This is a genomic window from Empedobacter sp. UBA5036 (genome assembly GCF_002415215.1).
GTDB classification, from domain to species: domain Bacteria; phylum Bacteroidota; class Bacteroidia; order Flavobacteriales; family Weeksellaceae; genus Empedobacter; species Empedobacter falsenii_B.
Map to the genome: position 1 here is coordinate 1 of NZ_DICC01000030.1, position 45,073 is coordinate 45,073.

The following is a 45,073-nucleotide window of genomic DNA, read 5'->3' on the forward strand; positions in this document are numbered from 1 at the left end:
AAAAAACGATGCAAAGGAACAAGAAACAAGATTTAATAACAAAATCGTACAAAAAGAAAAACAGTACAAATAAGAATATATGTACTGTTTAAAATAAAATGTTATTGGGCTAATCCTGTATCAGTTTTTCAGGACGTTACAAGTTTCGAATATAAAAAAACCTGATGAAATTTCATCAGGTTTTTTCTATATCATTTTATTGTTGATTATTTATTAAACTCTTGTGCAGTTTTACGAATAATCGCTAAACATTCGTGTAATTGTTCTTCGTTCATCACTAAAGGAGGAGCGAAACGAATGATGTTTCCGTGTGTAGGTTTGGCTAATAATCCGTTGTCTTTCATTGCAACACAGAAATTCCATGCTGTTTCAGATTCTGGTGTATCGTTGATTAAAATTGCATTTAATAAACCTTTTCCACGAACTGATTTGAATAATGGAAATTCTTCAGCCATTTTCGTGATTTCTGTTCTAAAAATTTGTCCTAATTTTTCAGAATTTTCAGCTAATTTTTCGTCCAAAACAACTTGCAAAGCTTCTGTAGCAACAGCCGCAGCTAATGGATTACCTCCATAAGTAGAACCGTGTTGTCCTGGTTTGATGACATTCATTATTTCATCATTTGCTAAAACTGCAGATACTGGATAAGCTCCACCTGAAACGGCTTTACCTAAGATTAAAACATCAGCATCAATATTTTCGTGATCGATTGCTAACATTTTTCCTGTACGTGCGATTCCTGTTTGAATTTCGTCCGCGATAAATAAAACATTATGTTGTTTACATAATTCTTCACAAGCTTTCAAATATCCTTCAGAAGGTACATTAACACCAGCTTCTCCTTGAATTGGTTCTACTAAGAATCCACAAATTTTATCTGCTTTTTCTTCTAAAATTTGTTTCAAAGCTTCAACATCATTGTATTCTACAGCTTCGAAACCACTTGTGTAAGGATTGAAATTTTTACGTGCATCTTCATCATTCGAGAAAGAAATAATAGTAGTTGTACGACCATGGAAATTGTCTTTACATACTACAATAATCGCTTCACCAGTTGGAATTCCTTTCTTTTCGTAACCCCATTTACGAGCAATTTTTAGCGCTGTTTCTACAGCTTCTGCACCCGTATTCATTGGCAATACTTTATCGAAACCGAATAATTCTGTGATAAATTTTTCGTATTTTCCTAATTCCGCATTATAAAAAGCACGAGAAGTTAACGTTAATTTTTCGGCTTGATCTTTCAACGCTTTAATAATTCTAGGATGACAGTGACCTTGATTAACAGCTGAATAAGCTGATAAAAAGTCGAAATATTTTTTTCCATCAACATCCCAAACGTAAACACCTTCACCTTTTTCCAATACAACTGGAAGTGGGTGATAGTTATGCGCTCCGTATTTTTCTTCTAATGCAATTAATTCTGCTGATTTTTCCATGTAATGATTTGTTTTTGTTTGTTCGTAATATTTTATAAAAAAACCGACAAATAATGGTCGGTTCTATTTCGTTTCTAAATTTTTCTCAATTAATTGAATATCTTTTCCAAAGAATTTTTTTGCCACTTTTATAATATTATCTGTATTGTCAGAAATATAAAATGTATAGTTTGCAACAGTATCTTTCGCAGCCAATTTTCCTTCTTTTGCCAATTGATAAATTACTTGATTCACGACAATTAAAGGTGAATTTACGATATCAACTTTTCCTTCAAATACTTGATTGATTTCTTTTTCCAGATGTGTATAATGCGTACATCCTAAAATAATCGAATCAATTCCTTCTAATTTTTTGTTCAATAAATACGTTTCTAAAACTGCTTTAGAAATCGTAGAATTTGTAAAACCCTCTTCGATAACAGGTACTAAGAGAGGAGTAGCCATTTCAATAACCGTAATATGTTTATTTCGACGACGAATTGCTTTCTTGTACGCGCCCGAATTTACAGTTGCTTTTGTTGCAATAACACCTATCTTTTCTCTTAATTCGAACGAAACTTTCTCCGCAACAGGCGAAATAACATCGATAACAGGAACATCTTTTCCAGCAGCTTCTCTAATTTCTTTCAACGAATTAGCGGTTGCAGAATTACATGCAACTAAAATCGCTTTACAATTATTGTCTATTAAAAAATTAGTAATGTCTACCGAAAATTGTGTAATCGCTTCTTTCGATTTTTCTCCATAAGGCAAATTTTGAGTATCGCCAAAATAGATCAAACTTTCGTTTGGTAGCAGACGTTTTATTTCTTTTGCAAACGTCAAACCACCAACTCCAGAGTCGAAAACACCAATTGGTCTGTTATCATTCATATCGCAAATTTAACAAATTAATTGATGTAAAATAATCTAGAAGCAATTCCGTCTGCGAAAAATTTTGCTTCGGGTTTCAAAATAATTTTATTTTCTTTCTTTTCGACTAAATTTTCGTTGATTAATTGATTGAGTTCTTGATGAAAAGAATTAACTAAAGGTTGAGAAAATTCTGAATTAATTCGATTTAAATCTATTCCATAAATTGTTCTCAATCCTATCATTATCATTTCATTAAATTTTTCTACTTCATTTAAAACTTCAATTTCTTGAGGTAGATTATTTTCGTTGATAGCTTGTATGTATTTAGAATTATTTGCAATGTTCCAAGCACGAGTTTTTCCGTTATAAGAATGCGCAGAAGGTCCAATTCCTAAATAATGAATTCCTTTCCAATAATTAGAATTGTGTAAAGAAAAATACTCTTCTTTTCCGAAATTGGAGATTTCATATTGAATAAAATCATTCGAAGTTAAAGTGTCAACTAAAAGTTGAAATTGTTCGTTTTGACGATCTTCATCAACCGGTTTTGTGATTCCTTTTTTGATTTGATGATCTAAAATTGTTTTTTCTTCGACTGTTAACGCATAAGAAGAAATATGTGGAACATTCAGCTCAATTGCTTTTTGCAAATTTTGCTTCCACATTTCGTTGGTTGTGGTCGTAGAACCATAAATCAAATCAATAGTGATATTTTCGAAACCAAAATCTTGCGCCAATTTTATCGAAGTTTCAGCTTCTTGTGCATTATGTGCGCGATTCATTAATTTCAAATCTTCTTCAAAAAATGATTGAACACCAATCGAAAAACGATTAATCGGAGTTGATTTTAAGAAATTAAGTTTTTCTTTATTCAAATCATCAGGATTCGCTTCGAGTGTAATTTCCTTTAAATTTTTGGTTGAATAATTTTTATAAATCGTTTCGAAAATACTTTCTAATTCAATTTCGGACAGGATAGAAGGTGTTCCTCCTCCAAAATAAATCGTTTCTAAAGGTGTTGAAATTTCATCTTTTCTGATCTCAAGTTCTTTATTAATTGCTTGAATTAAATTTGATTTATGTTGAAGATTTGTCGAAAAATGAAAGTCGCAATAGCTGCATTTTTGTTTACAAAACGGGATATGAATATAAATTCCTGCCAAAATATTATGATTTGAAGCAAAATTATAATGAAATTATAGGCTAAAAAAATTGTTATAAAAAAAACTAAAAATTAATATTGGTTTTGTAAATAAATCTTATATCTTTATCAACGAAAATAAAATACTATGAATAAAGGAACTGTAAAATTCTTTAATGAAGAAAAAGGATACGGATTTATTAAAGATGACGAATCAGGAAAAGAGTACTTCGTACACGTTTCTGGTTTAACAGACAAAGTAGCTCAAAACGATAAAGTATCTTTTGACTTAGAACAAGGAAAAAAAGGCATCAACGCCGTTAATGTGAAAGTAATCTAATTAATATATTATCTCAACATATTTCTTGTAAGCGACCTATTTAGGTCGCTTTTTTTATTCTTTGATTTCGTCGCTATTTTGATAAAACTCTGCATCACGAAGCAATTCATTCACGAAATGATACAATCTTCCTAGCTGATATTTTGCCAAATAATGACCATATAAACTCGCTAAATAGGTTCCTAAAGTAATCAATAATGCAATAGGAATACTCCAAATCCATACACTATTTCCTTGTACAATATATTCGGAAACCGCATAAGAGCCTAAGGTGATAAAAATAGCTCCGCTCAAACCATACAAAAATGCGAAAAATGTCCAAACATTAGAAGGCGGACCAATAATTCCTCTTACAACCAAATAGTTAGGATGATCATCGTCATCTTCAATTCTGATTTGTAATTGCGGGTGCCAATATTTATCCTTGTCTTTGCGGACACGAATCATCGCAACTTCCTGATTGGCATAACCTCCGTATTCAGTAGAATTTGTTTCAAGGTGTTTTTTGATTAAATCAATAAATTCTTGTTTTGATAAATGCGTAAAAACCTTAAAACGTGGTCGGCTTAAAAGAGATTTAATTGGAACTTTTTGGCTCATATTCTATTACTTTCTTTAAATTTACAATAAATGTTTAGATTATGACAAAAATCATTTCTGATACTTATGAGAAAATTTATGAAATAGTTCGTCAAATTCCCGAAGGACGTGTTTCTACTTATGGTTTGATAGCAAAATATATAGGAGAAAAATTTTCTGCGCGTGTGGTTGGTTATGCAATGAATCATGCACATAATCGAGAAGATGTTCCTGCGCATCGTGTTGTAAACAGAAATGGTTTGTTAACTGGAAAACATCATTTTAATCCTTCGAGTTTGATGCAGCAATTGTTAGAGAATGAAGGTGTGGAGATTATAAATGATAAAGTGATTAATTTTAAAGAAATTGTATGGGATCCGAATGAATCTCATTAAAATCTGTAACAAAATTTACTTTCTTCTTACTAATTTTACAAATCAAATGATATAGAAAATGGAATTTTTATTGCAAGCTCAAGGCTTAACAAGAAAATATAAAGATAAAGTTGCGCTTAATAATTTTAGTATCAATATTCCACAAGGTTCTATTTATGGACTTTTGGGACCAAATGGTGCTGGAAAAACGACTTTTATTCGTATTGTCAATCAAATTACAGCGCCAGATAGCGGGACAATTTTGTTGAATGGAGAACCTTTGACGAAAAAATCAATCGGTCAAGTTGGTTATATGCCAGAAGAACGTGGTTTGTACAAGAATATGAAGGTTGGAGAACAGGCACTGTATTTTGCAAAACTGAAAGGTCTTTCTTCTGCGGAAGCTAAAAAACGTACCGAATATTGGTTCGAGAAACTTGATATGATGTCTTGGTGGAACAAGAAATTGAGCGAGTTGTCGAAAGGAATGGGACAAAAAGTTCAGTTTGTGATTACAGTTATTCACAATCCTTCTTTGCTGATTTTTGATGAACCTTTTAGTGGTTTTGATCCTGTAAATGCACAAATTATTGCGAATGAAATTCTTGAATTAAGAGATAAAGGAACGACAATTATTTTTTCGACGCATCGTATGGAATCTGTAGAGGAAATGTGTGATCATGTTGCTTTGATTAATCAATCGAATAAAGTATTAGATGGAACAATTGAAGAAGTTAGAAATCAATTTAAGACAGGGAAATTTTCGATTCAATTGAATGAAATTCCCGCTGATTCTCTTCAAAATTTAGCGAATGAATTTGAGATTTCGGATGTACGAAACATTAATCAACGAACTGAATTTAATTTGTTATACAATAAAGAAACACCAACTAATGTGATTTTAGATAAATTGATGCAAGTGGGGCAAGTTCATCAATTCAAAGAAATTATTCCTTCGATGAATGATGTGTTTTTGGAAGCCGTTAAACAAAGTTCAATTCCTAATCTTTAAGCTAATTATCAAATGAAAAATATATTTTTAGTTGCACAACGCGAGTTCTTTTCTCAAGTAAAAAACAAAGCGTTTATTGTTATGACTTTTCTTTCGCCTTTGTTGATTGTTGGGGCAGGAGCGGTGATTTTCTTTTTGAGTTCTGCGAATAATTCGGAAGTGAAAAATATTGCAATTGTAGATGAAAGTACAGAGTTTGTAACCTCGTTTAAATCGACTAAACAAATGATGTTTAGTATTTACACGCCTCAAGAGTTGAAATCTATCAAAGATACTTTGAAAGGAAGCGAATATTTGAATGCGATTCTTCATATTCCGAAAAATACAGATGGAAATTATGATAATATTGAGAAAAATACTGAATTAATCACAAATGGAAATCTTGGAATTACTGATCGTGAAAAACTTTCGAGAACGATTAGTGATAAAATAGTAAAAGAAAAACAGGCAAAATCTGGTATTGACAAAGCGGCTTTAGAAGCTTCTAAGGCACGTGTTAACCTGAATGTTTTTAACGTTACAGACGGAAAAGAAGATAAAGGAATGGAGTTGAAAATCGGATTATCGATGTTTTTAACTTACATTATTTTCATGTTTGTGATGATTTATGGTGTAAAAGTAATGCGTTCTGTGGTTGAAGAAAAAAATAATCGCGTTGTAGAAATTATCATTTCTTCTGTAAAACCTTTCGAATTAATGATGGGTAAAATCTTAGGAACGACAATGGTTGCAGTCACGCAATTTGCAATATGGATTGGAATGACAATGGGGTTATTGATTTTATTTCCAACAATTGCTGCTTCAAGAATGGATATGTCGCAACAAATGATGAATCAAGCACAATTAGCCGAGACTAATCCAGATATGATGCAAAAAGTAACAGAAATTAGCGAAGTATTGTTAACGTTTAATTATCCGTTAATCATTTTTGCTTTTATTTCTTATTTTATCTTAGGATATTTGTTCTACAGCTCTGTTTTCGCGGCAATTGGTTCTGCGGTTGACAATGATACAGATACGCAACAATTTACATATTTTCCTTTAGTTCCGATGATGATTGGACTTTACGGAAGTATGACAACTTTCGAAAATCCTGATGGTCCAGTTGCTTTTTGGTTATCAATGATTCCATTGACTTCTCCCATCTCAATGATTACTCGAATTCCGTTCGATGTTCCGATTTGGCAATTAGCTTTATCCTTATTTTTGCTGTTAATCAGTACAATATTTATGGTTTATATTGCTGGAAAAATCTATAGAATTGGAATTTTAATTTATGGTAAAAAACCAACTGTGAAAGAAATGGTGAAATGGATTTCTTATAAAAACTAATTTCACACAATTTATAAAACCAAAAAAAGAGTTTGATTTATCAAGCTCTTTTTTTAATCGTCTATCGTATCTTTTTTGATGATTTTCGTATTATTTGGTACTTTTCCGTATAAAAAGTCGAGGTATATTTTACTGTAAGAATTAAATAATTGAAGTAATTTGAAATAATTTACATCATTCAATTCTATTTTAGATTCGGTATTTGTTAATGCATTTTCAATGAAATCTCTGATTTTGAATTTCGGAATTTTTAAATCATTTGTGAAATAATCTTCACCAAAATAATTCTTAATTTTTGTAATTTTATCGTATTTATCTTCATAATCAAGCAATGCTTTTCGTTGTTTGGCTTTACCAGAAAAAACATCATAAATACGCCCAATATCCAATCTCGTCAACGTAATATCTCCACTCAAAAATCCAGCTTTCAACGAAGATGTGTCTTTTATAGGTTTGATATCAGGATTAACACCAAGACTTTTATAAAGTTTTGTTACAACATCAGCTTTTTTTCCATTTTTGACATCTTTTTCAAGAATTCCTGTCAATTTTTGACCAATATATGCGGTATTCAATTGAATTGTCTGTACAGCTAAATGCACTACAATTGTTTGTTTATTGAACAAATTTGGTCTTAAGATAATTAGTCGATTTTCGTACCAATCAGATTGTATTTTTAGCGTGTCATTTACTTTTGCTTGAATAAGAAAAGTTCCTGTAAAATTAGAAATTGTTGTATGATTTGTTCTCAGATTTGTAACGTAAACTCCTTCTGCTGTATCGTCAGAATCATCAATGATAATGTTTCCTTGAACCCATTTTTCTTGTGCAAAAATAAAATTCGACAACAGCAATATTAGAATGGTAAATAGTGATTTCAATTGTTCGTGATTATACGTTTAATTATTTGTACGAAGATAAGTCTTAATAAATTAGCATCAATTTTGTTAACGTTTATTGGCTAAATTTTAAAAATCTATTAAGAATTATTGATTTTTGTTTTGATTTAATTCATTCAAATAATCTTTCGCATAAGATTCTAAATCAATCATTATCGTACCAAATTGTCTGCTCAAAACTTTTTCTTGAAGCGGATAACGCGCATTAACATAATATAAAAATTCTTCTATTTTATATTCAGGAATTTGTAATTGATTTGTATAAAAATCTGTAGGATAATAATGTTTAACTTCTTGAACGAGAGAAAGTTTTGTTTCGTAATTACGTACACGACGTTGCTCACGATAAAATCCATTCATATGACCAATTAATCGAACAGGATTTAAAACATCCATTGGTTTGAACTTCGCAATATCTCTTTTAGGTTCCAAATCTCGTAAACGTTGATCAAGACCCATTTTATCGTACAAATCTGTTTTATTATCCTTGTGATATTTAGGTTGTAAAGGACCTTTACCAATTGTAGCACCGCTTAATTCAATCGTTTCAATATCCAAATGTGCTTGTAAAAAACCTTTGTTGTAAATGTTTTGATTGACTACAATTTTTCTTGGAATCAAAAAATCTGCTTCAAACAAAATCGTGTCACCAACATTTGCTTGAATAGAATAATAGCCTGAAGGACTTGTATATGTCTTACTTTCTGACGTCAGATTTTCTATACGAGCACCAGAAACTGAGGAAATATAATCGTTTCCCTCGTCTACAACCACAGAACCAGTAATCAACTTATTTTGCGCAAAGCTGATGAATGGAAAGATAAATAGCGTGTATGTTAACCAATATCGCATGTTAGATTTAACCTTTTATTTTTTGTTTCATTTTCGACCAACGATAATTTCGGATAAATTTCTCTTGATCTCGATTTACCATTTTTTTTGTACCATTAATTTTAGCTTCAAAAAAACCTTTCAAATAATACAAAATATATGTTGGTTTCTTTTTACGTAAAGCCAATTTTGTGCCAGCAATTAATGTAATCCAAAATCCATAACCTAGTGAATAATAAGCTGCACCTTGTTTGTAAAGCGCCGATTTATTGTAACTCGCGCCAGTTGGTTTTAGATGTTTGATGTGTAAAGATTCGTCTGTAACAACTTTCCAACCATAATATTTACACAACAATTCGTCTACTGTATCCCAACCCATATGTGCGCGTAATCCACCAATTTTTTCGTAACAATTTTTTCTATACGCCTTAAATGCGCCACGAATATGGTCTTTATCTGTCAGATTTTCAAGAATCCATTTTCCGTCCTTATCAATATACGCAAAACCACCAACCATTGCAATATCTTCCTCATGATTAAAATGAGTTAAAATAGTCTCAAAATAATTGAAAGGAATATCTAAATCAGCATCCAATTTAACAATAATATCATAATTAGGATCAATGATTTCGTAACCTTTCAAGAAAGCTTGTATCACTTTGCTTCCTGGCTGATGTTCACCTTTTGATAAGATATTTCTTAATTTGATGAACGGATATTTAGCTATAAGTTCTTCTACAATTTGTTGTGTTTTATCGGTTGAATGATCATTTACAACAATCACTTCATATGGTAAAACAGTTTGATTAACGAGAGAATTTAGCGTAATCGCAATAAAATCTTCTTCGTTATGTGCAGGTATAACAATAGAGTATTTAGTAAGTAAAGTCTTTTTTTCGTTCTGCGTAGACAGCATAATATCTTGGTGTAATTCTTCTTAATAAGGGTCTTATTCCCAGTTTGTTTGATGGATGCGTCCATTTGTGACGATGTATTACATTCCATCCAGCTTTTTCCATTAACATGTCAAATTGCCAATCTTCAAATTCGTGATAATGTACATCTCGCGCATCATTTTGATTACGATAAGCAGGCGAAAACCACAAACGCATCGGAATTGAAGCTAATAATTTATCTCCAGGCAAATTTCTTAGCACTTCCATTGGATTTACCAAATGTTCTAAAATTTCTAAAGCCGTTACAAAGTTAGCATCATAATTTTGCAAATCCTTATAATAATAGTCCAAATCGTCGCCATTTGTATTTTTTACATCAAAACCATTTTCCAACATCACATCTGTAAAAGGATTTTTGATTCCTAAATCAAGAATTTTATCAGTAGGTTGAGCAAATTGTTTCAGCAAAGCTAAGGTTTCATTGTATCTTTTTTGTGGATATATTTTGTACATTGTGTTAGTTGTTTTCGGATGATAAATTTAATCATCTATTTTAATATTGCTCGTTTCTATTTTAAATTTTTTTATTGCAAATTTGCCAGATGAAAACGATTGGATATTATCGATTACGAAACAAAAATAAAGTAGAAGGTTTTGCGAAGGAGATAGATGGAGTGACCTATTTTAAAGGTTATAACGAGTTTTCTTGGCACGAAAATGCTTTACAATTTGATACCATAGATATTGGAATAGATATATTGGATAAACGAAATCGACGATTATTTACCAATGATATTGTGTTGTATAAAGTCTCTAAAAAACCATTCTTGCGTACAGGTTTTGTCGTTTACGAACCAAAACTGAAAGAATTTGGAATCGTAGATCAACAAAGTTTTCATTTTACACCTTTCTATGTTGAAGGTTTGTGTTTATTCGATCATGATAAACTCGAAGTAATTTCTCATTTATTTACGAAGAAAGAGGTTTCTAAGTAAGTTTAACGAGATTTTTCCATTAATTAAATTTGAAAACTATTAAATAGAGTGTACCTTTGGCTTGTGAAACTATGGGCAACTAAAATTTTAATTTTTTTATATATAACGACTTCAACTCAATTGTGTCAGTTATATAAATTGCCTGTGTTTATTTCTCATTTTATTGAACATGATAAAGGAGGAGATTTTTTGGATGAAATGAAAACTTTTTTAGTTCATCATTATGGAGGACATGAGGTTGATGCGGATTGGGAAACTGACCAAAAATTACCTTTCATGAAAGTTGAGTTTGTTCATATCGACTTTTTTTTCTCTCCTATAAAACTCTTTGATATTTTACACTTAGATAAAGAAATTTCTACCACTTCAATCAAAATATTTGATGAAGATTTCTTATATACTCATTATTTAGATTCTATTTGGCAACCGCCAAAACAAGCGTGATTTTTTTTAGATTTATGATAGATTGATTCTTTCAATTTATCCAATTTCAGCTATTTACAACTTGTATTTAGCACATTTTTAATCTATACAATTTTACGATGTTAAATAAAATTATTGATTTTTCAATCAAGAATAAATTTATCGTGGGTTTGTTTACGTTGGCTTTGTTGATATTTGGTATTTACGATGCGACAAAATTACCCATTGATGCACAACCTGATATTACATCTAATCAGGTTCAAATTATCACTGTAGCGCCTTCTTTTAGTGCAGAAGATATTGAGCGTTTAGTGACTTTTCCTATCGAACAAGCTAATTCTAATATTGGTGGGATTACCGAAATTCGTAGTTTTTCTCGTTTTGGATTATCATTGGTAACCATTGTTTTTGATGACAATACAGATGTTTATTGGGCGCGACAACAAGTAAGTGAACGATTGATTCAGGTTCAAAATGAGATTCCCGAAGGTATTGGAGAACCACAACTTGGTCCAATTTCGACAGGTTTGGGCGAAATCTATCAATATGTTGTTCGTCCCGCCGAAGGTTACGAAGATCAATATGATGAAACTGAATTAAGAACAATTCAAGACTGGATTGTTCGTCGTCAACTTTTAGGCGTTCCTGGTGTGGCAGATGTGAGTAGTTTCGGAGGAAAATTGAAGCAATACGAAATTGCAATTGATCCGCAACGTTTACAATCTTTTAGTCTGACAATTAATGATTTATTTGATGCACTGAGTGAGAATAATCAAAATACAGGTGGAGCTTATATCGAAAAAGGTCCTACTTCTTTATTCATCCGTTCTGAAGGTTTAATTGGTAACATCGAAGATATCGAAAATATTTTGGTCAAACGTTCGCAAAGTGGAACACCTATTTTATTGAGAGATGTTGCAGACGTAAAAACTGGCTTTGCTACGCGCTATGGTGCAATGACATATAACGATACAGGTGAAGTTTCTGGTGCAATTGTTATGATGTTGAAAGGAGCAAATAGTAACGAAGTGGTTAAGAATGTACAACAACGTATCGAAGAAATCAAAAAGACATTACCTGATGGAGTTGTTATTGAACCTTTCTTAGACCGTAAAAAAATGGTTGACAATACTATTCATACGGTTGAAACGAATTTACTTGAAGGAGCCTTAATCGTTGTCTTTATTTTGGTACTTTTCTTAGGTAATTTACGTGCTGGTTTTATTGTAGCTTCTGTCATTCCTCTGGCCTTATTATTCGCGATTATTATGATGAATATTTTTGGTGTAGGTGGAAACTTGATGAGTTTAGGCGCATTAGATTTTGGATTGATTGTCGATGGTGCTGTGATTATTGTAGAAGCGGCGATGCATCAGTTAGCACACAACAAAAAATTTGGGTTGAAGAATAAATTAACGCAAACTGAAATGGATCAAACAGTTGGTTCTTCAGCTAAAAAAATGGTGAATTCGGCTGTTTTTGGTCAAATTATTATTCTAATTGTTTATTTACCAATTTTTACTTTACAAGGAATAGAAGGGAAAATGTTCAAACCAATGGCGCAAACTGTTGCTTTTGCATTGATTGGTGCATTTATTCTTTCATTGACTTATGTTCCGATGATGACTAGTTTATTCTTAAGTAAAAAGAAGAAAATGAAACCTAATTTATCGGATCGTGTAATGGCTAAAATTGAGATTTTTCATCAGAAATATTTAATCAAAGCCTTAAAAGTTCGTACTATTATTCTAGCTGTTGTACTTTCACTTTTCACTATTGCTGTTTTTGTGATGTCTCGTTTAGGAGGTGAATTTATTCCAGCTTTAGAAGAAGGCGATTTTGCTGTAGAAGCACGTATTTTACCAGGAAGTAATATTACGACAACGAAAGAATATACGACCAAAGCTGCAAAAATCTTAAAAGATGAATTTCCTGAAGTTGAAATGGTTGTGACAAAAATTGGGAGTGGAGAGATTCCTACTGACCCAATGCCAATGGATACAGGAGATATGATTATTGTATTGAAACCTAAAAAAGAATGGACTTCTGCCACAACTTTTCCAGAATTATCGGATAAAATGAGTAAAGCTTTGGAAGATGTTCCAGGACTTTCAACGGGATTTCAATTTCCTGTTCAGATGCGTTTTAACGAATTAATGACAGGAGCACGACAAGATGTGGTGGTGAAAATATTTGGTGAAAATTTAGATAGTTTAGCCAATAATGCAGATAAATTAGGAAAAATAATCAATACTGTAAAAGGAGCGCAAGACTTATATATTGAACCAATTAATGGAATTCCACAAGTTGTGATTGAATTTGATCGTGCTTTATTAGCGCAATATGGATTGAGTATTGGAGAAGCAAATCGAATTATTAATATGGCTTTTGCAGGACAATCTACTGGAATGGTTTTCGAAGGTGAAAAACGTTTTGATATGGTGGTTCGTTTAGCAGAAGACAAACGCGAGAATATCGAAGATATTCGAAATTTATTGATTCCTACTGCTTCTGGAATTCAGATTCCATTGAATCAATTAGCAAAAGTAGATTATAAAAATACGCCAAATCAAATTCAGCGCGAAGATGCAAAACGTAGAATTGTTGTTGGATTTAACGTAAAAGGACGCGACATAGAAAGTGTTGTACAAGAATTACAACAAAAAGTTGATGCTCAAATAAAACTTCCTACAGGTTATTATACAACCTATGGTGGAGCTTTCGAAAATTTGAATCATGCTAAAGCTCGTTTAGGTATCGCTGTTCCAGTCGCCTTGGTTTTGATTTTTGTCTTGTTATTTTTTGCATTCAAATCAATCAAAGAAAGTTTATTAATTTATACAGCCATTCCGCTTTCTTCAATCGGTGGAATACTATTCTTAGCTGCGCGAGATATGCCTTTTAGTATTAGTGCTGGAGTTGGATTTATCGCACTTTTTGGAATTGCCGTTCTAAACGGAATTGTATTAATATCAGAATACAATCGTCTACGTGATAACGGAATTAAAAATACAACTCGAATTGTTATTATGGGAACACGAACTCGTCTTCGTCCCGTTCTAATGACAGCTGCCGTAGCCTCTTTAGGTTTCTTACCAATGGCTCTTAGTAATGGTTCGGGCGCAGAAGTTCAACGTCCATTAGCAACTGTTGTTATTGGAGGATTAATGGGCGCGACTTTCCTTACTTTATTTGTTTTACCAATTTTATATGTTATGTTCGAAAATATTCATTTTAAAAAGAAATCAACTCGTCATAAATCAATTCCTACAGCTATTTTATTAGTTCTAGCTTTGTTTGGAACAACTGCTAATGCGCAAGAACGTATGAGTTTTGATGAAGTTGTCAAGTTAGCTGACGCGAATAACCTCGAAATTAAACAAGCAGAATTGACTACTGTTTATCACGAGAAAAATGTGTTTGCCAATCGTTCGCTTTCACCTTTAGATATAGCTGCGGAATTTGGACAAGTGAATTCAGGTGAATTTGATAACAAGTTTACTATTTCGCAATCGTTTCAATTTCCTGTGGTTTTTAAACGTCAAAAAGCTTTGAACGAACAAATGATCAGTACTTCTAAAGCAAATGAACAATTGACGAAAGTTGAAATTAAACAACGATTAGCTAATCTGTATGTCAATATGCAAAATACAGAATATCAACAAGATTTATTGAAAGAAAATGAATTGATTTACCAAGAGTTTTTGAAGAAAGCAAATTTACGTTTGAAGAAAGGTGAATCAAACCGAAGTGAGGTTTCAACGGCTATTATTCAGTTGAAATCGATTCAAAATCAATTGAAATTAGTCGAAAATGAATTAGAAAATGAATCAAGACAAATTCAATTTTTAACCAATTCATCATTCAAAATTTATCCAACAAAAGATGGTGTAAATTGGAGTGAAATTGCAGGATTATCTGTTTCAAATGTACATCCAATGTTAAAATTAGCTGAAGAAAATATTCAGACTTCTACTTTAGAAACTGAAGTTGAAAAATCGAAAAAAGTTCCAGTTTTAACAGTTGGATATTCAAATCAAAGCTTTTCTGACTTGGATCAAAATCGATACAATTCTTTTCAAGTAGGAGTTGGCTTACCTTTGTTTAATAGAGGAATTAATTCGTCAATTGAAGCCTCAAAAGTTAAAACTGATCTTGCAAAACAAGCGTATACTTTACAACAATCGAAGTTGCAACAAGATTTTGATGTTTTAAAAAATAAAGTAAACGCTTACGAAGAAATAGTAGGAGATTTTGAGCAAACTCAACTTCCTGCTGCGAATGATTTACAAAAAACAATTAATCGTCAATTACTAGAAGGAGAGATTAATTTTTTGGATTGGGTGATTCTGAATAATCAAATCATCGAAGTGAAAACAAAGTTTCTAGAAGCAAAGAATCTACGTAATCAGGCTTATGCCGCAATGACTTTTTATACTGCACAATAATATGAAAAAATATATCTTAATGCTTTGTACATCTTTTGTTGTGATGAGTTGTAACAAAGAAGAAACAAAACCTGAAGTAGAGCAAAAAGCAACTATTTCTACTTCAATTTTAAAGTTGACAGATGCTCAATTAAAGAATTTTGAAATTGATACAACCTCTTTACGTCATCAGAATTTACCTACAACTATTCGGCTAAATGCAAAGACGGCAGTAACCCCAGAAAATACTATTTCTATCACCAATGCCTTTGGTGGTTATGTGAAACGAATTGCACTAATTCCAGGAAATTATGTCAATAAAGGACAAGTTTTGGTGGTTTTAGAAGATCCGCAGTATATCCAAATGCAAGAAGATTATCTCACAACAAAAGCTTTGTTAGAGCAGGCTAGTGCAGATTATGTTCGTCAAAAGGATTTGAATGCAGAGCAAGCAGCAAGTGACAAAGTGATGCAACAAGCGAAAGCAACACGTCAATCGTTGATGGTAAAGAAAAGTTCCTTGGAACAGAAACTAAGATTAATGAATATCAATCCTTCCTCAGTTTCGTTGAGTAATATCCGACGTACCATCAATGTTTATGCACCGATTAGCGGAATGGTGAGTCAGGTTTTTGCGAATACAGGACAATATATTTCGCCAGCAGATGCGATGTTAGAAATTATTAATCCAGATCGTTCTTTGTTGAATGTAAAAGTATTTGAAAAGGATCTGAGTAACATTCAGATTGGTCAATTTTTGAAAGCTTATACCAATGCAAAACCAGATCAAAAGTTAGATGCGCAAATCACCTCAATTTCAAATCAAGTGAATGAAGATGGAACGGTTGATGTTTTTGCACGAATTACGAATGCGAATGGTACGCGATTAACAGCGAATATGTATTTCAATATCGAATTGCAAGTGAATTCGCTTGACGCGAATGTTTTACCAGAAGAAGCTGTAATTCAGTTTGAAGGAAAAGACTATGTGTTCGAAAGACAAACTAAAAATCAGTTTCGATTAGTTCTTGTAGAAATAGGAGGTTCTGCGAATAAAATGATTGAAATAAAATCTCCTCAAAATTCAGGAAAAGTCTATGTTTCGAAAGGAGCATATAATCTTTTGACTGCGATGAAAAATAGTGGAGAAGGAGATTAGACTTCGAATTATTGAATATAAAAAACGAGCAATTTATTGCTCGTTTTTTATTGAATTTTGTTCTTTTTAAATTAAAATCCAATTAGAAAATTTGCTATATTCATCTCATCTTGATCAATTTCATTAATTTTGGAAAAATGGAAAGTATATGCAAATTTTAGTAATCGAAGATGATAAGCGAATTAGCGATTTTTTAATCAAAGGATTAGAAGAAAATGGACATTTGGTTACGCTTTGTAAAGATGCGGAAACTGTTTTAGATGAATTTCTTACGATTCAGTTTGATTTGATTATTTGTGACATTATGTTACCAAAAATGGATGGAATTCAGCTTGTACAGACACTTCGTTACAAAAAAATATTCACTCCAATTTTGATGTTAAGTGCATTAAATACAGTTCAAGATAAAGTTTCGGCTTTGGACTATGGTGCAGATGATTACATTACAAAACCATTTCATTTCGACGAATTATTATCTCGCATCAAGGCTTTAACGCGTCGTAATCAGTTTCGTTCGCAAGAAGTTCCTGAAAATAAATTGATTTTTGATGCCTTAGAAATCGATTTGGATCAATATAAAGTTTTTGTCAATCAAGAAGAAACAGAGCTTTCTCCTCGTGAATTTAAGTTGTTGAATTATTTAATCGAAAATATAGATAAAACCGTTACTCGTATCCAAATTTTAAATGCTGTTTGGGGAATAACATTCGATAATCACACCAATGTTGTGGATGTTTACATTTCGTATTTGCGTAATAAAATAGAGAAAAATGGTATGAAATATATTCATACAGTAAAAGGCGTTGGTTATATGTTTAAAGCTTAAATTATGAAGTTAAAACATCGATTAGCGCTTTATTCAGTCATTATTTTTAGTATCATTATTTTGATTGTTTCTACAATTATTTATTTTTCTTTTTATACCGAAATGGAGAAAAAAGAGATCAAATCATTGCAGAATAAGACACTTTTGGCTTCTATTTACTACTTAGAAAAAGACGAATTACCCGTTTTAGAACACAATAATGTACAAAGCCAATTGATAAAAACGATTTCCAGAAAAAATATTTTAATTATTGATCAAAACAATAAAAAATACAATGGAAATATGGCTGATAATAAAGAAATAACGCAGCAATTTATAGAGAATATTCGTTCGAATAAAACTGATTTTTTTGCGAGTAAAGATTTCTTTTATAACGGAATTTTTTATCACGATAACCAAGGAGATTTTGTAGTAATTACGCGCGAATCTAAACAAGAATTCAACGAACAAATGCAATCGTTACTTCAAATTTTGATTTCGGTTTCATTGGTCGGGTTGATTTTTATTTATCTATTTTCTAATTTTTTAGGAGTAATTGCTTATGAACCGATTACAAAAATTATTGAGCAAATAAAAGAGCGTGATGCGAAGAATTTTACTGAACCTTTAAAGCTTAATAAGTCGTATGCAGAGATTGAAGATTTAATCAAAACCTACAATCATTTTATTGATCGAATGGCGCAAACTTTTAATGTACAAAAGAATTTTATTGATTATGTTTCGCACGAGTTACGAACACCAATTACTGCATTATTAGGAACTTTAGAGGTTACAAATCATAAAAAAAGAACGCTCGAAGATTACGAAAATGTGATTGTGCAACTGAAACAATATACCAATGATTTGCAAGAAACGTTAGACCAAATGATGTTACTTTCGGGAGATAAAACGAGTTTTGAATTTAGTCAAATTCGAATTGATGAAGTAGTTTGGCAAGTGATTGAAAATGCAATTTTGTATCATGAAGCGCGTATAAATGTGGATTTACAAGTCGAAAATAATCAATTGTTAACCATTCAAGGAAACGAAAAATTACTAGAAGTTGCGCTGAATAATTTAGTAAGTAATGCAATAAAATATTCGAACAATCAACCGATTTTAGTACAGTTTTTGGAAATTAATCATCGTTTGCAAATTCATATTTCCGATTTAGGAATTGGTATTTTAGAAACCGATATCAAACAAATTAAACAAAACTTTTTTCGAGGAAAAAACACGCAAGATTTTCAAGGAAAAGGTATTGGGCTTTCGATGGCGAATATTATTTTTACACTTCATCAAATTGATATAGAAATTGTTCCGAATAAACCTAAAGGAACGATTGTTAAACTCATTTTCTAATCTACTTTTAATCTAACTTAAAACTTACCTTAATCTTACACTTTTACTTTTGAATTTTCAAAAAGAGTAGAAGTGAAGAAGATCTATTATACAGCAATTCCAATTGTTCTTGCGATACAAACACAGGCGCAAAACATAACGTTGGACAATCTAGAAGCCGCGTTTTTACAAAAAAATTATGCGCTTATTGCGAATAAATTCAATGTAGACAGAATTGATGCTGAAATTATTCAGGAGAAATTATGGCAAAACCCAACGTTGAGTATTTCTGAGGTTAATCTTTGGAAAACATATCATGTGGAAGAACAGCCTAATTTATTCGGTAAATACGGGAAAAATCAACAAATTTCTGTCGAATTAGAGCAATTAATTGAAACCGCTGGTAAACGAAAAAAGCGTGTTGCGATTAAAGAATTAGAGAAGAATTCGGCACTTTTTGAGTATGAGGAATTGTTGCGTGAGCTGAAAAAGGAATTAAGACAAACATATTTTTCGTTGGCGCGTATTCAATCTGAAAAGAAAGAATTGCAAAATAGCGTTGATTTGTTTGAACAAATGATGACGCAATATCAGCGACAAGCAGATTTAAAAAATGTTCCAAAAGCAGATTTTTACAGACTTCAAACCGAATTAATTGGTTTACAAAAAGATCAAATTGAGCTAGAAAATCAAGAAATTGAATACATCAATAAACTTCGATTGTTAACGCAAAACTCAGATTTAAATGTAAATGAAATCGATTTTTCAAGATTCAATTCTCACTCCAAATCAATTCCATTTAATGCTAAACAATTAGCGAAAGAGCAAAATATAGCGTTAAAAAAACAAGAGAATGAAATCAATTTAGCTGAAAAACAATTGATTTTAGAAAAAGCACAACGTACACCAGATTTGGCTTTTCAAGTAATTTATGATCGAGGTGGAAATATTATGCGCGATTTTGTAGGTGTAGGTGTAAGCATTGATTTACCGATTTTCAATACGAATAAAGGAAACATCAAAGCTTCTGAAATTGTACTGAATCAACAACAAATCACCAAAAATGCCTTGAATTCTGAATTAGATATTTCGATTGATCGACTTCAAAATCAAATTAGTCAATTGGATAAAGCACTTATTCAATGGAAAAAATTGAACAATCAAGAGCAATTAACTATGATTGACAATTATAAAAAACATCTCCAAAATAAACAAATCACTTTATTAGAATTTATTGATTTTACGCAGGCTTATCGCGAATCTCAAAAAGCTTATTTGGATTTATTGGAAAATTATCAAAACACATTCGAAGAACTAAATTATATCGTTGGACAAGATTTATAAAATGATGAAAAAAACTTTTTATTTTTTAGCTGCTTTTACTTTGGTTTTAAGTAGTTGTAACAAGCAAGAAACCGAGAAAGAAGTGGTAAAAGAAAACAAATTTTGTTTGAACGAGCAATTGAAAAAGTCAACCGAAATTGTACCAGTTTTGCAGCAACCAATTCACGAACAATTAACCTTGTCAGGAAAAATTGAATATAACGAAAATGATTTAGTTGGCTTTAAAAGTTTGCTACAAGGAGTGGTAGATAAAGTGAACTTTGAATTAGGCGATTATGTGCGTCAAGGTCAAGTTTTGGCAGTTGTAAAATCGAACGAAGTACTAGATTTGGTACAGCAAAAGCGTTATCATCAAAATCAAATGGATTTGATTCGAAAACAAATTAAGTCGAAAAAAGAATTGTTGAATGATGGAATGGCTTCTCAGCCCGAAGTTACAGAGGCAGAACACGAATTACAATCAGCGCAAATTGAAATTGATAAAATCAATGCTACCTTGAAGATGTATCGTGCAGTTGGCAATGGTCAATTCCAGATTTTATCACCTAAAAATGGTTATATCGTTCAGAAAAACATGAGCGTTGGTCAGTCTATTATTTCTGATTCAGATGAAAATCTTTTCTCTATTTCAAATCTAAAACAGGTTTGGGTAATGGTAAATATTTACGCCAATAATCTGCAATATGTAAAAAAAGGAGATGCTGTAAAAGTGAAATCTATGGCGTATCCTGATCGAATTTATGTTGGAAAAATTGATAAAATATACAATGTGTTTGATGAAAATGAACACGTTTTGAAAGCGCGTGTTGTGTTAGAAAATCAAGATTTGAACTTGATGCCAGGTTTGAGTGCAGATATTATTATCGATAAACAAAATATTGTAGGAAATGCATTTGCGATACCAAACAAAGCCAAAGTTTTTGAGAACAACAAGGAATATGTGGTGGTATATAAAAATGATTGTACAATGGAAATTCGAAAAATTACGACGATTGGTCAGAATGAAGAATTCACATTTGTTAGCGAAAAGTTTGCTCCAAATGAGAAAGTTATTTCTCGAAACGCTCTAATGATATTTGAGGAATTAAATAAATAATAAATGAAAAAGTTAGTACAATCAGTCGTAACTTTTTCGTTACGAAATACAACCTTTGTTTTATTTGCTGTATTTGCATTACTCTTTGCAGGTATATTTTCTTTAAAACATACACCAATAGAGGCATTTCCGGATGTAACAAATACTAGAGCTCGTATTATAACACAATGGCCAGGAAGAAGTGCTGAGGAAATGGAAAAATTGGTGACTCTACCAGTTTCAAAAGTAATGAATAGTATTCCGCATAAATCTAATATTCGTTCAATTTCTCTTTTCGGATTATCTGTTGTAACGGTTCAGTTTGAAGATGGAGTAGATGATTTTTATGCACAACAATATGTATCGAATAAATTGAGTGGAGTTGATTTACCAGAAGGAGCTGATGCAGATATTGAACCGCCTTCTGGTGCTACAGGAGAGATTTTTCGTTATGTGATCAAAAGTGATTTACCGATCAAGGAAGTTACCGCGATACAAGATTGGGTAATAGAACGTGAATTGCTTTCTGTATCAGGAGTTGCAGATGTTGTAAGTTTTGGTGGAGAAGAAAAAACGTATGAAATTAAAATTAATCCAACAGAATTAAAGAATTATAATTTATCGCCTTTAGATGTTTATGAAGCAGTTTCTAAATCAAATATAAATGTTGGTGGAGATGTGATTCAGCAAGGAGATCAAGCTTATGTAGTTCGTGGTGTTGGTTTACTAGATAAGATAGAGGATATCGGAAATATTACTGTCGCTCTAAATGGTTCTACACCAATTTTGATCAAAAATGTGGCAGATGTTGTCATTTCGAATAAACCACGTTTGGGGCAAGTTGGTTACAATAAGCATGATGATATGGTAGAAGGAATTGTTGTGATGTTGCGTGGTGAAAATCCATCCGAAGTCATTGAAAATCTGAAAGCGAAGATTGAAGAATTGAATACAAGAACTTTACCAGATAATGTGAAAATTGAAACAGTTGTAGATCGTACCAAATTGGTGGATAATACAGTACATACGGTTTCTAAAAATATTATTGAAGGTATTTTATTGGTATCATTAATTGTTTTTGTTTTTTTATATAATTGGAAATCAACATTTATTGTAGCTTCGGTTATTCCGCTTTCATTTTTGTTCGCAATTATTATGTTGAAAATACAAGGATTACCAGCGAATTTAATTTCAATGGGGTCACTGGATTTTGGATTGTTGTTAGAAGGAACTTTGGTAATTGTAGAAACAGTTTTTGTTGCTTTAGCTACAATGCAACATAAAGTAGGAGCAGAACGTTTCGCAAAAATGAGTAAAATGGGTGTTATAAAGAAAAGTGCAGGAAGTGTAGCTTCTTATATTTTCTTTGCCTTACTTATTCTTATTGTTGCTTTATTACCGATATTTTCATTCCAAAAAGTGGAAGGTAAAATGTTCTCTCCTTTAGCATTTACATTAGGATACGCATTATTAGGATCTTTAATATTAAGTCTAACTTATGTTCCTGCAATGTGTAAGTTGCTTTTTAAGAAAAATATGGAGGAGAAAGAGAACTTTATTACTCGATTTTTTCAGAAAACTATTTTTGGATTATATGAAACTGCATTTCGTTATAAAAAGGCAACAATAGGAATCTTTTTAGGAATTTTAGCTCTTTGTTTGTTTAAGTTCTCGCATTATGGATCAGAATTTCTTCCAAAACTGAATGAAGGAGCAATTTACATTCGTGCAACTTTACCAAATAGTGTCAATTTACAAGAATCAACTCGATTAACAAAAGAGATGAAAGAGTTGATGCAGAAAGATTGTGATGAAATTGATTTTATTTTAACACAAACAGGTCGTCCAAATGATGGAACAGATCCAACAGGATTCTTTAATATTGAGTTTAATGTTCAATTAAAAGATGAAAAAGATTGGAAGCGCAAGATTTCAAAAGAAGAGATTATTCAAGAGATGCGAGATAAACTAAATCATTATCCAGGAATTGTATTTGGATTTTCACAACCTATTCAAGATAATGTCGAAGAATATGTAGCTGGTGTAAAAAGTTCATTAGTTATTAAGATTTTTGGTGATGATTTGTATGATTTAGAAAAATATGCAAACAAGGTCGCTACTTCTATCGAAAAAGTAAATGGAATAACGGATATCAATGTTTACAAAAATATTGGTTTACCTGAACTTAGAATAGAATTGAGTGATTCAAAAATGGCGAAATATGGTATTAGTACAGCGGATGTGCAGGCAGTAATTGAAATGACAATTGGTGGACAAGCAGCTACTAAGTTTTATGAAAATGATCGACAGTTTGATGTTATTCTTCGTTTTCAGGAAGCTTATAGAGATACTCCTGAGAAAATTGGAAATATTTTGATTCCAACAAGTAATGGGAACAATGTTCCTTTGCAGGAAATAGCTACAATTGGTTATCAAACAGGACCTGCTTTTATTTATCGAGAAGGAAATAGTCGATATATCGGTGTAGGATTCAGTATAGAAGGTCGTGATTTAGGAAGTACAATCGATGAAGCGAAGAAAGTAGTGGCGAAAGAAGTTAAATTACCGAAAGAAAATTACATGGAATGGGCTGGTGAATTCGAAAGTAAAGAGCGTGCAGCAAAACAATTAGCAATGGTCGTTCCGATTTCGTTAGTTTTGATTTTATTATTATTGTATACCAATTTCGGAAATGTAAAAGACACAGCGATAGCTGCATTAACACTGCCTTTTGCTTTTATTGGAGGATTTATTTCGCTTTGGGTAACAGGAACCATTTTTGGTATATCTGCGGGAATAGGTTTTATTATTCTTTTTGGAGTAGCAACGATTGATGGAATTGTTCTAATTGGTGTTATTCGAGATAATTTAAAGCATAAAATGCAATTAAAAGAAGCAATAGTCAATGGTGTTAAAAGTAGAATACGCCCTGTTGTGATGATTGCGCTTATGGGATCGATGGGATTATTACCAGCAGCACTTTCTACCGGAATGGGATCAGAAATTCAAAAGCCTTTGGCAATTATGATTGTAGGAGGATTAATTATTTGTTTAATCTTATCCTTTACAATTCTTCCAGTTGTATTTTATTATGCATATAGAAAAGAATATCAACAGAAATTCCTGAAATAATTTGTGTAGTTGTTTTATATAAAGGAGTTTTTATCAAAAGGTAAAAACTCCTTTTTTATTGATTATGAATGAGTAAATCTAGAATAATTAATTATAAAGTAGAAGACCACTTAGAACCAAACGTTACGTTACCTTCTTGAAGTACAATATCTGAATGTAAAAATTTTGCGGCATCTGCTGACTTTTTCACTTTAACGCTACTTCGTTCCATCATCTCTTTTTCATATTGTTGTAAAACTTCTTCACGTAAATTAATCTGTTTATTTTGAATATTATTATAAGCTGATGTTATTTTTTGTGCTAACAATAAAGCATCTAATAAAGCTTGATTTGCACCTTGTCCTTTAAAAGGACTCATAGGATGAGCTGCATCGCCAATTAAAGTGACAGAGCCAGCATTTTCTAGTAAATTTGACATTAATAAATCTCGATCATAAACGGGGTATCCAGTGATTTGTTTGGGTTCTGTAGCTGCAATAATTTCAGGAATAGGAGAGTGCCAATGCGTTCTTTTAGCAACTTCTATTTTTAAAGCCTCTGAACCTTTTTTACTCAAAGCTATCGCTTCATTTTCTAACATTGGAAAACTAAATTGCCACATAACCGAATCTTTGTCATAAGGCATCATATACATTCGTTCAGTTCCATTTGCTGTTTGAAATACCGTTGCTCCATCCAACAAATGATTTTCTAAATTAGCTAAAGCATCCAGTTTACAAATACCTAAAATAACAATACACCCCAAATAACGTAATGGAGTATTTTCCTCATTTATAATCAATCGACGAACTGTACTTCGTATGCCATCAGCACCAACAAGTAAATCAGCTTTAAAGTGTTTTTGAATTCCATCAACATCAAATGTTAATTCTATTTTATCATCAACTTTAAAATCGACTAATTGATGATTCCATAAAACTTGATTATTGCCACCTAATTGATTTAAAAAAGCTAAGCGTAAAGATTGCCTCGCAATGTGAATATTGGTATGTTTATTCTTGTTTTTAGCTTCAATCGCTTCTTTATCTTGCAATTTTCTTATTCCCCATTCGCCAATCACATTTCCTTCTATAGTATGTGCTAAATGCAATGTAGAAACGATTCCTTCCTCTAAAGTTTGGATTCCAAATTTTTTTAATTCTTTACTAGCTTGCTGTAACGTTAGTCCATAACCTTGGGAACGATCGTTGAAAGCTCGATCACGTTCAAAAAGTGTAAAAGGAATTTGACGATGTAAACACGCTAATGCCAATGCAATTCCACCAATTCCAGCTCCGACAATTGCAATATGAGGATATTTTTTTTCGTTGGGTGATGGATGTTCATTTGTAGTTGTCAAACCGGTTCCTGAGCAGACAGTACAGATCTGCATCGAACTTTTTGGTTTATTTGGAGTAATAAAATTTTCATTCTTTTTAGATTGAGCAACAGCTAATTCATAACGCGATAGTTTCCTTTTCGAAACTCCTTGACTTTTTTTTCCAAGTCCATTACAATTCTTGCAACTTATCCAATTTTCTCGAGTACTCAATTTAAAAATTTTTGCAAAAATAAGATTAAAGTAGCTATTTAGAAAAATCTAATCGTAAAAGATAGAATTAATAGATGAATAATGAATTTTTCTGTAATAATAGTTTTCATCATTCAACTTCTTTATAGTGATGATTTAAAACTTTTTGCAGAGATTCTAAAATAGGTTTAATATAACCGGACTATTATTTATTATAAAAGTGGAGTGTATATATGATCCGTTGGACTTATAATTTTGGTCAAAAATAAAATCAATTGAAAAAATTATTAAATCATATTGTTTTAGAACCAAAATTACATGTAAAGTGGCTTAATACACTTTCGTATATGGAAAATGCAGGAGCAAGAAAAATTTCGGCATGTGAACACAAAACTTTTGTCAATCTTATCCAATTGAAACATGCAGCTGAGGAACATCGCCATGCTTATTATTTGAAAAAGCAAATTATAAAATTAATTCCAGATGCTTGTGTCAATTATGAGCCTATTTATCTTTTAGCACCAAAAGCAACAATGTATTATTTACATCAATTAGATATTCAGGTTTGTCGTTTATTGAAGAAAGAATTTAATCTTGATGGGGAAGATTTAAAATACGCAGCTTATTTGTTTGTGACTTACGCTATAGAAGTGAGGGCAGATGAATTGTATCCAATATATCAAGATATTTTGACGGCGCATCAACAAAAAGTGATGGTAAAATCTATTATTGTTGAAGAAGAAGGTCATCTTGAAGAAATGATTTCACAATTAAAAGAATTTCATAGTGAATGGAATATCTATGCAAATCAAGTGAAACAACTAGAAGAAGTGTTATTTATGAATTGGATTTCTGCAATTGAAAATGAATTGAATAATGTCGAAATTTTTTAATTCATTGCAATTATCTCTATTCGAAAGAGAACAAAAAGGAATTAAAAGAACATTAAAAGTTCGTTCTTCTGGAATTGATTTTTATAGTAATGATTATTTGGGATTAGCTAAAAATGAAATCTTACATCAGCAGATTTTAAATGAGTTTATAGCACAACCATCTTTACTTTATGGTTCTACTGGAGCACGTTTGATTAGTGGGAATTCCAATTACCTAAGAGAAACGGAACAGATAATAGCAAATGAACATAAAGTGGAAGCTGCATTACTTTTTTCATCTGGATATAATGCCAATTTAGCACTTTTTTCTGCACTTTTAACTCGACATGATATTGTTTTAGTTGATGAAAATATACATCGATCAGTACATGACGGGATTAAATTATCCAACGCAAAAAAAACAAAGTTTAAACATAACGATTTAGATCATTTAGAGAAACTATTGCAAAGAGTAAAAGAGCGTTGTTTTATCGCGGTAGAAAGTTTGTATTCGATGGATGGTGATTGTGCTCCATTAATTGAACTGGTTGAATTAGCCAATAAATACAATGCAGCATTAGTGGTAGATGAAGCTCATGCTTTTGGTGTTTTTGGTTACGGATTGGTTCATCAATTCGGTTTACAATGCAAAGTGTTTGCAACGGTTGTAACTTATGGAAAAGCGATGGGAATGAGCGGTGCCACGATTTTAGCTAATCAGTTAGTGATTGATTATCTCATTAATTATGCTTCACCTTTTATTTACACCACAGCTATTGCTGATTTTCATGTGACAGGTTTACGAAAAGGTTATCAGTTTATCAAAGAAAATAAATCGCTTCAAGAAAGTTTACAATATAATATCTCACATTTTAGAAATAGTGGCTTAACGAGTTCTTCAAATAAAAATAGTCCAATTCAAATTCTAAAGTTTGAGTCTAGGAGTCAATTAACCAAAATCCAAAATCAATTAGAAGAGGTTGAAATAAACACTTTTGCAGTTTTTCCACCTACAGTAGTAGAAGGAGGAGAGCGCTTAAGAATCTGTTTGCATGCTTTTAACACACAAGAAGAAATTAATCAATTAATAGAAAAGATAAAAGAAAATGTCTAAACAATTATTTGTTACAGGAATAGGAACAGGAGTTGGGAAAACGATGGTTTCAGCAATATTAACTGAAGCTTTACAAGCTGATTATTGGAAACCAATACAATCGGGAGATTTAGATTCATCAGATAGTTTGTTGGTAAAATCGTTAACTTCTCCAGAACTGAAAATTCATCAAGAACGTTATTGTTTGCAAAAAGCCGCTTCGCCACATCAATCTGCAAAGGAAGAAGCAATTGAAATCAATTTAAATGATTTTGAATTTCCCAAAACAACCAATTCTCTTATTGTTGAAGGAGCAGGAGGATTATTTGTTCCTATTAATGAAGAAGATTTTATGATTGATCTTATTCAGCAGTTTAATCTTCCAGTAGTTATGGTTGCAACGAATTATTTGGGTTGTATTAATCATACATTATTAACGATTGAAATACTGAAATTAAGAAATATCGCTATCGAATATTTTGTGTTTAATGGAGAGTTTGATGAAGACACTTCTCGTGTTATAAAAAATCATTTGTCTCCGGATATTTCTATCATCATTATACCAAAACTCAATTCAATAAATTCAAGCGAAGTGAGAAATATAGCAGAAACAATTAAGCATCAATTTAATATTTAAAATACAATGAAAGTATCAAACGAAACACGCCATGATTGGACGAAAGAAGAAATCGAAAAAATCTATCATCAACCATTATTAGATTTAGTATATCACGCATCCAAAAAACATCGAGAATGGCACAATGCAAGAGAAGTACAAGTATGCACCTTGTTATCTGTAAAAACAGGTGGTTGTCCCGAAGATTGCTCATATTGCGGACAAGCAGCGCGTTATCATACCGATATTAAAGTAGAAGCTTTGTTGCCAACTGCAACAGTATTAGCACATGCAAAGAAAGCAAAAGAAGCGGGCTCATCACGTTTTTGCATGGCAGCTGCTTGGCGAGAAGTACGAAATAATCGAGATTTTGATCGAATAATCCAAATGGTTAAAGGTGTAAATGAATTGGGATTAGAAGTATGTTGTACATTAGGAATGTTGACAGAAGAGCAGGCAATTCGTTTGCAAGAAGCAGGTTTACATGCTTATAATCATAATTTAGATACTTCCGAAGCTTATTACGATGAGATTATTTCTACTCGTAAATTTGATAATCGAATCAATACGATACAAAATGTGCGAAAGGCTGGGATTACAGTTTGTTCGGGTGGAATTATTGGCTTAGGAGAAACGCATCAAGATCGAATTTCTATGCTATTAACTTTGGCAACAATGTCAAAACATCCAGAATCTGTACCTGTAAATGCTTTAGCAAGAGTAAAAGGAACACCTTTAGAAAATAATCCGAAAGTAGATATTTGGGATATGGTTCGTATGATTGCTACAGCTCGTATTGTGATGCCTTCTTCGATTGTGCGTTTAAGTGCTGGTCGAATAGAAATGACAGAAGTTGAGCAAGCTTGGTGTTTTATGGCTGGAGCGAATTCGATTTTTACAGGAGAGCGTGAAACCTTACTGGTAACGCCTAATCCTGGGGTAACAGAGGATATGAAAATGTTTGAAAATTTAGGTTTAATACCAATGGTTAAACAAGAAACAACTCAGACATGTACACATTAAAAGAACGCGATCAGTTGGTGAATTGGCATCCTTATACGCAGATGAAAAAAGCCAATAATATTATTCCAATTGTAAGAGGAGAAGGAAGTTATATTTACGATGAAAATAACAAACAATATATTGACGCTGTTTCATCGTGGTGGGTAACGCTGCATGGACATGCGCATCCGTATATTGCACAAAAAATGCACGAACAGCTAACAACTTTGGAACATGTTATTTTTGCAGGATTTACGCATCGACCTGCAATTGAATTGTCTGAACGTTTGTTGGCTCTTTTACCTCAAAATCAAAAGAAAGCATTTTATAGCGACAATGGATCAACAGCGATTGAGGTAGCATTAAAAATGTGTTTACAATATCATTTCAATAAAAAAGAAGATAGACCTGTGATATTAGCGTTCAAAAATGCCTATCATGGTGATACTTTTGGCGCGATGTCTGTAAGTGGAAGAGGAATTTGGACAGAACCTTTTAGTGAAAAGCTTTTTGATGTTATATTTATTGATACGCCGAATGCAGAAAATATAGAAGCGATTAAATCGCAAATAAAAGAAGTTGCAACTAAAGTAGCGTGTTTTATTTACGAACCTTTGGTTCAAGGAGCTTCGGGGATGTTGATGCATGAGGCTGAATATTTAGATCAATTGATGAGTTGCTGTAGAGCATATCATATTTTAATGATTCAAGATGAGATTTTTGTAGGATTTGGTCGTACAGGTAAATTATTTGCAGTAAATCATTTGACAGAAGTTCCAGATATTATGTGTTTTTCGAAAGGTTTAACAGGTGGTACTTTGCCTTTGGGCGTTACAACTTGTACAGATAGAATTTACCAAGCCTTTTATGCTGATGATTTGAATAAGACGTTATTTCACGGGCATTCTTTTACGGCAAGTCCATTAGCGTGTACCGCTGCGTTAGCAAGTCTTGATTTGTTATTACAGACTTCTATACAACAGCAAATAGCAAATATTGTACATCAACATCAACATTTTGTTGTGTCTATTCAAGATCATCCTAAAGTAAAAGTGATAAGACAATGCGGCACTATTTTGGCGTTGGAATGGAATACAAATGAAGAAACATCTTATTTTAGTGATATACACGAAAAGCTATATCCTTACTTTTTAGAGAAAGGTATATTATTGCGTCCTTTAGGGAATATTATTTATTTAGTTCCTCCTTATTGTATTTCGACTGATGATCTAAATTATATTTATGATACGATTCGTCAAGCTTTAATCGAATTGTTTTAATGTTAAGTTCTAAATGACGCTTATAAGATTAAAAAGATAAAAAAATCTCCCTTTTGGGAGATTTTAGTTTATATAATATTGTCAAATATTTGAAAATTATCATTTTATGATAAATGTTCTCTTATTTTTTTGATTAAAAAGCTTCCCTTAGTTTTGCAAAAAAAATAGTTTGTCTTTTCGATTTCGAGTCCATTTATCTAATAAATCCATTTATGTTATAGCGCTTATTGTAAGTGTTATTGCTGTTTTTGCTCTTGTTATATTGAGTTTTTTAATTAATAAAGAAAGTCAAAAAAATAATGATGAGTTTGTCAAAAAAAGTTTTTTGAGGAAATATGAAGCAGTTGAATTTGAGTTTAAAAACATCGAAGAATATCAAGAAGTTTTAAAAAAAGTTGTTAAAAAGACAAATGAAAAAAATGTAGCAGATCATTTTTTGGTTTTGAATGAATTAAATTCAAATCGAAAGTTAATTCGCCATGATTGGTTTTCTATTCATTCTCCAGAAACAAATTATTTTCCTGATGAATCAATCCTTTCAAAAGCTATCAATCAACCAAATATTAAAGAATTTCAATCGATATATACTACAAAAAATCAACAGATTGATAATTTTTTATTGGATTATAAAGACACGTTGTATTGGGTAAATTACGATTCTATTAAGTTGTCTAATGGACAAAATATGTATTACGGTTCGACGATTAATCTGTTTGATTTGTATAATTTTTTTACGACAGTTGATGCAACTTCGTCCAATTATATGTATGTTTTCAATAAAGATGGAATTTGTATTACGCATCCTGATGAAAAATTTATTGGGAAAAATGTTTTCGATTTTACAGATATCCAGCCAAACGATACGATAACGAGCACAATTAATTCTAATTTTTCACAAGATTTATATACGTTGAATGATGCTTCGTCCGAATTTATAAAGGATACGGATATTAAGCGTTATATAAAACCTTTACACACCAAAAATTTTGATGGATATATTGTCGTGAATCATTTGAGTTATATCATTGATGAAAATGTAGAACGAACTAAATTTTATATAGGTTTTATTTTCTTAGGGACTGTTTTTTTAATTATCATTATCTTTTTGTTATTCAATAAAATAACATCTAAAACATACAAGGAAAAAGCGTTTGTAATCGAAGAAAAAAATAGGTTGTTAATTGAAAACGAAAAGATTAAAAACGCGAATACTCTAACGCAATTACAACAATTAAAGAATCAAATTAATCCACATTTTTTATTCAATTCCTTGAATTCTCTTTATATGTTAATTGGTTTGAATAAAGAGAATGCGCAGAAATTCACGATGAATCTTTCTAAAATTTACCGATATCTTATTGTTCCGCCAAAGGAAAATATAGTGCTTGTAAAAAAGGAATTAGATTTTATTGCGCAATACATGGATTTGCATAAAAGTAGATTTTCGGAAGAATTGATTTTTGATTTACAAATCGAAGATTCGAAAAGCTTAGAAAAAAACATTCCATATTTGGCATTACAGATTGTTGTAGAAAATGCAATAAAACATAATATTGCTACAATTGATCAACCTTTGACTATAAATATTGTTGTAAAATCTGATTTGATTATCGTCAAAAATACTTTTCAGAAAAAAAATAAAGCGACAGAAAATGAGAAATTTGGTTTAAACTATTTACAAAAAATCTATCATTTTTATCAAGTTGATAATTTCTCAACAAAAGTAGAAAATGAAGAATTTATTTGTTTTTTACCTTATATCGAACCAAAATATCCATTCACTCCAAAAAACTAACCACTCACTCCAAAAAACTATTATTATAAGAAAACTGCGCTTAAGTTTATGCCATAATTAATGATAATTTAATGTTCGAATGAGTCATAATAAGGAAAGAAAGAATTATAAATTAGCACTATATCTTGGTTTGGCAATGTCTTCGGCTGTTGTTTATGGACAAAAGAAAGAGGATAAAAAAGCTGAAAAAGATAAAACAGAGAAAAAGGATTCTACTGTAACGAAAGTTAAAAAAATAGATGAATTAATCAAGAAAGGAAGCTACAAGAAAGGTTTGTTTAATACCATTCAAGTAAAAACTGATATCTATTTCGAAATTCCAGATAGTTTATTTGGACGCCAATTTTTGGTTGTGAATAAATTGTCTCAAGTTCCAATGGAAGTTAACGAAGCGGGCTTGAACAAAGGAATGAATTACGAAAACAAAGTGATTTCTTTTTATCATGATAAAGTAGCTAAAAAAGTGTGGGTAAAAACAATTGTTCCACAAGTTTCTTCGCCTAAAAATGACGCAATCACAGCTTCTGTAAAGGATAATTTCTCAGAATCGATTATTGAGGTTTTTGATATAGAAGCTCAAAATAACGATTCGACAGCTGTTGCGATTAAAGTGAACAAAATTTTTGATGGAAATCAAAAAAGTTTTAATGATGTATTAACGAACATAGGTTTAGGAGGTTCGGTAAAGGCAAATCTATCGTATGTGGAAAATGTGAAAACGTTTCCAGAAAACATTGTGGTTAAGTCTCAGTTAACGACAAGTGTAAATGAAGGAGGGGTAGATTTGGCCGTTACCTTAGGTGTTACAAGTAATATTGTTTTACTTTCGACAACTCCTATGCAACCTAGGTTAGCAGATAATCGTGTGGGATATTTCACAGAAAAACATTGGTTTTTTAATGATGCTCAACACAAAATGGAAGATCAACGCTTTATTACAAAATGGCGTTTGGAACCAAAAGACGAGGATAAGGAAAAATATCTAAAAGGAGAATTAGTAGAACCTAAGAAACCAATTATTTATTACATCGATCCTTCGACACCAAAACAATGGCGCCAAAAAATTATTGCTGGTGTACACGATTGGCAAGTTGCTTTTGAGCAAGCTGGTTTCAAAAATGCGATTATAGCAAAAGAACCAACTGCTGATGACAAAGATTTTGATATTGATGATGTACGTTACTCAGTAATTACGTATGCAGCTTCACCAAAGTCAAATGCAATGGGACCTTCTGTGGTTGATCCGCGTAGTGGTGAAATTTTAGAGGCGGATATTATTTGGTGGCACAATGTAATGACTTCTTTGCATGATTGGATGCGTATTCAAACAGGTCCAATTGATCCAAAAGCAAGAGGAAATAAATTTAGTGATGAACATATGGGAGAAGCAATTCGTTTTGTGTCTTCTCATGAAGTAGGACATACATTTGGTCTGAAACATAATATGGGCGCTTCTTTTTCTTATCCAGTAGAATCTTTACGTTCGAAAGAATTTACAGATAAAATGGGTGGAACTGCACCGTCTATTATGGATTATGCGCGTTATAATTATGTGGCACAGCCAGAAGATGGTGTTACAGCAATTACGCCAAAAATCGGTTTGTATGATAAATATGCAATCGAATGGGGATATCGTTGGTTTCCAAATCAAGAAACAGAAAAAGCATCGCTTCGTAAAATGATTGAAAAGCACGAAGATGATCCAATGTATTTTTATGGTGAACAACAAAGCTATTTAAGTACAATTGATCCGCGTTCTCAATCAGAAGATTTAGGTGATGATGCTGTTTTGGCAAGTGAATATGGAATGAAAAATCTAAAACGTGTTTCAGAAAATATCTTGAAATGGACGTACGAAGATGGAAAAAGCTATATCAACACAGGGAAACTTTATTACCAAACAATAGGGCAGTGGGATTTATATTCTAATCATGTTTTAGCAAATGTTGGTGGGATTTATTTAAACAACACTTATTTCGGAATTGATAAAAAAGCATACGAACCAGTTCCTGCAGATATGCAACGTAAAGCAGTTAATTATTTAAACGAAAATGTGATTCAATTACCAAAATGGTTATTCTTTAATGATATTTTAGATAAAACGTATGCAATCAAAAATTCGCCAATGGGACCTTACGAGCAAACGCCGTATACATTAGCGAGAGAAATGCAATATGGATTGATTTATAATTTATTTACTGACGATCGCTTATTGCGCATGTTAGAAAATGAATTGAAACACCAAGAATTAAAATCTAATGAAAAAATTTATACAGTTGAAAATTTATTTGATCAAGTAAGAAGTGCAGCTTTTGATAAAAAATCAAACTTAACTATTCTTGAAAAAATGACTCAAAAAAATTACGTTGATGCCTTAATCGTTTCAACAAACAAATTATTTGAAAAAACAACTGTAGCAGGACTTACAATTGACCAAAACCTACAAGTACCAACTATCTGTAATTATTTAGACGAAGAAAAAATGGCGCGTAACATTAACTATTCTTCTATGAAAAGGGTGTCGGAAGTGACAACCTATAAAAGAGCAGAATTGCAACGTGTGTTGACTTTGTTAAACAAGAAAAAGAATAATGGAGATGCGTCTACAAAAGCGCATTATGCCGATTTAATCATTCGTATTAAAGAAGCTTTAAAGTAAGATATAGAAATGAAAAAGACACTCATTCTTTTGCCACTTTTTGCGGCAAGTATTGCGTTTTCTCAAGAAAAGAGAGTGATTACAGGTTCGGTTCAAGACGAAAAATCGTTGGTTGGAATTGCTGGTGCGTCTGTTAAAATTGAAGCTCAATCAATTTCGACAAAAACAGATCAAAAAGGAATTATAGAAAGTGTAACGGTTGGTACTGTTACAGATGAAGATGGTTTCTTTTCATTAGAAGTACCTGCAGGTACAAAATCTGTATTAATTAGTTATTTAGGTTACGATTCTAAATTAGTTGAACTTTCTACAGATTTATCAACATATCATGTAAGCTTAAAATCAACTTTAGGTGAAGTTCTTCCAGAAAATAATGATTTAAAAGAAGTTGTTGTTACAGGTTATCAAAAAATTGAAAAACGGAAACTAACATCGGCAGTATCAACTGTAAAAATGGATGATATTCAACAAGCTGGTGTTGCTAGTGTTGATCAATTGTTAAGCGGACAAATTGCTGGTGTAGCTGTTTCTACAGAAACTGGTTCGCCTGGTTCACCAAGTAAAATTAGAATTCGTGGTACGGCTTCTCTTTCTGGTCCACAAGATCCGTTATGGGTGATTGATGGTTTACCATTAGAAGGAAATGATGTGCCAAACTTTAACGATAAAGATAACATCGATCAATTGCAAAACTTTTCTATCGCTGGATTAAATCCAAACGATATCGAAGATATTACAATCCTTAAAGATGCTGCTGCAACAGCTATTTATGGTGCAAGAGCTGCAAATGGTGTAATTTCGATTACAACAAAACGCGGTAAAAAAGGCGCTATGACGGTTAATTTTTCTGCGAATACATTTGTAACAGCTCGTCCAGATTTTGGTCGTTTAAATTTACTAAATGCTTCTCAGAAAGTTGATCTTGAATTAATGCTTGCTAGTCGCGATGATTTAACGTATCGTACTGATAAAGGCGAAGTAATGCGAATTTTGCAAAAGAATGGTCAATTAAATGCTTTACGAAATGGAGGTTTTAATTCTTTAGATCTTATCACGCAAAATCAAATTAATTCTTTACGAAATAACACAACCGATTGGGGAAAATTATTGTATCGTAATGCAATTAATACACAATACGGTTTGAGTATTTCAGGAGGAAATGATCGTTCTGATTATTACTTCTCATTAGGATATTATGATGAGCAAGGAACAACGATCGGAACAGGTTTTGAACGTTATAATCTTACTTTAAAAAACAATTATAAACTTAACGATAAATTAGATGTAGGGATTTCTATTTTTGCAACTTCAAGTGATAAAAAATCTTTTGTAACAGATGCAGATGCGTCTATCAATCCGATTAATTATTCACGAAATGCGAATCCATATTTATCTCCATTCAATGCAGATGGTTCTTATCGTTATGACAACGATATTGATGGATTTGAAGATCGTTCTGTTCCATTCAATTTTATCGAAGAAAGAGAAAACACAAATTATACATTAAAAAACCGTTCGTTAAAAGGTATTATTGATCTTAATTATCAATTAGCAAAAGGTTTAAAATTAACATCTCAATTCGGAATTCAGTACGATAGTAACAAAACAGAAAAATACGCTGAGCAAGAAACTTATTTTACGCGTAAAATGAAAGAAGGAACGCGTTATTATAAATCTGGACAATATTTGTATTTCTTACCTGACGGAGGAGTTAAACAAAATTGGGATAACGAATTTTTTCAATATAACTGGAAGTTACAAGGAACATATAGTACTACGATTAACAATCGTCACGAAATTGATTTGATGGCTGGGACAGAAATTCGTCATACACAAAACGAAACGACTTTAACACGTGCTTTTGGTTACAATAAAACGACGAAAACAGGAACGCCAATCGTTTTCCCAAATTCAAGTTTTGCAGCAGAAAAACGTTACGAAACGTATAGAGAAATGCCAACGGAAGAAAATGCTTATGTATCTACATTTGCAACCGCTTCGTATACATTAGACAGAAAATATACAGTTTTTGGTAGTGTTCGTTATGATGGTACAAATTTATTCGGTGTTAATAAAAAATATAAATACTTACCAATTTGGGCAGTTTCTGCTTCTTGGTTAGTTTCAAAAGAATCGTTTATGGAGAACATCGATTTTATTTCGAATCTTCGTTTACGCGCTTCTTATGGTTTACAAGGAAATATTGATCGTAATACTTCACCTTTCTTTATTGGTGAATATAATGATGCAACAATTTTACCAGGTAATAAAGAAGATATTATCAATGCGATTAATTTACCAAATGATTTGTTGCGTTGGGAAAAAACAACGAATACAAATGTTGGGTTAGATTTAGGTCTTTTCAAAAATCGTATCAACCTTGCTGTTGATGTTTACAATCGTAAAGGAACAGATATGATTAGTATGCGCGAAACACCATTAGAAACAGGTTTTGAATATACAATGGTGAATTGGGGAGAATTAACAAACAAAGGTTTCGAGATTGCTTTAACAACTCGCAACATTGATAAGAAAAACTTTAAATGGTCGACAACAATTAATTTTGCGCACAACAAAAGTAAAGTTCTTAAAGAGCAACAACGTGAAAATAGTTTAATTCCATCTCGTGAAGGTTTACCTGTAAATGCAATTTTTGCTTTAAAAACAGCTGGATTTGACGAATACGGAAATCCAATGTTTTGGAAAGGAGATGAAAAAGTTTCTGCAAAAGAATTCTTTGCTTTATATGACTTATACGAAGATTTTTTACCAGGAGAAATTGTGGATTCTAAATTAACAAGCGAAGAAAAACGTAAATTATTTACTTATATCGGAGATCGCGATCCTAAATTTACAGGAGGTATTATCAATAATTTCAAAATTCACAATTTTGATTTAACGATTTCTGCAGCATTCAATTTAAAACAAACGGTGATGAAAACACCTTCTTATCGTGGAATGGAATTGGATCCAGGTCGTAATTATACGCAAGATATTTTCGAGGCAGGTTCTACACTTCCAGGAATTACAAGTCCAATTAAAGGAGATAACGATAGTTGGATGGCGAACAAATGGTTTGCAGGAAACAATGCAAATGCGTACAATTTATTAGACATTTGGGCGAAAGAAATTAGTTATATGCGAATCAGTAGTATTCGTCTTGGTTATACTTTACCAAACAAATATGTTGAGGTTGTCGGTTTCAAAAGCGCTCGTTTTAGTTTAGAAGGACGTAATTTATTTGTATTTAGTAATGGATACAAAGGTTATTTTGATCCAGAAACTTACGGAAATATTTATGCACAACCAATTGCTAAATCTGTAACAGTAGGACTTAATGTTTCTTTCTAAATTTTAAATCAAATGAAAAAAATATTTTTATTATTAAGCATAGTTGCAGTTAGCTTTACAGCAGTTAGTTGTGACAATTACTTGGATATTGAACCAGATGGAAAAGTGATTCCAAAAACGGTAGAAGATTACCGTATGGTTTTAACGAATTCTTATTCAAAATATCCAACACACAAGTCGTTGACAGCTTTACGTACGGATGAGGTTACATTGAATGAATACTCAAATGACTTTATTTCGTACCGAGAAATTGCACAATGGAAGGATACAAATCCAGATCAAATATCAATTCAATTTCCTTGGGTTAGTTTTTATACGGTGATTTTTTATGCCAATCAAATCATCAACGAAGGACCAAAAACAATGGAAAACTCTGCTGAAAAAGATCAATTATTAGCAGAAGCTTATGCGTTACGTGCGTATGCGTATTTTGATTTGGTGAATTTATACGGAAAACCATATAATTCAGCAACAGCAAGTACAGACAAAGGTGTTCCTCTAAATTTAAAAGTAGATTTAGAAGCAACGCTTAAACCATCATCTGTTCAAGAAGTTTATAATCATATTGAGTCTGATTTATTGCAAGCGACAAAGTTGATGAAAATGAATCAGCAATTAGCTGGATTAAATTATAGATTCTCGAATGCAGCTTTAAAAGCTTTAGAAGCAAGAATCGCTTTGTATAAAAATGAATGGCAAAAAGCAATTGATTTTTCTGATTCTACATTAAAAATCAAAGGTGATTTAGTGAATCTGAACACAACAAAACAAGTTCCAAATCATTATACATCTGCCGAATCTATTTTAGCTTTAGACAATACATTGAATCCTGCAATTCAGTATATGTCATATGCTTCACCAGAACTGTTAAGTAGTTATGATACAGAAAATGATCTACGTTTTCCGCTTTATTTTGAGAAAAGTGGATCAAAATATAAAGTTATCAAAGGTGGAAATTCAGAGTTCAAAACGTCTTTCCGCGTAGCTGAATTATATTTTATCAAAGCTGAATCATATTTGAAATTAAATAAGTTAGATCAAGCAAAAGCAACTTTATTTTCAGTTTTACAAAATCGTTATACAGCAACTGGTTTTGCAAAATTACAAACAGAAATTTCTGCGATGAATTCTACTGAATTGATGAAGTTTATTTTAGATGAACGTTTTAGAGAATTTGCGTTAGAAGGACAACGTTGGTACGATTTACGTCGAGCAAATCAAAAACAAATTATACATCAAATTTCAGGTAAAGAGTATATTTTACAAGAAAATGATGTTCGTTATACAATAGAAATTCCACAAGCAGCTAAGCTCAATAATCCTCATTTATAACATTTTTAGACCGTCTTTATTCATCATTTAGACGGTTTTTTTATACTTTTGCATTCATGAAAATTGCAATTGTAGAGGACGAATTATTGGCGGTTACTTATCTAAAAAATCTGTTAGAGGAGCAATCGATTGTTGATATTTCTTCAATTACAATTTTGCGCTCAACAAAGCAAGCAACGGAGTTTTTTAGAGATAATTCGGTTGATTTAATCTTCATGGATATTCATTTGGGTGATGGGAAAAGTTTCGAGATTTTTCAGGAAGTTGAGATTCTAACGCCAATTATTTTTATCACTGCTTATGATGAATATGCGATGAAAGTTTTCAAGCATTTTACGATAGATTATATTCTGAAACCCTTTGAAGTAGAGGAGTTGCATATTGCATTGCAAAAATTCAAGACTATTCGAACTAGTTTTGATATTTCACCAACATTACAATCGATAGCTGTTTTAGAAAATTCACCGTCCGAGATTATGCATCGTTTTTTGGTAACGAATGGTAACAAATTACGTTCGGTAGAAGAACACGAGATTGCTTATTTTTTTGCTTCGGGAAAACATCTTTTTATAAAAACGAAAGATGATCAAACCTATATTTATGATGACACAATAAAGGATATTATAAATAAATTGGATGAGACTATTTTCTTCAAAATCAATCGAAAATTTATTGTTCACATTGATGCAATTACTGAAATAATAAGACATTCAAGTCAAAAAATTGAAATTCATCTTCAACCAAAATCAGAAGCTGAACAAGCTATTTTTATCAGCAAAACACAGATTAATGCTTGGATGGATTGGATGAATAGATAAAAAAAATCTCACATTTGTGAGATTTTAAAATATTAGTTTATAAATTTTCTAACATCAAGATAATTTCACTTTCGATGCGTTGCATTATTTCAGGCAAAATTTCGATTTGATGTTTTACATTTTCGATGGTATTGTACGTCAATTCTCCCGTGTTCAAATTCAAATTATATTCAATTTGTCCTTCCCACGAATTACTCGATTCATAAAATGAAACCATTTCAAAAGGCAATCTTGGCAAAATTTCGCCAAAATGTTCTTCTAATTTGATTCGATTTTCTTGATTAATTGTTAGTTTTTCCATGATTTAATAATCATTGCATTAGCAGAAGTTTCGTAGAAAATAATTGCTAAAAGTTGTAAAAATTCAGCATGATTTAGCTTTCCAGCAACTACTTCTTCAATATCTGCTTCGTAATATTCTTCAATTGTTTTGGTCATCAAGGCCTTAAAATTCTCCAACGGAATATTTTGATCTTTCAATTCATTTAATAAATAATTATTCGAAGCTAAAAAATCAGGACGAGTTCCGAAAATAGGAGACTTACGAATATTTAACGCATTATGAAAAGTTTGCGAAATCAAAACGCCACGTTCCAATTCTTCGAATTCCCAACCTTTACGAACTCTTCTTGGATTATTTTCATAGAAAATATGGTTGTGAAAAGCGTGAATATGTTTCGCAATATCCGTGTTGGTATGTAAATAAAGGAATTGCAAAATCGAACTAAACAAATGATTTGCGTTCAGATTCGCTGGATAATATGTGTACAATAATGGATAATGAAACAATGTTGTGTACAAAGGCGAAAAACTATCAATAATGTTTAGATTCAATACATTTATTCCTTCAAAATCTACTTTCTGATTCGTTTGATAATAATTAATTCCAGCCAAATAAATATCCTCATAACTCAATTCAAACTGATTAAGATACGCTCCAATCTGTTTGAAAAAAGAAGTATTTAAGTTATGATTTGTAACTAATTTATATTGTTTATTTTCAAATTCTTTAATAAAATCTAACTTAAACTCAGACTTTAAATTATCATTGATAACTTTATCAAAATCAAATGATTTATTTCTAATTACATTAACGTAAATTTCGTTGTATGTATAAATAATTTGCTTGATTGGTGCTGTATCCAAAGCTTCAAACGGATTGATGTCAGCATTTGGCGTAGCATACAACGTAAACAAACGACGAAATTCTTGTTGAATCTTTTCTTCTTCCGCAAACATATTCATCAATTGATTAGTGTTCGCAGCAATAATACTTTCACCTAAAAAAAATAAAATACCAGCTTTCAAATCTTCATCAAAACCACATCTTTCAAGGGTTTGATCAAAATAAGTTTTGAATAGATTTTCAGGATTTTGGCTCATATCGAATAATTTTATTTTATCATTTAAAAAAGTAAAAGTATTGATTTTTTGAAGATTTAAAACGAAAAAACCTCTGTAAAACAGAGGTTTTTAAAATTTATTTTAATGAATTTGTTTAACTTGTTAAAATTCAACCATTGAAGGATTCAATCCTGAAAAACCATCAGCTGGCATTTCATCAATCGCTTTTACATCTTCTGTGCTCAATTTAAAATTATTTGAAGTGAAATTCGCTTCAATATTTTTTTCTGAAGAGGAGCGAGGAAGTGGTAAAATTTCTTTCGCCAAACAATAATTTATACAAATTTGACCAACCGAAACATTGTATTTATCCGACAAAGAAACAATTAATTCGTTCTCTAAAATTCTTCCTGAACCTAGTGGACTCCATGCTTCAACCAACAAATCGTGTTGTTTACAAAAATCGACTAATTCTGGTTGCGAATGTCCTGGATGAATCTCAATTTGATTAACCATTGGTTTGATTTCAGCCGTTTCAAATAAAGCTTCTAAATGATTGATATTAAAATTACTTACACCAATCGCTTTTGCTTTTCCAGATTTGTAAATTTCCTCGAAAGCTCGCCAAGTTCCAGCATTCAATTCTGCCCAAGTATCAGGAAATTGCGTTTCATTTGCAGGCCAATGAATCAAATATAAATCTAAATAATCAGTCTGTAAATCAGCTAAAGTTTGCTCAAATGCAGCCATTGCTTTTTCGTAACCACGCTCAGTATTCCAACATTTAGACGTTATAAATAATTTGCTACGATCTACATTTTCAGCTTTGAGAACAGCGCCAATTTCTTTTTCATTTTTGTAGATTGCTGCTGTGTCAATATGAGTATATCCTTTTTCTAGCGCTATTTTTAGAGGTTCTGTAACTTTTTCACCTTCTAATAACCATGTTCCAAATCCGATTGCAGGAATTTCGATTCCGTTTGATAGTTTAAAGTTTTCCATTTTTTCAATATTTATATATTCAAATTTATCTCAAAACAACCAATTTCAATAATTAGTAGACGTTAATTCTTCTGTTAAAACTCATTTATAGAAATCTTAAATTTAATTGTTTGTTAATAAAATAGTTCTATATTTATTCTCGAAATGTGAATGGAAAAAATATAAAAAAATGACACAATTTACAGGTACGATTGAGGATTTTATGAATACGCATGAAGAATTTATCAATGCTTTGATTCTGAAAAAAATCAATCAACAAGTTGTATTAGATAAAAAAGAAGAGGAAGAAATTCAGCAAAATGAATTTATTCAACAAAAATTAGAAGATTTGAAAGAACATATGACTGATTTGTTCGAAAATGAATTTGGTGATTGGGAAATTACAATGGATTTAGAATCTTTTGAGCAAGAATTTGACAAACATTTTCAAATTTCGAAGCAAGAATTAGAAGATAATGTGCTGTTGAAGTAGGTGATTATGGAAGAAAAACAGATTTTACATATAGATTTCGCAACTTTAAGACAATCGTATATAGAAATCAAAAATTTTCTAGAAAAAAAATCTTATAAAAAGGTTGGAAATGTTAATGTTCAGATTGAGAAAGATTTATTTTTATCAGGATTAGATAATGAATCACTTTTGATAGAGTTTATAGAAAAATATGATATTGATTTTTCTAAATTTGATTATTCAAAACATTTTTTGTCAGAAGGAGAATTAGTGAATGTATTCCAAGTATTCTTCAATATGGTTTTTCTTCCGTTATATTTTCTGTTTTGGTTAATAAAAGAATTTACTTTTGATTTGATTAACTTAAATAAATATTTGATTAAGATTGTGAAATTATTTTCAACTAATCAAAGAGAAACTCTTGATATGAGTTTTGGAGATTTGTTAACTTCTTATCTCAATAAAAAATATACGTTAAGAAGTAATGTAAAATTTGTTTTACAAGATTCTTAGTGTAAAGATTGTGAGAAAAACAATACCTATAATCCGTATAATTCGATTGGTGCAATACATTAACGAATGCAATGTTAAGGAAATATTACCTCTTAAAAATGATATTATATCTCATATACAAAATCAGTTTCCTGATGAAATTTATAATGTACAGCTGTTTAATCGAGATAAGAAGAAAATACGTGAAGAGTTAGGGATTGATTTAAAATGTGATAAAGAAAATAAATATTATATTGATAATTCAGATCAAGTTGGTTTGCTTGAATCTTCTTTAGATTATTATGAGATGTTTTCTATTTTAACTCAAGCGAATGCTTTACCCGGTATTTTTTTGATTTCGGATAGAAAACCATTGGGATTAAATCAAATTAACGATGTTGTTTCTCATATCAATAATAAACATGTTATTCAGTTTAGTTACTCAAAATATGATACAAATGAGACAGAAGTTCGTATTATTGAGCCTTTAGCAATAAAAGAAAGCAAAGAACGCTGGTATATTATTGGAAATGATCATCAGTCGAATAAAGGTTTACGAGCTTTTGGTTTTGACCGAATTTCTGCTGTTACTTATTTTGGAATCAATTTCTCTCCAAAATATTCTATTGATGAAATTAGGGCTAAATATGACTCTTTATTTGCAATGTTTGATGCCGAAGATAAAGAAGTAGAGGAGATTGTATTGGAGTTTGATCAACGAGATGGAAATTATATCAATAGTTTTCCTATTCATCATTCTCAAGTTATTGAAACTATAGAAAATGGTGTTCGTGTAACTTTAAAATTAAAAACCACGCTCGATTTTATCATGGAGATTATGTCACGAGCATGGAGTTTAAAAGTAATTAAGCCAGTTGGTTTACGTTTAGAAGTTGCTAAAATATTGAAAGAGGTAGTATCTTACTAACTGCGTAAGTTGAAAAGTTATTCTGATGATATTTTGAGCCATCAAAGCTCAAAAAATATTTTCGGAAATAACTTTTTATTATTTTTAACATTACATAGTTATGATCGACTAAGAAGAAGTCTCAAAACA

Annotated in this window: 38 protein-coding genes; 26 read left to right on the top strand and 12 right to left on the bottom strand. The window is 31.5% G+C overall.

Going from position 1 to position 45,073, the window contains the following annotated elements:
• Window positions 1–206 precede the first annotated feature (206 nt).
• The 3 genes from rocD to hemW form a co-directional block, all read right to left on the bottom strand.
• Window positions 207–1,439 carry an ornithine--oxo-acid transaminase gene (gene rocD / locus B4J88_RS05490; RefSeq protein ID WP_115000400.1) on the bottom strand — a complete coding sequence of 411 codons (1,233 nt, stop codon included), beginning with the start codon at window positions 1,437–1,439 and terminating at the stop codon, window positions 207–209.
• Window positions 1,440–1,502: 63 nt separating this feature from the next.
• Window positions 1,503–2,312: a glutamate racemase gene (gene murI, locus B4J88_RS05495; RefSeq protein ID WP_125349482.1), complete on the bottom strand. Its 810-nt coding sequence runs from the start codon at window positions 2,310–2,312 to the stop codon at window positions 1,503–1,505.
• A 17-nt stretch (window positions 2,313–2,329) separates the two neighbouring features.
• Window positions 2,330–3,457 carry a radical SAM family heme chaperone HemW gene (hemW, locus tag B4J88_RS05500; protein ID WP_115000397.1) on the bottom strand — a complete coding sequence of 376 codons (1,128 nt, stop codon included), beginning with the start codon at window positions 3,455–3,457 and terminating at the stop codon, window positions 2,330–2,332.
• A gap of 126 nt (window positions 3,458–3,583) precedes the next feature.
• Here hemW and B4J88_RS05505 point away from each other — a divergent pair, with 126 nt between their 5' ends.
• Window positions 3,584–3,775 carry a cold-shock protein gene (locus B4J88_RS05505; RefSeq protein ID WP_038330556.1) on the top strand — a complete coding sequence of 64 codons (192 nt, stop codon included), beginning with the start codon at window positions 3,584–3,586 and terminating at the stop codon, window positions 3,773–3,775.
• Window positions 3,776–3,829: 54 nt separating this feature from the next.
• On the opposite strand, the gene B4J88_RS05510 is transcribed toward B4J88_RS05505, so the two are convergent.
• Entirely contained in the window at window positions 3,830–4,375 is a 546-nt protein-coding gene (locus B4J88_RS05510; protein ID WP_115000395.1) for a hypothetical protein, read from the bottom strand.
• 41 nt (window positions 4,376–4,416) lie between these two features.
• Here B4J88_RS05510 and B4J88_RS05515 point away from each other — a divergent pair, with 41 nt between their 5' ends.
• Genes B4J88_RS05515 through B4J88_RS05525 form a run of 3 tightly spaced genes read left to right on the top strand, consistent with a single transcriptional unit; the run spans window position 4,417 to window position 7,072 of the window.
• Window positions 4,417–4,749: an MGMT family protein gene (locus B4J88_RS05515; RefSeq protein WP_115000393.1), complete on the top strand. Its 333-nt coding sequence runs from the start codon at window positions 4,417–4,419 to the stop codon at window positions 4,747–4,749.
• 58 nt (window positions 4,750–4,807) lie between these two features.
• A complete protein-coding gene (locus B4J88_RS05520) occupies window positions 4,808–5,740 on the top strand; it encodes an ABC transporter ATP-binding protein (RefSeq protein ID WP_038330560.1) in 933 nt (310 codons plus the stop codon).
• Window positions 5,741–5,752: 12 nt separating this feature from the next.
• Window positions 5,753–7,072 (top strand): ABC transporter permease, encoded by a 1,320-nt coding sequence (locus tag B4J88_RS05525; protein ID WP_291066751.1) that lies wholly within the window; start codon window positions 5,753–5,755, stop codon window positions 7,070–7,072.
• 53 nt (window positions 7,073–7,125) lie between these two features.
• On the opposite strand, the gene B4J88_RS05530 is transcribed toward B4J88_RS05525, so the two are convergent.
• The 4 genes from B4J88_RS05530 to B4J88_RS05545 all read right to left on the bottom strand — a co-directional run bounded on the left by B4J88_RS05530 (window position 7,126) and on the right by B4J88_RS05545 (window position 10,211).
• Entirely contained in the window at window positions 7,126–7,920 is a 795-nt protein-coding gene (locus B4J88_RS05530) for a hypothetical protein (protein ID WP_257468040.1), read from the bottom strand.
• Window positions 7,921–8,058: 138 nt separating this feature from the next.
• Window positions 8,059–8,823, bottom strand: coding sequence for a hypothetical protein (locus tag B4J88_RS05535; RefSeq protein ID WP_286494881.1), 765 nt, complete (start codon window positions 8,821–8,823; stop codon window positions 8,059–8,061).
• Window positions 8,824–8,830: 7 nt separating this feature from the next.
• Window positions 8,831–9,718 (bottom strand): glycosyltransferase, encoded by an 888-nt coding sequence (locus B4J88_RS05540; RefSeq protein WP_291066754.1) that lies wholly within the window; start codon window positions 9,716–9,718, stop codon window positions 8,831–8,833.
• Entirely contained in the window at window positions 9,678–10,211 is a 534-nt protein-coding gene (locus B4J88_RS05545; protein ID WP_125349489.1) for a methyltransferase, read from the bottom strand. The genes B4J88_RS05540 and B4J88_RS05545 overlap by 41 nt, the downstream gene beginning before the upstream one ends.
• Window positions 10,212–10,300: 89 nt before the next feature.
• Between B4J88_RS05545 and B4J88_RS05550 the strand changes: the two genes are divergently transcribed.
• From B4J88_RS05550 to B4J88_RS05590, 9 genes are all read left to right on the top strand, one after another.
• Window positions 10,301–10,693, top strand: coding sequence for a hypothetical protein (locus tag B4J88_RS05550; RefSeq protein WP_125349490.1), 393 nt, complete (start codon window positions 10,301–10,303; stop codon window positions 10,691–10,693).
• Between the two features lie 138 nt (window positions 10,694–10,831).
• On the top strand, window positions 10,832–11,137 hold the full coding sequence (locus tag B4J88_RS05555) for a hypothetical protein (RefSeq protein ID WP_286494879.1): 306 nt from the start codon (window positions 10,832–10,834) through the stop codon (window positions 11,135–11,137).
• Window positions 11,138–11,235: 98 nt separating this feature from the next.
• Complete coding sequence (locus tag B4J88_RS05560; RefSeq protein ID WP_291066756.1) at window positions 11,236–15,564, top strand: CusA/CzcA family heavy metal efflux RND transporter; 4,329 nt, start codon at window positions 11,236–11,238, stop codon at window positions 15,562–15,564.
• A 1-nt stretch (window position 15,565) separates the two neighbouring features.
• The gene (locus B4J88_RS05565) at window positions 15,566–16,702 is read left to right on the top strand and encodes an efflux RND transporter periplasmic adaptor subunit (protein WP_125349493.1); all 1,137 of its coding nucleotides are present in this window, start codon (window positions 15,566–15,568) and stop codon (window positions 16,700–16,702) included.
• A gap of 148 nt (window positions 16,703–16,850) precedes the next feature.
• Window positions 16,851–17,528 carry a response regulator transcription factor gene (locus B4J88_RS05570; RefSeq protein ID WP_291066758.1) on the top strand — a complete coding sequence of 226 codons (678 nt, stop codon included), beginning with the start codon at window positions 16,851–16,853 and terminating at the stop codon, window positions 17,526–17,528.
• Between the two features lie 3 nt (window positions 17,529–17,531).
• Complete coding sequence (locus B4J88_RS05575) at window positions 17,532–18,869, top strand: sensor histidine kinase (protein WP_291066760.1); 1,338 nt, start codon at window positions 17,532–17,534, stop codon at window positions 18,867–18,869.
• Window positions 18,870–18,941: 72 nt separating this feature from the next.
• Window positions 18,942–20,192, top strand: coding sequence for a TolC family protein (locus B4J88_RS05580; protein ID WP_038336631.1), 1,251 nt, complete (start codon window positions 18,942–18,944; stop codon window positions 20,190–20,192).
• 4 nt (window positions 20,193–20,196) lie between these two features.
• Complete coding sequence (locus B4J88_RS05585; protein WP_180906311.1) at window positions 20,197–21,288, top strand: efflux RND transporter periplasmic adaptor subunit; 1,092 nt, start codon at window positions 20,197–20,199, stop codon at window positions 21,286–21,288.
• Window positions 21,289–21,291: 3 nt separating this feature from the next.
• Window positions 21,292–24,399: an efflux RND transporter permease subunit gene (locus B4J88_RS05590; RefSeq protein WP_291051693.1), complete on the top strand. Its 3,108-nt coding sequence runs from the start codon at window positions 21,292–21,294 to the stop codon at window positions 24,397–24,399.
• A 91-nt stretch (window positions 24,400–24,490) separates the two neighbouring features.
• Here B4J88_RS05590 and B4J88_RS05595 read toward each other — a convergent pair whose 3' ends face one another.
• Window positions 24,491–25,930, bottom strand: coding sequence for an FAD-dependent oxidoreductase (locus B4J88_RS05595; protein WP_291066763.1), 1,440 nt, complete (start codon window positions 25,928–25,930; stop codon window positions 24,491–24,493).
• 254 nt (window positions 25,931–26,184) lie between these two features.
• Between B4J88_RS05595 and B4J88_RS05600 the strand changes: the two genes are divergently transcribed.
• The 10 genes from B4J88_RS05600 to B4J88_RS05645 all read left to right on the top strand — a co-directional run bounded on the left by B4J88_RS05600 (window position 26,185) and on the right by B4J88_RS05645 (window position 40,727).
• On the top strand, window positions 26,185–26,802 hold the full coding sequence (locus tag B4J88_RS05600) for a hypothetical protein (RefSeq protein WP_125349499.1): 618 nt from the start codon (window positions 26,185–26,187) through the stop codon (window positions 26,800–26,802).
• Complete coding sequence (locus B4J88_RS05605; RefSeq protein WP_125349500.1) at window positions 26,786–27,895, top strand: aminotransferase class I/II-fold pyridoxal phosphate-dependent enzyme; 1,110 nt, start codon at window positions 26,786–26,788, stop codon at window positions 27,893–27,895. Before B4J88_RS05600 ends, B4J88_RS05605 begins: the two co-directional genes overlap by 17 nt.
• Window positions 27,888–28,511, top strand: coding sequence for a dethiobiotin synthase (bioD, locus tag B4J88_RS05610; RefSeq protein WP_125349501.1), 624 nt, complete (start codon window positions 27,888–27,890; stop codon window positions 28,509–28,511). The genes B4J88_RS05605 and bioD overlap by 8 nt, the downstream gene beginning before the upstream one ends.
• 6 nt (window positions 28,512–28,517) lie before the next feature.
• Window positions 28,518–29,513: a biotin synthase BioB gene (gene bioB / locus B4J88_RS05615; protein ID WP_125349502.1), complete on the top strand. Its 996-nt coding sequence runs from the start codon at window positions 28,518–28,520 to the stop codon at window positions 29,511–29,513.
• Complete coding sequence (gene bioA, locus B4J88_RS05620) at window positions 29,501–30,772, top strand: adenosylmethionine--8-amino-7-oxononanoate transaminase (protein WP_125349503.1); 1,272 nt, start codon at window positions 29,501–29,503, stop codon at window positions 30,770–30,772. The genes bioB and bioA overlap by 13 nt, the downstream gene beginning before the upstream one ends.
• A 325-nt stretch (window positions 30,773–31,097) precedes the next feature.
• A complete protein-coding gene (locus B4J88_RS05625) occupies window positions 31,098–32,567 on the top strand; it encodes a histidine kinase (protein WP_291066766.1) in 1,470 nt (489 codons plus the stop codon).
• Between the two features lie 79 nt (window positions 32,568–32,646).
• Entirely contained in the window at window positions 32,647–35,226 is a 2,580-nt protein-coding gene (locus B4J88_RS05630) for a zinc-dependent metalloprotease (protein ID WP_038335737.1), read from the top strand.
• Between the two features lie 9 nt (window positions 35,227–35,235).
• Window positions 35,236–38,577: a SusC/RagA family TonB-linked outer membrane protein gene (locus B4J88_RS05635; RefSeq protein ID WP_286494865.1), complete on the top strand. Its 3,342-nt coding sequence runs from the start codon at window positions 35,236–35,238 to the stop codon at window positions 38,575–38,577.
• Window positions 38,578–38,589: 12 nt separating this feature from the next.
• Window positions 38,590–39,909, top strand: a complete 1,320-nt coding sequence (locus tag B4J88_RS05640; protein WP_221856182.1) for a RagB/SusD family nutrient uptake outer membrane protein — start codon at window positions 38,590–38,592, stop codon at window positions 39,907–39,909.
• A 56-nt stretch (window positions 39,910–39,965) separates the two neighbouring features.
• On the top strand, window positions 39,966–40,727 hold the full coding sequence (locus B4J88_RS05645) for a LytR/AlgR family response regulator transcription factor (RefSeq protein ID WP_291066769.1): 762 nt from the start codon (window positions 39,966–39,968) through the stop codon (window positions 40,725–40,727).
• Window positions 40,728–40,764: 37 nt separating this feature from the next.
• Here B4J88_RS05645 and B4J88_RS05650 read toward each other — a convergent pair whose 3' ends face one another.
• The 3 genes from B4J88_RS05650 to B4J88_RS05660 form a co-directional block, all read right to left on the bottom strand.
• A complete protein-coding gene (locus B4J88_RS05650) occupies window positions 40,765–41,028 on the bottom strand; it encodes a hypothetical protein (protein ID WP_291066771.1) in 264 nt (87 codons plus the stop codon).
• A complete protein-coding gene (locus tag B4J88_RS05655; RefSeq protein ID WP_291066772.1) occupies window positions 41,016–42,110 on the bottom strand; it encodes a hypothetical protein in 1,095 nt (364 codons plus the stop codon). The genes B4J88_RS05650 and B4J88_RS05655 overlap by 13 nt, the downstream gene beginning before the upstream one ends.
• Before the next feature lie 123 nt (window positions 42,111–42,233).
• Window positions 42,234–43,073 carry an aldo/keto reductase gene (locus tag B4J88_RS05660; RefSeq protein ID WP_291066774.1) on the bottom strand — a complete coding sequence of 280 codons (840 nt, stop codon included), beginning with the start codon at window positions 43,071–43,073 and terminating at the stop codon, window positions 42,234–42,236.
• Between the two features lie 169 nt (window positions 43,074–43,242).
• Here B4J88_RS05660 and B4J88_RS05665 point away from each other — a divergent pair, with 169 nt between their 5' ends.
• Genes B4J88_RS05665 through B4J88_RS05675 form a run of 3 tightly spaced genes read left to right on the top strand, consistent with a single transcriptional unit; the run spans window position 43,243 to window position 44,944 of the window.
• The gene (locus tag B4J88_RS05665; RefSeq protein ID WP_286473452.1) at window positions 43,243–43,545 is read left to right on the top strand and encodes a hypothetical protein; all 303 of its coding nucleotides are present in this window, start codon (window positions 43,243–43,245) and stop codon (window positions 43,543–43,545) included.
• A gap of 6 nt (window positions 43,546–43,551) precedes the next feature.
• On the top strand, window positions 43,552–44,037 hold the full coding sequence (locus tag B4J88_RS05670) for a DUF1493 family protein (protein ID WP_115000620.1): 486 nt from the start codon (window positions 43,552–43,554) through the stop codon (window positions 44,035–44,037).
• Between the two features lie 10 nt (window positions 44,038–44,047).
• Window positions 44,048–44,944, top strand: coding sequence for a WYL domain-containing protein (locus B4J88_RS05675; RefSeq protein ID WP_291066778.1), 897 nt, complete (start codon window positions 44,048–44,050; stop codon window positions 44,942–44,944).
• Window positions 44,945–45,073 lie beyond the last annotated feature (129 nt).

Excerpts from the sequence above, each read along its gene's own strand:
- rocD (WP_115000400.1), bottom strand. The coding sequence starts at position 1,439 with ATGGAAAAATCAGCAGAATTAATTGCATTAGAAGAAAAATACGGAGCG.
- murI (WP_125349482.1), bottom strand. The coding sequence starts at position 2,312 with ATGAATGATAACAGACCAATTGGTGTTTTCGACTCTGGAGTTGGTGGT.
- B4J88_RS05505 (WP_038330556.1), top strand. The coding sequence starts at position 3,584 with ATGAATAAAGGAACTGTAAAATTCTTTAATGAAGAAAAAGGATACGGA.
- B4J88_RS05510 (WP_115000395.1), bottom strand. The coding sequence starts at position 4,375 with ATGAGCCAAAAAGTTCCAATTAAATCTCTTTTAAGCCGACCACGTTTT.
- B4J88_RS05515 (WP_115000393.1), top strand. The coding sequence starts at position 4,417 with ATGACAAAAATCATTTCTGATACTTATGAGAAAATTTATGAAATAGTT.
- B4J88_RS05520 (WP_038330560.1), top strand. The coding sequence starts at position 4,808 with ATGGAATTTTTATTGCAAGCTCAAGGCTTAACAAGAAAATATAAAGAT.
- B4J88_RS05525 (WP_291066751.1), top strand. The coding sequence starts at position 5,753 with ATGAAAAATATATTTTTAGTTGCACAACGCGAGTTCTTTTCTCAAGTA.
- B4J88_RS05535 (WP_286494881.1), bottom strand. The coding sequence starts at position 8,823 with ATGCGATATTGGTTAACATACACGCTATTTATCTTTCCATTCATCAGC.
- B4J88_RS05540 (WP_291066754.1), bottom strand. The coding sequence starts at position 9,718 with ATGCTGTCTACGCAGAACGAAAAAAAGACTTTACTTACTAAATACTCT.
- B4J88_RS05545 (WP_125349489.1), bottom strand. The coding sequence starts at position 10,211 with ATGTACAAAATATATCCACAAAAAAGATACAATGAAACCTTAGCTTTG.
- B4J88_RS05550 (WP_125349490.1), top strand. The coding sequence starts at position 10,301 with ATGAAAACGATTGGATATTATCGATTACGAAACAAAAATAAAGTAGAA.
- B4J88_RS05560 (WP_291066756.1), top strand. The coding sequence starts at position 11,236 with ATGTTAAATAAAATTATTGATTTTTCAATCAAGAATAAATTTATCGTG.
- B4J88_RS05565 (WP_125349493.1), top strand. The coding sequence starts at position 15,566 with ATGAAAAAATATATCTTAATGCTTTGTACATCTTTTGTTGTGATGAGT.
- B4J88_RS05570 (WP_291066758.1), top strand. The coding sequence starts at position 16,851 with ATGCAAATTTTAGTAATCGAAGATGATAAGCGAATTAGCGATTTTTTA.
- B4J88_RS05575 (WP_291066760.1), top strand. The coding sequence starts at position 17,532 with ATGAAGTTAAAACATCGATTAGCGCTTTATTCAGTCATTATTTTTAGT.
- B4J88_RS05585 (WP_180906311.1), top strand. The coding sequence starts at position 20,197 with ATGAAAAAAACTTTTTATTTTTTAGCTGCTTTTACTTTGGTTTTAAGT.
- B4J88_RS05590 (WP_291051693.1), top strand. The coding sequence starts at position 21,292 with ATGAAAAAGTTAGTACAATCAGTCGTAACTTTTTCGTTACGAAATACA.
- B4J88_RS05605 (WP_125349500.1), top strand. The coding sequence starts at position 26,786 with ATGTCGAAATTTTTTAATTCATTGCAATTATCTCTATTCGAAAGAGAA.
- bioD (WP_125349501.1), top strand. The coding sequence starts at position 27,888 with ATGTCTAAACAATTATTTGTTACAGGAATAGGAACAGGAGTTGGGAAA.
- bioB (WP_125349502.1), top strand. The coding sequence starts at position 28,518 with ATGAAAGTATCAAACGAAACACGCCATGATTGGACGAAAGAAGAAATC.
- bioA (WP_125349503.1), top strand. The coding sequence starts at position 29,501 with ATGTACACATTAAAAGAACGCGATCAGTTGGTGAATTGGCATCCTTAT.
- B4J88_RS05630 (WP_038335737.1), top strand. The coding sequence starts at position 32,647 with ATGAGTCATAATAAGGAAAGAAAGAATTATAAATTAGCACTATATCTT.
- B4J88_RS05635 (WP_286494865.1), top strand. The coding sequence starts at position 35,236 with ATGAAAAAGACACTCATTCTTTTGCCACTTTTTGCGGCAAGTATTGCG.
- B4J88_RS05640 (WP_221856182.1), top strand. The coding sequence starts at position 38,590 with ATGAAAAAAATATTTTTATTATTAAGCATAGTTGCAGTTAGCTTTACA.
- B4J88_RS05645 (WP_291066769.1), top strand. The coding sequence starts at position 39,966 with ATGAAAATTGCAATTGTAGAGGACGAATTATTGGCGGTTACTTATCTA.
- B4J88_RS05650 (WP_291066771.1), bottom strand. The coding sequence starts at position 41,028 with ATGGAAAAACTAACAATTAATCAAGAAAATCGAATCAAATTAGAAGAA.
- B4J88_RS05655 (WP_291066772.1), bottom strand. The coding sequence starts at position 42,110 with ATGAGCCAAAATCCTGAAAATCTATTCAAAACTTATTTTGATCAAACC.
- B4J88_RS05660 (WP_291066774.1), bottom strand. The coding sequence starts at position 43,073 with ATGGAAAACTTTAAACTATCAAACGGAATCGAAATTCCTGCAATCGGA.
- B4J88_RS05665 (WP_286473452.1), top strand. The coding sequence starts at position 43,243 with ATGACACAATTTACAGGTACGATTGAGGATTTTATGAATACGCATGAA.
- B4J88_RS05670 (WP_115000620.1), top strand. The coding sequence starts at position 43,552 with ATGGAAGAAAAACAGATTTTACATATAGATTTCGCAACTTTAAGACAA.